Raw genomic sequence first — 57,671 nt, 5'->3', positions numbered from 1 at the left:
TTTTGCTGCATTTTTTGAATAAATGCTTTATCGTTTAATTGACGCGTAACATCATCTTTATTCCACTTTAATTCACTCGCAACCGTTTCTGCAATTTCAGTTACTTGCGCTCCTTCTTTTATCGTCACTTTATACAGAGCTGGACGATGTACATTACCAGATGACATTTGTTCAATGACATCTGAGGCACTCATTGAAGGATTTAATAAATATGTACCAGCTTGTAAGTTTTTTGATTTAGCCTTTGTATAAAAGCTAAAAACTGTACCGTTTTTCACAGCACCCTTTTCTTCTAAAATTTCACCAATCTTACTAGTAGATGATCCTTTCGGAATTTCTACTTCAATCTCTTTTTTATTCCCGCTATCAACTGGTCCTAATGCCGATGAAATATACGCATAGACTGAACCACAAACTAAAAGCAGTGCAATAATCGAAAATAAAAAAATGCGTCTACGCTTCTTTTTCACTTGATTCTCTATCAAAACTCTTCCTCCTTATTCAATTGTAGGCCATATGTACGTCTTTCTATACAACACGATGAAAAATCACAATAAACTTACCTATCATTTTTTGACAGATATTTTATTTTTCTACAATCCGTCTCATTATACTACAAAGGATTACACAGTTTCGACAAAAAATCTTTCATTTTACATATAAAAAAAGATGGACTATATATCGTCCATCTTCTCAGTACTTATTATTCAGCTTCTTGCTCATCAGCTAGAGTGTTGAACATTTCTTGTACCATTTCCCACTCTTCTTCAGATTCGATTGGAAGTAAAGTTCCGCCCTCTTCTTCATTTTGCTCATAAGCCATTGCATCATAAATTTGGTCTCCATCTTCGTCTACTTCACCGATTGGAGAGAAGACTACATATGATTTTTTGCCAAATTTTTCAGCATCAAAAGTGAAAACAATCTCACATAAATGTTCGTTACCTTTTTCGTCTACAATTGTAATTTGATTTTCTTCCATTTTGGTCACCTCTTATTTACTATCTAAAAATCCTTGTAAGATTACGACTGCAGCCATCTTATCGATTACTTGCTTTCGCTTCTTACGGCTTACATCAGCTGAAATGAGTAGACGCTCCGCCGCCATCGTCGACAAACGCTCGTCCCACATTACAACGTCTAATTGTAACAGCTCTCGTAGGTTTTCTGCAAATTGCTGGCACGCTTCACCACGTGGGCCAATTGTACCATTCATATTTTTAGGTAAACCTACTACTATTTTGTCCACATTGTACTGCTTTACTAACTCAGAAATACGGTCAAAACCAAAGTGACCTCGTTCTTCGTTAATCTTGATTGTTTCCAATCCTTGTGCTGTCCAGCCCATTTCGTCGCTCATTGCAACTCCGACTGTTTTTGTACCTACATCTAAACCTAATATCCGCATAAACTACTCCTCACGATGATGTTTCAAGTAAGACTTCACAAGCTCTTCAATTATCTCATCACGTTCAAGTTTGCGAACGATGCTTCGTGCATCTTTATGGCGAGGTATGTATGCTGGATCTCCACTTAATAAATAACCGACGATTTGGTTAATCGGATTATAGCCTTTTTCTTGAAGTGCATCATACACAGTTAAAAGTACATCATTTACATGGACACTCTGTTTTTCATCTTGAATGCTAAACTTCATTGTTTTATCAAAACCGTCCATTTCAAGCACCTCACTTATATAGTAAGTATAGGGAGAAGAACTTCTCCTCTCCCTACCATTGTACACTACTATCTCTTTATTTTGAAACAGATTTAACGTACTCTTGTACAAATGCTAAAGCTTCTTCAACTTGTGCTGGGTTTTTACCGCCCGCTTGAGCCATATCAGGACGGCCACCACCGCCACCGCCACAACGAGAAGCTACTTCTTTCACAAGTTTACCAGCATGGTAACCTTGGCTAATTAAATCTTTCGTTACGCCAGCTAAAATGTTTACTTTATCGTCATTTACAGACACTAATACAACAACTGCAGACTCTAATTTATTTTTAAGGTCATCCATCATCGTACGTAAGTTGTTCATATCTGCAACATTTACTTTCGCTGCTAATACGTTTACGCCATCAACTGTCATTACTGAATCAGTTAAGTTTCCAGCTTCGATATTGCTTAATTTTGCAGCAAGAGATTCATTTTCTTTTTGAAGTTGTTTCACTTCAGCAAATAAGCCATCAACTCTCGTTAAAATATCTTTCGGATTTGTTTTCATTTTTCCTGCTGCTTCTTTTAATAAACCTACTTGATCGTTCATTAATTCGTATGCAGACTTACCAGTTACCGCCTCAATACGACGAGTTCCTGCACCGATACCAGACTCAGCAACGATTTTGAAAATACCGATAGAAGCTGTGTTATCAACGTGACAACCACCGCAAAGCTCTAAGCTGTAATCGCCTACTTGTACAACGCGTACAACATCACCGTATTTTTCACCGAATAATGCCATTGCACCCATTTCTTTCGCTTCTTCGATTGATTTTTGAGAAATCTCAACGTTAATACTTTCCCAAATTTTCTCGTTTACGATACGCTCAATTTTTTCTAATTCGTCAGCTTGTACTTGACCGAAGTGAGAGAAGTCAAAGCGTAAACGTTCAGAAGTTACAAGAGAACCTGCTTGGTTAACATGGGTTCCAAGTACATCTTTTAACGCTTGGTGTAGTAAGTGAGTTGCTGTATGGTTTTTCACAACGCTACTACGGTTTTTCGTATCGATAACAGCTTTTACAGCCGCACCTTTCGTTAATGTACCTTCTTCCACAACTACTTTGTGTAAGTTTTGACCATTTGGTGCTTTTTGTACATCTTTTACAACAACTTTCACGCCATCAGCAAGAAGGTAACCACGGTCTGCAATTTGTCCGCCGCTTTCAGCATAGAATGGTGTTACATCAAGCATTAACTGTCCTTCTTCACCTGCTTGTAAGCTATCTGTATACTCACCGTTTTTCACAAGTGCAACAATGTTACTTTCTGTTGCAACTGTACCGTAACCAACGAATTCGCTCGCTACTTTAACTTCACCAAGTACACCGCCTTGAACTTGCATAGAATCAACGTCTTGACGAGCAGCACGTGCACGCTCACGTTGTTTTTCCATTTCAGCTTCAAAACCTTTATCGTCAACTGTCATACCAGCTTCTTCTGCATATTCTTCTGTTAATTCAATTGGGAAACCGTACGTGTCGTATAAACGGAACGCATCTACGCCAGAAATAACAGTTGTTTTTTCTTCTTTCGCTTTTGCAATAACTTCAGCTAAAATTGCTTCACCATCATGAAGTGTTTCGTGGAAGCGTTCTTCTTCATTTTTCACAACTTTTGCGATGAAATCTTTCTTTTCCAGTACTTCTGGATAGAAGTCTTTCATTACTTCTCCAACAACCGGTACTAATTCAAACATGAATGGACGGTTGATGTTTAATTTCTTAGAATAACGAACAGCACGGCGTAATAAACGACGTAATACATAACCACGGCCTTCGTTAGATGGAAGAGCACCGTCACCAACAGCGAATGTTACTGTACGAATATGGTCAGCAATGACTTTAAACGCCATATCTTTTTCTAAGTCTCCATTACGATACTTCTCACCAGAAATTGATTCTGTTGCACCAATCATTGGCATGAATAGATCCGTATCAAAGTTCGTAGGTACATCTTGAACGATAGATGTCATACGCTCTAGACCCATCCCTGTATCAATGTTCTTCTTAGGAAGTGGTGTATATGAACCGTCTGGATTATGGTTAAATTGAGAGAATACAAGGTTCCATACTTCTAAGTAACGCTCGTTTTCTCCGCCCGGATATAATTCTGGGTCACTAAAGTCATTACCGTAAGCTTCCCCGCGATCATAGAAAATCTCTGTATTCGGTCCACTTGGTCCTTCACCGATATCCCAGAAGTTTTCTTCTAAGCGGATGATGCGCTCTTTTGGAACACCCATTTTCTCATTCCAAATTGTAAATGCTTCTTCATCTTCCGGATGGATTGTAACTGATAGTAATTCTTTATCGAATCCAATCCACTTGTCGCTCGTTAAAAATTCCCAAGCCCAAGTAATTGCTTCTTCTTTGAAGTAATCACCGATCGAGAAGTTCCCTAACATTTCAAAGAATGTATGGTGACGAGCTGTTTTCCCTACGTTTTCAATATCGTTTGTACGAATTGATTTTTGAGCATTTGTAATACGTGGATTTTGCGGGATTACGCGTCCATCAAAATATTTTTTTAATGTTGCTACACCACTGTTAATCCATAGAAGAGATGGATCTTCATGTGGAACTAGTGATGCACTAGGTTCTACTGCATGTCCTTTTTCTTGGAAAAAGTCTAAAAACATTTGACGAATTTGTGCGCCTGTTAGTTGTTTCATTGTATTTTCCTCCTTAAATATAAAAAACTCCCGCCCCTATAAAAGGGACGAGAGTTAACTCGCGATACCACCCTAATTATGAATTGATTATTATAACAATCAATTCATCACCTCATGGTGCCGTAACGTGGCAAGACGGCAGTGATTAGCTGCTCTCAGGATTAGCTTTCTGTTACCCTTCATTTAAAGCTCCTTTCAGCCAGTGGAAGCTTCTCTCTACAAATGGACTGTAACGTACTTGTTCCGTCATTGATTTAATGTATTATATGACTAAATATAATAGAATTCTCTTAAGTTTGTCAATGTAGATAATCATTTATATTGTATCAATTGTTTATTACTCATAGTTATTCTACTATTCATTCTTAACAGCCTTTCAATATATTATGCATTTATTACTAAATAGGAATCTTCTCACAAAAAATACTTTATACAAATTTCTAAATATTATATTATTCTTTATAATTAAATTATTAACAATAAAGGAGCGATTACAATGACAACTTTATTGAATCAAGCTAGAGAAATGTTAACAACTGATGAAAAAATCCTTCTTTATGCAGCATGCTCATTAAATATATTTATATATCATTCCGTCGCAAGGCCAGGACTGTTAATCTTAACGAACAAAAGGCTCTTCTTTTATGGTCCTGGCGTAAGCAAAAAACCAATATTTGAAGAGTACTCTTTCGCAAAAATTTCTAATCTAAAGGAACAGAAGCGCCTTTTCAGCAATCAAATTGTATTTATGTATGATACGGAATGGAAAAGAATAAAACATATTCAAACAACTGATGTGAGCTCTTTTGTTCAAAAAATAAAAAATCAACTCCCTAAATAATCATATGATTAGCCCTCTATTTTTTAAATAGAGGGCTTCATTTTAAACATCTTCTCTTTTCCAAAGAGGCCTCACATGAACAATCACTGTACGAATAACTGCTAAAATCGGAACCGATATTAGCAATCCTACAATCCCGGCTACCTCTCCTCCAACTAGTAATGCAAGCATAATAATAACGGGGTGCATACGAAGCGACTTACCAACGATGTAAGGCGATAAAATGTTACTTTCCAAAAATTGCAAAATAGCAATTGTAATCCCCGCCTTAATGAGTAAACTCGTTGATACCGTTGCCGCAATCATCAACGTGGGAATCGCCCCTAAAATAGGACCAAAGTATGGGATTATATCCGTTACCCCAATAATAATGCCGAGCAGCAATGGAAATTTCATACCGATAAACCAAAAAGAAAGAACAGATACTCCCCCTAATACTAAGCAAACAAATAACTGTCCTCGAATATAACTTCCGAGTGATTTATCAATTTCTTTCGCAAGCATTTGACCCGTACTACGCCACTTACTCGGAACTAGTTTCCAAAAGATATGATAAAACTCACCGTAATCTTTTAATATGTAAAATACAATGAACGGAATCAAGAAAATAATGAGCAATGAATCCAGTACACCACGGGCTGTGCTCATAACTTTATTTAAAAGCGTTTGTATCTTCATTTCTACACCAACGAAAATTTGCTTTACCTTTTCATGAATAAATGATGGAAAATTCGCTGTTTGTTCTGTAACGCCATCCATCCAAGAATCATACATTTTTGTAAACTGCGGAAATTGTTCATTAATTTCTTGTAACTGTTTAATAACAACTGGCGTTCCTTTATAAATCCCATAGCCAATCCCGCCAAAGAACAGGATGTAAATGAGCAAAATAGCGAGTGTGCGCGGCATCCCTTCCTTATGAATTTTTTCAATTAAAGGATGCAATAAATACGCAATAAAACAAGCGATAAGAAACGGTGTAATCGCCACTTTACATACAAAAATAATCGGCGCCCATAGTGGCTTGATCTTTAAGAAGACAAGCAAACAAAGAAATACAAGTAACAATAATCCTAAACGGTATATCCAAATGATTTTAAGATTCTTCACACGAAAAACCTCCTCCACCTTTATTTTGAAAATAAATAGGGTAGGTTATGTGCAAAACTTTTAAAATCTTTTCATACAGACCATACTGTTTTGTAAAGACTTACATATACATAACATAACAAGGACAACCATCCCTGAGAATGCAGCATGAAACAATATAATCAGGAGGACTCATAATGGTTTTATTTATGCTCGTATTATCAGCACTTTTTATGATTCTTGAATGGGTTTGTATCGGATTTGGTATTTGGAAAGGTTTCTTTATTCGTTCCTCACGAAAAGAGAGGGCAAAGCAATTATTTCATTACGGAATGCTTGGTGTTGGGTGTTACGGCCTATCTTATCTCTTCTCTGAAATTGGACTTTTATATTTGCATACGAGCGCATAAAAAAACTCCCTTATCATGAAGGGAGTTTTTTACGTTTATAAATAAGATTTAATCATCTTACGTGCTTTTTTCATATTGCGTTTTGAAAATACATCTTGCTTGCGAGCATATTGATATGCTGCAGCTCCAACACCCAATGCGATTAATGAATTGCGTAGATTCAAAGTAAATCCCCCTTTTCGTTATCCGATCGTTCTTTCGTTCTCATCAAATAAATCATCAAGAGAGCTTAATGAACCATCTTCCTCTACTTGATGCGTATGGATTTTCCCCTTTGAAACCGATAATTCGATATAACAATTCCAGCAATAAAATTGGTTGACACCTATTTTTCCGATGTCTTTCCCTTTGCAATTTGGACAAATAAACATATGGCTTTCATCTCCTTACAGTCTCCCAGATTCTATTCGCCATTATGTCCAAACCGCATTCATTTATACATTGCTGGAGCCTTTCAACGTTATACGTTTGAAAGTTTCACTATATAATTTCACCTCGTTACATGAAATCATACGGTGAAATGTTTTCCACGTCCATTTCCTCGCCATTAACCGTTACCATCTGCACCTCTCCTTGTGATTCTTGCAAACGACCAGCTAAAGTCGTTTGACGCATTGCATCGTCAAGGCGATTTACACCGGATTGAAAAGCCGCTTCCTCCCCACAAATAATAAGGAATTTCTTACTTCTTGTAATGCCCGTGTAAATTAAATTACGACGTAACATACGGTAGTAGCTCTTTACAATCGGCATAATAACTATTGGAAATTCACTACCTTGTGATTTATGAATCGAGCAGCAATATGCATGGGTAATTTGATTTAAATCCGGCTTTGTATACGTTACTTCGATTCCATCAAATGAAACGATAATCATGTCCTGTTGCTCAACATTTTCTTTTGCATAAAACACCGAAACAATTTCTCCAATATCACCATTAAATACTTGGCTTTCCGGCTGATTGACTAATTGAAGTACTTTATCACCTCTTCGATACACAACGTCACCGTAGGCAATTTCTTTACTTTTTTCTTTTTTCGGATTAAACACTTCTTGAAGAGCTTCATTTAACACATTAATACCTGCTGGTCCGCGGTACATAGGTGCCAACACTTGGACATCTCTTGCGCTAAACCCTTTCGTCTTCGCGTTTTCACATACTTTTTTTACAACTTCAACAATTTGAGCCCCTGCACAGCTGATAAATGAACGATCTTTTTTATTTTGCGCTAAATCCGGTGGAAGTGTTCCGTCTTTTATCGCATGGGCAAGCTGAATAACAGACGAACCTTCCGCCTGACGATAAATTTCTGTAAGTTTTACCGTTGGAATGGCTCCTGCATTTAATAAATCTTTTAACACTTGTCCAGGTCCTACAGATGGCAACTGATCTTCATCACCTACAACGATAACTTGAATATTTGTCGGAAGTGACTTGAATAGCTGATTTGCAAGCCAAATATCTACCATCGAAAACTCATCAATAATGAGTAACTTCCCTTGAACTGGATCGGTTTCATTACGCTGGAAAGACCCTTCTGGCGTCCAACCAAGCAGACGATGAATTGTACAAGCAGGGAGCCCGGTAGATTCACTCATTCGCTTCGCTGCTCTTCCTGTTGGAGCCGTTAATAATATTGGAAATGGATTATCATCACTGTATTCATTCAGATTTAATGATACCCCATGCAAGGACGCGTACATTTCAACAATTCCTTTAATAACTGTTGTTTTCCCCGTTCCTGGTCCACCTGTCAATAACATCATCGGCTTATGAAGTGCCGTTTGAATTGCTTCTTGCTGAAACGGTGCATACTGCACCTTCAGCTGTTCTTCAATTTCACCTAATGTTTTTAACATTTCTGCTTCAGGAAATGAAGGGGTTTCCTCTTGATTCATAAGCCTACGAATAGACTTTACAACACCTTTTTCAGAGTAAAATAACGATGCTAAGTACACTCGTTCTTCTTCAATGATGACTTTCCCTTCACTTTGCATCATTTCAACACAGCCTATAATGTCTTCCTCAGTCACTCTACCTTCTTGATTATTTAAAAGTGACATCGTTTCTCTTACAAGTTGATCTTTCCCCATATAAACGTGGCCGAGCTGCAGTGAAACATTCTCTAACGTATAAAAACATCCCGCACGTACACGGTCATCATGATTACCCGATATACCTAACGCACGTCCTATATCATCTGCTCGTCCAAAACCAATCCCGTCCACTTCTTCAATAAGTTGATATGGATTATTACGAATCACTTCTAATGTCATTTCTTTATATTGCTGATAAATTTTAATAGAAAGCTTCGTTCCAAAACCGTAACCATTTAAAAAGCTCATTACTTTCTCTAACCCTTGATGCTCCACAATTGTCTCATATATTTCCTGTGCTTTTTGTTTGTTAACAACACCATTTAACGCATCAGGATCATCCATAATTTTAGAAATGGCATGCTCACCAAGGTGATCTACGATTTTTTCAGCCGTACGCTTTCCAATCCCTTTAAATAAATCGCTCGCTAAATATTGCACCATACCTGCTTTTGTTTGCGGCAATTCTTTCTTAAACGTTTCAACTAAATATTGTTTCCCATACTTCGGGTGGTCTTTAAAATGACCTGTTAATGTAAACACTTCATCTTCATGCATACGGGGAAAATGACCGTTTATCATTACTTTTTTTTCGTCGTATGTTTCATTCGTTTCAATGATTTTCATACTGACAACGGAATAGAGGTTTTCTTCGTTGTGGAAAATGGTATGAAGAACTTGCGCTTTTATAAATTTTTTCTCTTCCTCAAACAAATCCATGGCATGTTGATTTCCCATCTTTCCTCTCCTTCCCGAGTTCTTTTCACCTTAATGAGCAGTACATCCCCCACCTCTTTCACAATCTTTAGATGAGGGGTAACTGCGCATTAAACTATCATTTCACTTTATTCAGCTTCTTGCTCTAATAAACGAATACCATTACCAGCTAAAAAGTGGTCTGGCTGAATTTCAGTTGCTTTCTTAAATAAAGTAAGAGCTTTCTCGTTATTTTCTTCAAATACGTACGCAACACCTAAATTATAATACGCATCTGCATGCTCTTCATCCATTTCTAATACCTTTTCAAAATAAGGTTTTGCCTCTTGAATATGTTCTAGTCGCGCGAAGCAAAGTCCGCATTGGAAAACAGCTTCTACATCGTCTTCATCTAATTCCGTCGCTCTTTGTAAAAACGGTAATGCAAGACGATCATTTCCAAGTTGCACATGTGTAATACCTAACATAAATGTGACATCAGCTGACTGTAAGCCCGATTGCATTGCTTGTTCAAATACAGATTTTGCCTCTGCAAATTGCTCTTGACCGTAATATACGTTTCCTAAGCCATAATAAGCAGCCGCAGATTTATCATCTAACTCTAATGCACGCTTATAAAATAAAATTGCTCGTTCACTATCACCTAATACATCTAATAAATTCGCAAAGTTAATATATCCAAGCGCATCTTTCGGATTTTCTTCGATTGCTTCTGTAAAATTTTTAGCTGCTTCTTCCCAGTTTCCTTCTTGCATATATTGAATACCTGTTTCAAGTTTGTTTGACATGTCCTTCACCTCTACAACAAATTATAACAAAGAATGTATTTTCCAAGCGAACGAAAATTCGCTTTATGTAAAAGAAACCTCTAACCGCTAATCGGCAGAGGCTTCTCGTTTTATCCTAAATAATCTAATTTCTTACCACTATGATATACTTCATCAATTGTAGCGCCGCCTAAGCACTCATCTCCATCATAGAAAACAACTGCTTGGCCTGGCGTAATCGCACGAATTGGCTCATCACAAAGAATACGAACTGTATTTTCATCAACAATTTGAACCGTTACTTTATTATCTGCTTGACGATAGCGGAATTTTGCTGTGCATTTAAATTCTGTTTCTTTTGCTTTGTTACTTACCCATCCTACATTCGTAGCGATAACTTCATCACCATATAGAAGTTCATTATGGAATCCTTGATCAACATATAAAATGTTGTCTTTTAAGTTTTTCCCAACAGCGAACCATGGATCACCGTTACCACCAATACCAAGGCCATGACGTTGTCCAATTGTATAGTACATTAAACCGTCATGTTTTCCTTTCACTTCACCAGATAACGTTTGCATCACACCTGGTTGCGCTGGTAAATAGTTACTTAAGAAATCTTTAAAGTTACGCTCGCCAATGAAGCAAATACCAGTACTATCTTTCTTCGCCGCTGTCGCTAAACCAGCTTCTGTCGCCATTTCGCGAATTTGCGGTTTCTTTAATTCACCTAATGGGAACATTGTTTTTGATAATTGCTCTTGGCTTAATTGATTTAAGAAATACGTTTGGTCTTTATTGTCATCAACGCCGCGAAGCATTTTATATTCGCCGTCCATATAAGCAACACGTGCATAATGGCCTGTCGCTACATAATCAGCACCAAGCGCAATTGCATGCTCTAAAAATGCTTTAAATTTAATTTCTTTGTTACACATTACATCTGGGTTTGGTGTACGACCAGCTCGGTACTCATCTAAGAAGTACGTAAATACTTTGTCCCAGTATTGTTTTTCAAAGTTTACTGCATAATACGGAATACCGATTTGGTTACACACTTCAATTACATCATTGTAATCTTCTGTTGCTGTGCAGACACCATTCTCATCTGTATCATCCCAGTTTTTCATAAAAATTCCGATCACATCATAACCTTGCTCTTTTAATAAAAGAGCTGCTACAGATGAATCGACGCCACCGGACATCCCGATGACAACGCGTGTTTCGTGAGGTAGTTTGTTCATCATGTCACCTCCCATGCTAATTTTGTGTTAATCGCTTCACGATTTTCACTGTTTCGTACGCCGCTTTTTCAATTTGCTCTTTCGTATTTCCAAGACCGAAACTAAAGCGTACGGATGAACGTATTTGATCGGAGTCTTTTCCGAACATCGCCACTAATACATGTGATGGATCAATCGAACCAGCTGTACAAGCAGAACCACTTGATACTGCAATGCCAGCTAAGTCTAAGTTCACAAGAAATGGTTCAATGTTCATTCCTGTAAAACTAATATTAAGCACATGTGGTAATCGATATTCTAAGTTTCCGTTTACCTCGAAAGTAATGTCTTCATTTTTGAAGACAGATACCATTATATCTTTAAACTCTTCATATTGGGCATTTTTTTGCTCACGAGTTTTTTCAGCTAACAAAATTGCTTGCTGTAACCCAACAATACTTGGTACATTTTCAGTACCAGCACGGCGTTTTCTTTCCTGCTCTCCGCCTATTAATAACGGTTCAAATTTCAAATTTGCACTAGCGTATAAGAACCCTACGCCTTTTGGCCCGTTAATTTTGTGCGCTGAAATTGATAATAAATCAATCCCAAACTCTTTCACATTTATTTCTACTAAACCGTAAGCTTGTACCGCATCTGTATGAAAATAAGCTTGATGCTCTTTTAGCAGTTTTCCTATTTCCGCAATCGATTGCATCGTCCCTACTTCATTATTCCCAAACATAATAGATACAAGAATTGTCTCTTCTGTTAATGCCTTTTGTATGTCAGAAAGTTGAACACGCCCCGTTTCATCGACAGGTAAATATGTCACTTCAAACCCTTCACGCTCAAGCAATTCACACGTATGCAAAATCGCATGATGTTCAATTTCCGTCGTTATAATGTGGTTACCTTTATGACGGTTTGCGCGTGCTACACCTATAAGCGCTAAATTATCAGCTTCTGTACCACCGCTCGTGAATATAATTTCATTCGGGTTCGCATGGATGCTTTTTGCACACACGCGTCTCGCCTCATCTACTGCATGGCGCGCTTGACGTCCATAAAAGTGAATACTAGACGGGTTTCCGAATGTTTCTGTCATATATGGAATCATCTTTTCGACCACTTCTGGGTGAGTCGGAGATGTCGCAGCATGATCTAAGTAAATGCGTTCCATTAAATCTCCTTCTTTCCAAATCGTTTCACAAGGAATTAAATGTAAAACATATAGCCCCCGTGATTTTCTTCCTCATAACGCACTAAATCTTCTAAAGTTGTACTATCTAACACTTCTTGCACCGCATCTCGAACACGCATCCATAATTGGCGCTGTGCTGGTTCTTCTTCTTCTATCATTTCTACAACACTAATTGGACCCTCTAGTACACGGATTACATCCCCAGCTGTAATGTTAGCCGGTTGATCAGATAATACATATCCGCCATATGCACCACGCGTACTCTTTACAAGACGAGCGTTACGAAGTGGTGAAATTAATTGTTCTAAGTAATGTTCCGATAAGTCATGTGCCTGTGCGATTGATTTTAATGAAATCGGACCTTCACCAAACTTTTTTGCAAGATCGATCATAATTGTTAAGCCGTAGCGGCCTTTTGTTGAAATCTTCATCTATTTTGCACCTCTTTTCAAATTTTCACTTCTATTGGTTATATCTTATTTATCCCGCTATTTGCGGGCAGTAAAACTCCCACCTCAAAATTCGGCTGGAGCAAAGAAGTTAGGTAGGGGATAAACAAAACCCCCACTGATTAAAGTTTCACTTTATAAAAGAACACAATTTAAAATCCTATGAAATTATAGCATAATATAGTATTATAAGAAATTTCAACTTGTGTATCAAAATGATAACATAAAATCGCATTGAAAAACTCGGAAATTATTAAAATTGAAAGAAAAATGGAAATATTCATCTTCATCTTTCCCATAAAACAGCATCCTATTTCAAATTCCACTAAAAAAAATGATACGATAGAATGAGATTATATAGTAAGGGAGACGGTAAAAATGAAACAACCACTCGCACATCGAATGCGCCCTACAAATATTCAAGAAATTATTGGACAACAGCATTTAGTTGGTGAAGGAAAGATTTTATGGCGAATGGTCCAAGCAAATCATTTTCAATCTATGATTTTATACGGTCCTCCAGGTACAGGAAAAACATCAATAGCTAGCGCAATTGCGGGAAGTACTGGAACACCGTTTCGCCTATTAAATGCTGTTACTCACAATAAAAAAGATATGGAAGTTGTCGTACAAGAAGCGAAGATGCATCGACACCTCGTTTTAATTTTAGATGAAGTTCACAGGTTAGATAAGGCGAAACAAGACTTTCTATTACCTCATTTAGAAAGTGGACTCCTTACTTTAATCGGTGCAACGACGAGTAATCCATTCCATGCGATAAACTCTGCTATCCGAAGCAGATGTCAAATCTTCGAGTTACACGCACTAACAGAAGATGATATTTTAATTGGTTTAAAACGAGCTCTTGAAGATAAAGAAAAAGGGCTTGGGGAATATGATGTAACTGTTACGGATGAAGCATTACATCACTTTGCAAATGCATCAGGCGGAGATATGCGTTCAGCTTATAATGCACTTGAATTAGCTGTTTTATCTAGCTTTACAACTGACGACAAAGCTGCGGAAATCACGCTAGAAATCGCAGAAGAATGCTTACAAAAAAAGAGTTTCGTTCATGACAAAGGTGGAGATGCTCATTATGACGTATTATCGGCATTTCAAAAATCAGTGCGCGGAAGTGATGTAAATGCAGCACTTCATTATTTAGCACGCCTTATTGAAGCAGGTGATTTACAAAGTATCGGTAGACGCCTTCTTATTATGGCATATGAAGATATCGGACTTGCTAGCCCGCAAGCTGGACCGCGCACACTTGCAGCGATCGAGTCAGCGGAACGAGTTGGATTCCCAGAGGCACGCATACCACTTGCAAATGCCGTTATCGAGCTATGCCTATCACCAAAATCAAATTCAGCTTATAAAGCACTTGATGCTGCATTGCACGATTTACGTAACGGTCAAACAGGTGACATTCCAGATCATTTAAAAGACAGTCACTATAAAGGCGCTGAATCGTTAGGTCGAGGCATTGGATACTTATATCCACATGACCATCCAAATGGCTGGGTACACCAACAATACTTACCTGATAAAATAAAAAACAAGCAATATTATAAACCGAAAACAACAGGGAAATTTGAGCAAGCACTTTCTACTGTTTATGAAAGATTACAAAGTTCGAATAAAACGAAAAATAAAGGGTAACATAAACGAAAACGTCACCATTACGGAGGCTTCGCTTATGAAAACACGTCAAGATGCATGGACAAGAGAAGACGATCTCCTTTTAGCAGAAACTGTTTTACGACATATTCGTAGCGGCAGTACACAAATCAAAGCATTCGATGAAGTTGGCGATGCTTTGAACCGCACTTCAGCAGCTTGCGGTTTTAGATGGAATGCTGAAGTACGAGCGAATTACGAAGATGCGATACAGATTGCAAAAAAACAACGTAAAGAATTAAAACGTTCTGAAGCTAAAATAGAAAAAGAGCAGTTTACACAAACTCGGCAGCTCGTAATCGATGCCGAGTTTTCAGAAAATATCACGCCAAGTCAACAGGAACTTACAATGCAAAATGTCATCTCATTTTTGCAAAACATGGAACATAATAACCCTTCAACCGCAAAGTTGCAAACTGAAAATGAGGTATTACAAGATCAGCTTACTTCCTTGCAAAAAACGAATCATGAACTTGAAGCAAAATTAGCGGTACTCACAAAAAAACAACAAGCAATTGAAGAAGATTATGCAATGCTTGTTAGAATTATGGATCGTGCTCGAAAACTTGTTTCAGTTGAAGAACAAGAAGAACAGATTGCTCCCATTTTCAAAACCGATCAAAACGGGAATTTAGATATTATTTATTCTGCAGAGAATTAAAAACAGGGATGTCACTTTTTTGATTAAGTGACATCCCTGTTTGTTTTCGGTGAACCGTATATAGATATATCGGTAAATGAAATTATATCAACGATTTTTCGAATATATCTATCGTAACTTGCAATATATCAACGATTTTTCAAATATATCTATCACAACTTGCAATATATCAACGATTCGAAAAAAATATCGATTTAACGACAAAAATTGACAATAACATTTCTCCCTGTCATACAAGGAAACTCCCAAAATATATTAGATAATTTTTACTGTAATGTCATTATAACCATACCCCTTTAAAGGGATATGGTTGCTATTTCATTAATAATTTTCAAAATAACCCTTGGCCTTCTCGTCCTGACTTTAGCTCTCTTCACCATTAACAGTCTAAAAAAGACATCCGCCTATAAATCAGATAAATATGATCATTACTTACTAACCTTACTTACATTTGAACTAGTAATGATGCAAATATCAACAATTCTTTAAAACATAGAAAAAGCATATATCCGAAATGGATATATGCTTTCCTTTTATTCTTGCCCTACACGCTTCACTTCTACGTTTTTAATACGCTCACGTACAACGTGACTTGCCATAATTAAGCCTGCCACAGATGGTACGAATGCATTTGAAGAAGGTGGTAATTTCGCCTTACGAATTTTTGCATTTTCGTCTGGTACGATTTCTTTACGTACTTCTTCACGAATTACGATTGGGTTTTCGTCAGAGAAGACAACTTTTACACCTTTTTTAATACCCTCTTTACGAAGCTTCGTACGAATTACTTTCGCAATCGGATCTGTATGTGTTTTAGAAATGTCCGCAATACGGAAACGAGTTGGGTCCATTTTATTTGCTGCACCCATACATGAGATAATTTTAATTTTACGACGTAAACATTGTTTAATTAAATGGATTTTGAACGTAATCGTATCAGATGCATCCACTACGAAATCTAAACCGTGTTTAAAGAACTCTTCATATGTTTCATCTGTATAAAACATTTCTAATCCAATTACTTCACATTCCGGATTAATGTCTGCAATACGCTCTTTCATTAATTCTACTTTTGAACGTCCTACAGTAGATACTAATGCGTGAATTTGACGGTTTACGTTTGTAATATCTACAACGTCTTTATCAACTAATACGAGACGCCCTACGCCAGAACGTGCTAACGCTTCAGCTGAAAATGATCCTACGCCGCCAATTCCTAAAATACCGACTGTACTATTTTTTAATATTTCAAGTCCTTCTTTACCGAAGGCTAATTCATTACGTGAAAATTGATGTAACATTCAGCTCTACACTCCTATTACAAAAATGGTCTACCATGTATTCTAGCGTTTTTCCGACTATTTGTATAGAAAAAGTTATAGAATTCCTAAAAATACATATTTCAAACAAAAACATAATATAAACCGGACTTTTATTTCTTCCTACATACACGTTTTAAAAGGAAGATTTAGATGACCGAGCAGGTCGAGGCGCTGATGCTAGGAGGAGCGCAGTGTAGCTTTACTACTCGAGCACCGGACTGGCGAAGCAACGACGAAATGCGACAGTTATCTAAACCGGACTTTTTAAACTTCCTCTCAAAAAAAGTCTAGACGGCTATAGTATAACCATCTAGACCCTATTCTTACTTCTCTTCTTTCAAGCTTAATTTTAAGTTCAGTTCTTCAAGCTGAGCTTCTGCAACTGGGCTTGGAGCTTCTGTTAATAAGCAGCTTGCGCTTGCTGTTTTCGGGAATGCAATTGTATCACGAAGGTTCGTACGACCTGCAAGTAACATAACAAGACGGTCTAAACCTAATGCAATTCCGCCGTGTGGTGGTGTACCGTATTCGAATGCTTCTAATAAGAATCCGAATTGTTCTTGCGCTTCTTCTTGTGAGAATCCAAGTGCTTTAAACATTTTTTCTTGTACGTCACGCTCGTAAATACGAAGTGATCCGCCACCAAGCTCATAACCGTTTAATACAAGGTCATATGCTTGTGCACGTGCTTTTTCTGGTGCTGTTTCTAATAGCTCAACGTCTTCACGGAATGGCATTGTGAATGGGTGGTGAGCTGCGAAGTAACGATCTGCATCTTCATCGTACTCAAGAAGTGGCCAATCAGTTACCCATAGGAAGTTAAATTTACTTTCATCTATTAACTCAAGCTCTTTACCTAAACGTAAACGAAGTGCACCTAAGCTATCTGCAACAACGCTTTTCTTATCTGCTACGAATAGTAATAAATCGCCAGCAGTAGCTTCTAATGTACTCATTAACGCTTTTGCATCTTCTTCGCCGAAGAATTTCGCAATCGGTCCTTTTAAGCCGTCTTCTTCCACTTTAAGCCAAGCTAGACCTTTTGCACCGTATACTTTTACGAATTCAGTTAATGCATCAATGTCTTTACGAGAGTATTTGCTTGCGGCACCTTTTGCATTAATTGCTTTTACTTGTCCGCCGCTTTCTACAGCACTTGTAAATACTTTAAATCCACAATCTGCTGCAAATTCAGATAGGTCTGTTAGTTCCATTTCAAAGCGTGTATCTGGCTTATCAGAACCGTAGCGAGCCATTGCATCAGCATATTTCATACGAGGGAATGGTGCACTAACTTCTACACCTTTTGCATCCTTCATGACTTTCGCCATCATACGCTCCATCATATCTAAAATTTCATCTTGCGTTAAGAACGAAGCTTCGATATCGATTTGCGTGAATTCTGGTTGACGATCCGCACGTAAATCTTCGTCACGGAAACAACGTGCTACTTGATAGTAACGCTCAAATCCGCCGACCATAAGAAGTTGTTTAAATAATTGTGGTGACTGTGGTAATGCATAGAATTCACCGTCGTGTACACGGCTTGGTACTAAATAGTCACGAGCTCCTTCTGGTGTGCTCTTCGTTAAAATTGGAGTTTCAACTTCTAAGAAGTCTTCTGTATCTAGGAAGTTACGAATTGTTTTCGTTACGTCGTGACGCATTTTGAATGTGTTAAACATTACAGGACGACGTAAGTCTAAGTAACGATATTTTAAACGCACATCTTCTGATGCATCTGTATCATCAGCGATAATGATTGGTGTTGTTTTCGCTGCGTTTAATACGTTTACTCTCGTTGCTTGTACTTCAATACGACCAGTTGCCATATTGTCATTAATTGCGCCTTCACCACGTTCAACAACTGTACCTTCTACGTGCAATACGTATTCACTACGAATCGTTTCTGCTACTTCTAGTGCTTCTTTTGATGTTTCTGGGTTAAATACGACTTGCACGATACCTGTACGGTCACGTAAATCGATGAAGATTAATCCACCTAAGTCACGACGTTTTTGTACCCAACCTTTTAATTGAACTGTTTGTCCAACAGCTTCTACTGTTACTTTTCCACATGCATGTGTTCTTTCAGCCACTGTAAGTTCCCCCTATATTAATTTCTCTGCTACGTATGAAGCAAATACATCTAATGCTACTTCTTCTTGTCCGCCTGTTGCCATATCTTTTAAGTTAATGATGCCTTTATCTAGCTCATCTTCCCCTAATACAGCTACAAATTTCGCATTTAAACGATCTGCTGATTTAAATTGTGCTTTCATTTTGCGATCTAAATAATCTTTTTCGACTGATAATCCAGCTTTACGAAGATCAAACGCAACTTTCGCAGCATGGTCTTTCGCTTTTTCACCAAGAGCTACAACGTAACAATCAATACTATGTTCAATTGGTAACTCAATGTTCTCAGCTTTTAGCGCCATAATTAGACGTTCAATACTCATCGCAAAACCGATACCTGGCATTTCTGGTCCACCGATTTCTTGTACAAGTCCATTATAACGGCCACCACCGCTTAATGTAGTGATAGCACCGAAACCTTCTGCCTCACTCATAATTTCAAAAACAGTGTGTTGATAGTAGTCTAAACCACGCACTAAGTTTGGATCTTTTTCAAATGGAACATCCATCATCGTTAATAGTTCTTGAACTTTATCGTAGTATACTGCTGAATCTTCGTTTAAGTATTCTGTAATAGATGGTGCTGTACCCATTAATTCATGGTTACGGTCCTTCTTACAGTCTAAAATACGAAGTGGATTCTTTTCTAAGCGAGATTGGCAATCAGAGCAGAACTCGCCGATGCGTGGCTCAAAATGAGCGATTAATGCATCGCGGTGCGCTTGACGGCTCGCTGCATCACCTAAGCTGTTTAATACAACTTTAATATTTTTTAAGCCCATGCCGCGGTAAAACTCTACAGCAAGTGCAATTACTTCTGCATCAATTGCAGGGTCGTTACTACCGATTGCTTCAATACCGAATTGTACGAATTGACGATAGCGACCTGCTTGTGGTCTTTCGTAACGGAACATTTGACCGATATAGTATAACTTTGTTGGTTGCGTTGCGTCACCGAACATTTTGTTTTCAACGTAAGAACGTACAACAGGTGCAGTACCTTCTGGACGTAATGTTAAACTGCGCTCACCACGATCTTGGAATGAATACATTTCTTTTTGTACGATATCTGTCGTATCACCAACACCACGTAAAAATAACTCAGTGTGTTCAAAAATTGGTGTGCGAATTTCTTTATAATTGTAACGACGGCAAATTTCGCGTGCTTGCCCTTCGATATACTGCCATAACTCAACAGTGCCTGGAAGAATATCTTGCGTTCCGCGTGGGATTTGAATAGACATATTCAGTTCCTCCTCAAATTGTTTTAATCTTAATAAAAATAAAAAAACTCCCGCCTCTACTGTTTGAACAGTAGGGACGAGAGTATTGTACCCGTGGTGCCACCCTAATTGAAGCACGTATGCTTCCACTTTTTTAATAACGCTTAAATGTGCGTTCATCCCTACTAAGCATATATGCCGTTCAAGTTGAAACCTCTAGAGTGTCATTCAATTAGTCATCATGTAGAAATGTTTTCAGCCTAAGACATCTCTTCTCTTTCCATGTGTATCTCATTTACTCTTCTCTATCAACGGTTATATTCATATGTAAATATAAAATTACTATACGTTTGTTGAGTACGATTGTCAAGTGTTCTAAGAGCGTTCAATCTGCTTCTTAAGACGCTTTACATCTTGAAGAGAAATTCCAAACTCAGAAGCAAGCTCCATCGAAGTATTGTTTTGTTCTTTTGAAATAAAATCATGAAAATTCACGTTAAACAGTTGATTTGCACCGTTTGTAACAGAATGCCCTTTTTCATTCATACGCATACGTATATCCCTCACATTCAATATGGATGTTTTACTTTTTATTGTTCCATATTGATGAGGTAGTTATACGTATAAACGAATAACGTTATTCCATACCACTTTTATATAAATAATCCGCTCTTTGAATCATAAAGGTTGTTACAACCATTGCTGCTATTACAAATACTGCCCAAGTACTGTAACTTAGCACTGCGAAAGTAACTCCTAATGCATGTAAAAAAATAGCTAAGCTAAATCGCAATGAAAATTTCAAATCTTTAAAGATTGACCAATTCATATACTATCTCCCCTTTTCACACATACATCCGAATGTTTTTACCATTTTTTACATTATACTATATAATGGATAACCCAAGCTATTGATTCCAAATCAACATCAGCATTCGATTTATAACAATAATAGTTACCAATCCACTCGCCAGCATAGGATGCTTCAAATGATACAACGCTGCAACATCCGCTTCAAACATGATAATCTCTAACAATACATGCAATATACCTTGTACTTCTCATTCTGCATGCGGAGCTCCAAATAGCTCCCAAATGACTGCAACAACAATCGAAAAAATAATAGCAAGTGTAATTTTTATAGCCGTTATTGTTCCTACCCGAAATCCCCCGTATCCAACAATCCCAAGAACACATAACTCTAGCATAAAACGTAAAGTTATATTGAATTCTTGAAGCATGCTACACCTTCTTTTCCTTTTATTCCCCTTCGAATTAATCCTATGATAAAGTGAAACTTTAATCAATGGGGGTTTTGTTCATCCCCCACTGATTATCAGCCCTCACCAATCGGGCTTTTACGGGCTGCCCGCCCCCCTAACTTCTTTGCTTCCGCTGAATTTTGAGGTGGGGTTCTTACTGCCCACAAATAGCGGGATAAATGAACAAAACATACAACAAAGTATAAAAAAGAGAGGATTATATAATCCTCTCTTCTTGGGCCATACTATTTACTTTCTACAATTAAGGTCACCGGACCATCATTGATTAAAGAAACATCCATCATTGCACCGAACTTCCCTGTTTCTACATGCAATCCTTGTTTACGAACTTCTTCATTAAAGAAATCGTATAAATGCTCTGCATAGTCAGGTTTCGCAGCATCCATAAAGTTTGGACGTCTTCCCTTGCGGCAATCGCCATATAATGTGAATTGCGAAATTGATAGGACTTGTCCTTCTACATCGAGTACAGAATGGTTCATCTTTCCGCTCTCATCTTCAAAGATGCGTAAGTTCGCGATTTTTTCCGCAATGTACGTTGCATCTTTTTCAGTATCTTCATGCGTAATGCCAACTAGTAATGTTAAACCGAATGGAATTTGTCCTACAATCTCACCATCTACTGTGACAGACGCCTCTTTTGATCGTTGTAAAACAACTCTCATCTTTTCTACACTCCCTATTAATGCATCATGCGTCGTACTGCATAAATTTCAGGAACACGTTTAATGCGTTCTACTACTTTTTTCAAGTGTTGTAAGTTACGAATCGAGATCGACATATTAATCGTTGCCATCTTATTACGATCACTTCTACCAGAAACAGCTGAAATGTATGTTTTCGTCTCTGTAACAGCTTGCAATACTTCATTTAATAAACCACGGCGATCATAGCCTGAAATTTCGATATCAACGTTGTATTCAATTTCTTTTTCAGGGCTACCTTCCCACTCTACTTCTAATAAGCGCTCTACAGCTTCTTCTGTATGAATATTTACACAATCACGACGGTGAATCGATACGCCCCGACCTTTCGTAATATACCCAACGATATCATCACCTGGAACTGGGTTACAGCATTTTGACAAACGAATTAATAAATTGTCAGCACCACTTACCTTTACACCAGAATCCCATTTTCGAATTTTCATCGGTTTACGAACTTCTTTAACTTCAACAATTTCTTCTTCTTCACGCTGCTTACGGAACTTGTCCGTTAGTCGCGTAACAATTTGCGACGCTGTAATTCCGCTATATCCAACTGCTGCAAACATATCTTCTTCATTTGCAAAATTAAACTTCTCAGCAACACGTTTTAAATTGTCAGGAGCTAACACTTCTTTCATCTCATACTCTAGACCACGTACTTCTTTTTCAACAAGTTCACGGCCTTTTTCAATATTTTCGTCTCTACGCTGTTTCTTAAAGAATTGACGTATTTTATTTTTCGCATGAGATGTTTGAGCAAGTTTCACCCAATCTTGGCTTGGGCCATACGAATGTTTCGATGTTAAAATTTCAATGATGTCACCCGTTTTTAATTTATAATCAAGGGTCACCATTTTCCCATTTACTTTTGCACCAATTGTTTTATTCCCGATTTCTGAATGGACACGATAAGAAAAGTCAATTGGAACAGATCCAAGTGGTAATTCCATTACATCGCCTTTCGGTGTGAAGACGAATACCATGTCAGAGAATAAATCAATTTTTAATGACTCCATAAATTCTTCTGCATTAGAAGCTTCATTTTGCCATTCTAATATTTGACGGAACCAAGTTAGTTTCTTCTCTAATGTACCTGTTGTTTCTGCGGTCTTTCCTTCTTTATACGCCCAATGTGCCGCGATACCGAATTCTGCAATTTCGTGCATTTCTTTCGTACGAATTTGCACTTCTAGCGGATCACCTTTCGGTCCAATTACCGTCGTATGAAGAGATTGGTATAGATTTGCTTTCGGCATTGCAATATAATCTTTGAAACGACCTGGCATTGGCTTCCAGCAAGTATGAATAATTCCAAGCACCGCGTAACAATCTTTAATACTATTTACAACGACACGTACAGCTAGTAAATCGTAAATTTCATTAAACTGTTTATTTTGCAATGCCATTTTACGATAAATACTGTAAATATGTTTTGGTCTTCCAGAAATCTCAGGTTGAATGGAAACTTCTTTTAATTTCTCACGAATACCAGTCATTACTTCATCTAAATATTCTTCACGCTCTGCACGTTTACGCTTCATTAAATTTACAATACGATAATATTGTTGCGGATTTAAGTAGCGAAGTGACGTATCCTCTAACTCCCATTTAATAGTACTAATTCCGAGTCTATGTGCTAAAGGTGCAAAGATTTCTAACGTTTCATTCGCAATGCGACGCTGCTTCTCTTGAGGCAAATGTTTCAATGTACGCATGTTATGAAGACGATCAGCTAGTTTAATTAAAATAACTCTAATATCTTGAGCCATTGCGATAAACATTTTGCGATGGTTTTCTGCTTGTTGCTGCTCATGAGATTTATATTTAATCTTTCCGAGCTTTGTAACACCATCGACAAGCATAGCGATTTCTTTATTAAATTCTCGTTCAATATCTTCTAATGTAATCTCTGTATCTTCCACTACATCATGCAAGAAACCTGCCGATACTGTAGCTGGATCCATGTGTAAATCAACTAAAATACCTGCAACTTGAATTGGGTGAATAATATATGGTTCACCCGATTTTCTATATTGTTCGCTATGTGCATCGCGTGCATATTCATAAGCACGTGCCACTAGCTCAATATCTTCATCCGCTAAATATTGACTTGCTTTCTCGAGTACCTGTTCAGCTGTTAGTACTTGCTCATTTGCCATCGAATCACCTTTTATTGAAAATTGACTTTGTATTTATTAAATAGAATAAATTATATTCTATCATTATAACCCAATGATTGTGAATTGTGAAAAGGAAAAGATTTTACTGACATTTCACCTTATTTTTTTGTTCAATTATACAAAAGTACCCGCTCCTCTCCAAGAGATTCACGGGTACTTTTTATCACCGTAGTTTTACCTATATAGTGATTAGTATTTTTCTAATACTAATACATCGTAACCATCTAACATTTTACGACCATCTAAGTAAGTAAGCTCTACTAAGAATGCAATCCCTGCTACAACTCCGCCAAGTTCTTCAACTAGCTTAATTGTTGCTTCAATTGTTCCACCTGTAGCTAATAGATCATCAGTAATTAATACGCGTTGACCTGGTTTAATTGCATCTTTATGGATTGTTAAAACATCTGTACCATATTCTTTGCCGTAGTCAACTGTAATTACTTCACGTGGTAATTTTCCTAATTTACGAACTGGCGCAAATCCTACTTCTAATGCATAAGAAACTGGGCAACCGATAATAAAACCACGAGCTTCTGGTCCTACTACAACATCGATATCTCTTTCTTTTGCATACTCAACGATTGCATCTGTTGCTGCTTTGTATGCTTTACCGTCGTTCATTAAAGGTGTAATGTCTTTAAACACAATACCTTCTTTCGGATAATCCGGTACAATTGCGATATGTTGCTTGAAATCCATATTTCTGAATCCTCCTCAGATATAAAAGGTTTGTAAATACAAATCCTTTACCTTAACTGTTCTACTTATTTATGATTACGAATCGTTTCAAACCATGTATATAGTTGCTGATATGTGCTATAAACCAATTCTTTTTCTAATTGTAAGTGGTTCATTTTCTCACGATATGTGTTCGATTCAATTAAATCACGCTTTTGTTTTTGTTCGGCCATAAAAATGACACCGTCTTTTATTGTAACAAATTCTAACTCAAAAAACACCTGTGTCATGAAATTTACTGTATCTTTTGACCAACCTTTATGGCGACATAGTTGTTCCCCATATTGTCTTAAAGAAAATGGTGATTTTTGGTTTAAGAAAGAATAGTACCATTTAAAATGTTCCCTCGTTGGGACTGTACTAAATAGATGATTGTTCTCTTGATAAAATAACGTATAGATTCTAGATGGGAATCCTACTTTAAATAAATCACGCAATTCATCTGTTCCTTTTGGCAAATCGAGTAACACGATGTATTGATCATCTAAATGAGTTACCTCTGATGCATGCACAAGATGTTCTTTATAGTCTTCTAAAGAAAACTTATTCAATACCTCTTCAGAAAAATACACCATTGTTATTTTTTCTTTCGGAAGTTCTGCTAAATTTGCTTCCACATTACGCATACTACGCCAATCAAATAATTGCCATGCCTCTACAGCAATATCTTGTACCATTAATTGTGGCTTCTTAAAATTATTCCATTCATTAATGGATGCCTCTCCTATTACAGATACCTTAGCAACTGGAGAAATTTCTTTTGCATACGCACCAAATCCGAATCCAATTGTATCCAGTGTTGCCTGTCCGTCACGAAGTGCCATTTTTAAATGTGAACCATCTGATCCGATTGCACGAATACTTTCTAATTCAGCATTTTTCACTGCAAGACGTGGTTTCGGATTTCCAACACCAAATGGCGCTAACTTTTGCATATCCTCAATTGCTGCAAGCGTTACATCTTCCACTTTACAAAATGTATCAACTGCTGTGATTGGAATAAAATCCGCTTCTGTTAAAATTGCATCCGCTTGCGCATTTAAGCGGCGACGTAACTCATCTACATCATTCATATGTAGCGTCATTCCCGCGGCCATCGGATGCCCTCCGAAGTGCGGTAATAACTCTCTACAATCCGACAAGTTTGCAAACAAATCAAATCCCGCGATACTACGTGCTGAACCCTTTGCTGTTTCTTTGACAGGATCAATGCTTAATACAATTGTTGGACGATAAAAACGTTCAACTAATTTAGAAGCGACAATTCCAATTACACCTGGATTCCAGCCTTCTTTTGCAAGCACTAACACTTTATTTTCTTCTGGCGGGAATTTATTTTCCACTTCAGCGATAGCCTCTTCTGTAATTTGCTTTACAATATCTTTTCGAAGTTTGTTCAGCTCATCAATTTCTTCAGCCAGTTCTTTCGCTTCCTCTGGGTCATCTGATAATAATAGGTGTACAGCCGGCGTAGCATCTTCTAAACGCCCAACTGCATTAATACGCGGTGCGATTGAGAATCCAATGCTTTCTTCTGTAATTTCACTTTGCGAAACGTTAGCAACTTTAAACAATGCCTTTAAACCAATATTTTTCGTCATTCGCATATGTTTTAAACCGCGCTTCACTAGCAATCTATTTTCGCCATGAAGTGATACTAAATCGGCTACCGTACCGATTACTGCAATTTCTAATAAATGTTCTGGTACACGACCTAATAATGCATGTGCAACTTTAAACGCAACACCTACACCGGCTAAATAATGAAACGGATACACACCGCCATCTAGTTTTGGATGAATAATCGCGAGTGCTTCTGGTAATTCTGGCGGTGGCTCATGGTGATCCGTAATAATAAGATCTATTCCAAGTTCCTTCGCTACCTTCGCTTCATGTACCGCTGCGATACCAGTATCGACAGTAATAATAAGTGAGAACCCTGCACTATGCGCCCAACGAAACGCCTCTTCGTTCGGTCCATAACCTTCTGTAAAACGGTTTGGAATATAAAATTCTACCTCTGCACCTAATTCTTGCAGAGCAAGATATAAAACCGTTGTACTACTTACTCCGTCCGCATCATAATCACCAAATATTAATATTTGCTCTCCATTTTGAATCGCCTTATTTACACGTTCTACCGTTCTATCCATTCCTTCTAATAAAAACGGATCGTGAAATTCTTGATTTTCTGTATTTAAAAAATCTAAAATCTTATCTTCTGTATCTAATCCTCTACCGAGGAATAACGAAATGACAAGTGGTGATAGTTGTAACTTTTTTGCTAATTCACTCACTCGCTCTTCATTATATTCTTTTTCTTTCCAACGCGTCTTCGGTTGTAACACGAAATCACCCCTTAACCTGTTTATTATACAAGACAGATTAAGGGGTGACAATATAATGCAAACTACGATGCAATATCTATATACTAAAATGTTAATGATATTTAATTTGGAGAATACGGATTTATATGTACAAACACATTTTGTACATTATCTTGTTTCATAAGCATTTCTTTCACATGTTTTCCAATGCGGTGTCCTTCTTCTACAGTAATGTATGGATCTACAGAAACTTTAATATCGACAATAACATAGTGACCATGTTCTCTCGCATATAAAGAACCGATTTTTTTCACACCATTTACTTGCAGGACAGCTTCTCTAAGCGGAATAACATCTTCCTCATGAAGTACATGATCAAGCGTTGCATGAATCGCTTCCGCCCCAATACTCCACGCCATCTTTGCAACAAGGAGTGAAACAAATAACCCCGCAACCGGATCCGCATATACAAGCCAATCTAAACCTAGCTTACCACCGATAATAGCTGCACAAATACCGATTAAAGCTGCAATTGAAGAAAATACATCCGAACGGTGCTCATATGCATTTGCAATAATTGCATCACTATTTACCCTCTTCCCTAATCGGAATTTATATTGAAACATTCCTTCTTTCACGACAATCGAAAGAATAACAGCAAAAATCGTAATTCCTTTCGGTGGTTCTAGTTCTTGCGAAAAAGCTTTTATAGACGAAATCGCTATCTCGATGCCCACAATAAATAATAATACTGCAACAATAATTGCTGAAATCGATTCTGCTTTACCATGACCGTACGGGTGATCTTCATCTGGTGGTTGCTTTGCTGCTCGCAATCCAAAAAGTACAGCTAGCGAACCAATTACATCTGATGCAGAATGCACAGCATCCGCTAATAGTGCTTTACTGTTCCCGATATAACCAATTACCGCCTTTACAATCGCTAATATAATATTACCAACGATTCCGACAATAGCACCAAACTCGGCCTGTTTAAAACGTTCATCTTTTTCCATAATTAAAATCCCTTCTTTTCTTAACCTATCTTGTTATCCCGATTTATTGTATCAAAAACAACGATAACATCACCACTTTCTTCCATCTTTCTTCTGTAAAAAGTTGCTATCTTATTGTATCCACAAACGAAAAAAGAGATGCCTCCTAATGAGGCATCACCTTTTTATACTTGTGGTTCAGATACTTCTTTCTCAACCTTCTTCTTGTTTTTGCCCTTTTTCAAACGACGGTTTTCAAGCATTAACCAAATTTGAGAAGCAACGAAAATAGAAGAGTACGTACCTACAACTAATCCAATTAATAACGCAAGTGAGAAGTTACGCAGTGATTCACTACCGAAAATAAGTAGTGCAATTACTGGGAACAACACTGTTAAAACAGTATTAATTGAACGACCAATTGTTTGACGAATACTTGAGTTTACGATTTCTTCTAAATCTTTTAAATCACGAACTCGTTTTTTCTGTTTGTATAATTCACGGTTTCTATCAAACGTAACGATTGAGTCATTGATAGAGTAACCAATAATGGTTAATACCGCAGCGATAAACGTTAAGTCTACCTCTATTCGGAAAAGACTAAATACAACAATCATAACGAAGGCATCATGTAATAATGCGATTACTGCAGATACTGCGTACGTAAGACGGAAACGAATACTTACGTATAAAACGATTACTGCAGAAGCAATCAATACTGCGATAAATGCATTTCGTGCAATCTCTTTACCGATTGTCGGTGAAACTGTACTTACATTCGGATCTGTACCGTATTTATCGTGGAAGAATGTTTTCGTTTTCGCAATTTCATCTTTTGATAGAACACCTAATGTACGAACTGCGAAACCTTTATTGTCATCTCCAGTCGGTACAATATTTTCTTCCTTCACATCGATTTTCAATTCTTTAAAATCTTTATGAACATCAGCAACAGTAACTGCTTGTTTTGATTGCAAGTCGATACGTGTACCACTTGCAAAGTCAATACCAAGATTCATTTTGAAAATCGGTAATATAATTGCCCCAGCAATTACGACTACAATTGAGAATAAGAAGAATTTATGACCGATATTTACGAAGTTAATACGATCAAATCTCGTTGGCGGATGTACTACACCTTTTGTTAATGGAATAATATCCTTTTCCTTAACACCAAAATAAGATGGTTTTTTATCGAAGTAACGGCTCTTTACAAGTAAACCTAGTAAGAAACGAGTACCGAATACGTTCGTAATGAAACCGACTAAAATACTAACAATTAAACTTGTTGCGAAACCTTTTACAGAACTATTACCGTAAGCAAATAATACACCGGCTGCTGCAATTGTTGTAATGTTCGCATCTAAAATTGTCGCTAATGAACGATGGTTACCAGCACGAAATGCTGACATCATTGACTTACCAATTTTCAGCTCTTCCTTTAACCTCTCGTACGTAATGATATTCGCATCAACTGCGATACCTACCCCGAGCACTAATGCCGCAATACCTGGCAACGTAAGAACCGCATGCATCCAGTTAAAGACAAGTAATGTAACGAAAATGTATAAACCTAACATAATAACCGCTACAAGCCCTGGTAAACGGTAGAATACAAGCATAAATAAGAAGATAATAGCAATACCGATTGCACTAGCGAAAATCGTTTGCTCTAATGCTTGTTGACCAAATTTCGCTCCAACAGATGTTGAATACATTTCTTTTAAATCAACAGGAAGTGCACCTGCATTTAATAAAGATGAAAGTTCTTTCGCACTTTCAACTGTAAAGTTTCCACCTACGATAGATACTTCAGCTTGGTTAAACACTTGGCTTACTGTTGCTGCTGATAAAAACTTCGGATTCGGTTTTGCAGATTCTGCTTTATACGAATCTTTTCCTTCTTCAAAATCAAGCCATATTACCATTAAATTCGTTGGTGGTGGCATCTTTGAAATTTTTTCAGTTACTGCACGGAATTTTTCAGCGCTTTTTAATGTAAGACCTACGCTCGCACGGCCTTGCTCATCAAAAGTTTGCTTCGCTCCGCCGCCTTTTAAATCCGTACCATCCATAAGAAGATTGTCATCCACATCACGGAATGTTAATTTCGCTTGTGTTGATAACATTTCACGTGCTTTTTGCTGATCTTGTACACCAGCAAGCTGTACACGAATTCGATTTTCTCCTTCAATTTGGATGTTCGGCTCACTTACACCGAGAACATTGACACGATTTTCAAGAGCACCTACTGTACTTACAAGTGCCTCTCGGTCAATTTTATCGCCTTTTTTGGCTGGTTTTACTTCATACAGAACTTCAAAACCACCGCGAAGGTCTAGTCCTAGACTAATTCCTTTTGCTATGTCTTTTCCTGCCGCACCAATTACGCCACCGATTAATAAAACGATGAGGAAAAAGGCGGCAATTCTCGTACCACGCTTTGCCATATGTACCCTCTTTCTGCTACTAACACTTTCAATAAATCTCTTACGATTCACTGCTATACGTGTGCATACACCTAGTTAGTAGACTTCCTTTCTATAAAATACATTTGTTTTTTGCTAGTTCATTACTAGCTGTGTCGGTAAACCTTACGCAATACCTACACTTTCATTATTTATTTTTCTTCTTCACTACCTCCTTTACATATAATCTTAGACATCGTTATTTCCTCTTTATCAATACCTATCATTATACTGCAAAAGGAAGAACAAACCAATTGCAGTCAGTTATTTATTTTCATACTCATCAAATGACCAAAGTGGTGCTTGGTATGCTTCAACAGTTAAATATGTCATATATTCATTAGGTGTTATTCTTAATACATCGTTCACTAATTCATACAACCTAACATTACTGTCTATCTTTTTCCACTTTTTCACTTTAAGGAACTTCCAAATGTCATCATCTGTCACTCGGTCATAACCGAACATTTGAAACTCCTCTACTTTACTAACTAAAACGACTTGTAACTGTCCGCGGTATGATTCTACCAAATCTTCTTTTTCTAACATACGTAACATCTCCTTATAATTTCAGCACGAAAAGTCGCTTTTATTCCCGCTCTAATGGACAGCAATAACTACTTTCAAGAGCACTATCATACTTCACTCTCTTAAATGCTTGTCATTCTTGTCTCGTACGTGCATATAAATTATTGTAAATCATTCCACTGATTTTGAGAAGGTAGGAGAAGACCATGACGAGACAAAGCTTTTTAAAAGGCGCATTTATTTTAATGATTGCCGGCTTTATTACCAAAATTCTTGGATTTATTAACCGGATTGTAATGGCACGTATACTAGGAGAAGAAGGCGTTGGCCTTTATATGATGGCCGTTCCTACATTCATTTTAGCAATTACATTAACACAAATCGGTCTTCCTGTCGCAATCGCAAAATTTGTAGCAGAAGCGGAAGCGGTGAACGATAAACAAAAAATAAAAAAAATATTAACCGTATCACTAGCTGTCACTTCCTTTATTAGCATCATTTTAACAATTGGCATTATGCTCCTCACACCTATTTTAGCGAAAACATTATTAACCGATGAAAGAACGTACTATCCATTAATGGCCATTTTACCTGTCGTTCCTGTTATTGCTGTTTCTTCTGTTTTACGCGGTTATTTCCAAGGGAAACAAAATATGAAACCTAGCGCTTATGCTCAAGTAATCGAACAAGTTGTCCGCATTACAATTATCGCTGTATGTATTCAAATATTTTTACCTTATGGCGTAGAATATGCTGCAGCCGGCGCTATGTTATCAGCCGTTCTCGGCGAAGTTGCATCCTTATTATTCTTACTCACTTTATTCCAACGTGAAAAACACTTATCTATACGCTCTAGATTTTTCACTACCGTAAAGGAGAGCAAAGGTACATTTTATTCTCTTATGGATATCGCCCTTCCAACTACAGGAAGTCGTTTAATCGGTTCTGTTTCTTATTTTTTTGAACCTATCGTCGTTATGCAAAGTTTAGCGATTGCCGGAGTTGCCGCTTCTGTCGCAACCCAGCAATACGGTATATTAAACGGTTATGCATTCCCGCTCCTATCACTACCCGCCTTCATTACATACGCTCTTTCTACAGCGCTCGTTCCTTCAATTAGTGAAGCAATGGCAAAAAGGCAACATAAATTAGTGGAGCACCGTTTACAACAAGCACTTCGAATTTCATTAATTACTGGTGGGTGGTCTGTCGTTATATTATACGTATTCGCTTCCCCTGTTTTAACTCTTATGTACGGATCAGACAGCGCAACAGCATTCATTCAGCTACTTGCACCTTGCTTTTTATTTCATTATTTTCAAAGTCCACTTACATCTGTATTGCAAGCTTTAAATTTAGCACGCGCTGCTATGATGAACACATTTATTGGCGCCATCGTGAAATTAATCGTTATTTTTGTACTAGCTTCAAAGCCAGAATTTCAAATGATGGGGGTTGCTCTCGCTATTGCAGCAAATATAGTAACAGTAACATTCCTTCACTACGCTACCGTTTTAAAAAAGATTACATTTACCATTTACGCAAAAGACTATATTTTCGGCGGACTTGCCATCGGTATTGCAGGTGCCTTCGGTTTTTACCTTCATAAGTATATTATTTTCTCTCATTCTCTTGGTATACAAACATTATGGGAAATCACTTTAACAACAATGGTTTATGTCGTTCTCCTCTTCATCTTTAAACTAATTCGAAAAGAGGAGTTAAGTCGCCTCCCTATCATTCGTAAACTTTCATTTTTGAAATAAAGTAAAACTTTCATTAGCGAGACTTTTCCGGGCTTACTATTTAAAATGGTAAGCTTTTAGTTTTCTTTCAAATCAACAAAAAATTGTCCATTTTGAAAACTACAGTATAAAATTTGTGTTATATCGTTATAACCTAAGTTTTTTAGTTTTTCAATGAGCCATTCGTCTGTATGTTCAATCATTTGCAAATGATTAGATTGAATTTCTCCATCAATAATTAATGGCAGAGTAAAAATAGGCGTATCATTTTTACTCTTTTTACTTTTTTGTTTTTGAAAAACGGATAACTTCCCTGATGGTTCCAAAATAGCGTATTCCACATCCCGCACGTCTCCGACCCCTTGCTCCCTTAATTGCATCATTAAATCATCTATGTTATAGCGCTGTTTTCTCATCTTTTTTTCATCAATTTTTCCCGCATTTATAAGAATAGCAGGCTCCCCTTCTATTAAATGCCGAAATCGTTGAAACTTCAAAGAAATAACCGACAAAATGATTTGTATGCACATAAGGAAAGTCATCGGAACTAATTGATGCCAAAGTGATTTATCTGTATTTTCAATCGCTACTACAGCCATTTCACCAAGCATAATGAATACGACTAAATCTAATACACTTAGCTCTCCAATTTCACGTTTACCCATAAGACGGAAAATAATTAAGATAATGATATACAAAAGCATCGTCCGGCCAATTATCGATACCCATTCCATTTCTACATCTCCTTTTTTACTTATAGATTCCCCTATAGAAAAGAAAATAGTCTAACTTAAGCAAAAGAGAAATATGCTTGTATTAAAAAGGGGGAATGCATAAATGGATGGAACTAAAAAATTATCAACTGCAATTGGTTTCGGTATTATTACCCTACTAATTCTCGCATCTATTACTAGCATGGTTATGGCTCTATTATTAAAGTTTACGAACATGAATGAAAGTACATTAACCGTCACTATTTTGATACTAGCTCTTTTATCTATGCTTATGTCTGGGTTTATTGCTGGTAAAAAAGCACAAGGGAAAGGTTGGCTAGTAGGTTTTACAACAGGACTCACATTCGCCATACTCGTTTTTCTAGTTAACTATTTAGGCTTCTCTCAAACTTTATCGAACTCACAGTTACTTTACCAATTGGCATTAATGGGCGCGAGTACACTCGGTGGTATTTTCGGTGTAAATATGTCAAAGCAAAATAATTAAAAAAAGGCCCTGCACATTTCATGCAGGGCCTTCCTCATTAGTTTTTCACAACTTCACGAATCGCATTGCGATCGAAAGTTAAGTGTGCACCACCAGATTTAACAACGATTTTCGTTTCATCTACTGATTCGATTGTACCGTGTAAGCCACCAATTGTTATGATAGCATCACCTTTTGCTAATTCGTTTTGCATTTGAGCAACTGCTTTTTGACGCTTTTGTTGCGGGCGAATTAATAAGAAATAGAAAATCGCAAACATCGCAACGATCATAACGATATTCATCATACCTGCATTCATCTTTTGTTCCTCCTTTTAAATTATGTATTAGAAGTTTTTAGCATTCGGTTTATTAAAGCCATACTGTTCAAAGAACTCTTCGCGGAAATCACCAAGACGGTCTTCACGAATAGCTTGTCTCACCTGCTCCATTAAGTTTAACAGAAAATGAAGGTTGTGATAAGACGTTAAACGAATTCCGAACGTTTCATCACATTTCATTAAGTGACGAATGTACGCACGAGAGTAATTTTTACATGTGTAGCAATCACAATTAGGATCAAGTGGACCGAAGTCTCTTGCGAATTTCGCATTTTTTACAACTAGACGGCCTTCACTTGTCATACATGTACCATTTCGAGCGATACGAGTTGGAAGTACGCAGTCAAACATATCAACGCCGCGAATTGCCCCATCAATTAACGAGTCAGGAGAACCTACTCCCATTAAGTAACGTGGCTTATCATCTGGAAGAAGTGGTGTTGTAAACTCAAGCACACGATTCATAATATCCTTCGGTTCACCAACAGATAAACCACCTATAGCATAACCAGGGAAGTCCATTGAAACAAGGTCTTTTGCACTTTGGCGACGAAGCTCTTCAAACTCTCCGCCCTGTACGATACCGAATAAACCTTGATCTTGTGGACGTTCATGCGCTTTTAAGCAACGTTCTGCCCAGCGGCTTGTACGTTCTACAGATTTCTTCATATATTCAAAAGTAGCTGGGAACGGTGGACACTCATCAAATGCCATCATAATATCTGAACCTAATGCATTTTGGATTTCCATCGCTTTTTCTGGTGATAAGAATAATTTATCTCCATTTAAGTGGTTACGGAAGTGAACGCCTTCCTCTTCAATACGGCGGAAGTCACTTAAACTGAATACTTGGAAACCACCAGAATCCGTTAAGATCGCACGGTCCCAGTTCATAAATTTATGCAAACCACCTGCTTCACGAACAATTTCGTGACCTGGACGTAGCCATAAATGATACGTATTACTTAAAATAATGCCAGAATCCATTGCTTTTAATTCTTCTGGTGACATTGTCTTAACTGTTGCAAGTGTACCAACTGGCATGAATGTTGGTGTATCAAATGAACCGTGCGGCGTGTGTACACGACCTAAACGCGCACCCGTTTGTTTACAAGTTTTAATAAATTCATAACGAATTGCTGTCATAATTTACTCCTTTTATTTGTTTCTCATTTTAGCGTGAGATGCAACGAACATTGCGTCACCGAAGCTAAAGAAACGATATTTTTCTTTTACTGCTTCATTATAAGCATGAAGTACATTATCTCTATTTGAAAATGCACTTACAAGCATAATTAATGTTGATTTCGGCAAATGGAAGTTTGTAATTAAACCATCAATTGCTTTAAATTCATATCCTGGGTACATAAAAATATCTGTCCAACCAGAAGCTGCGCAAAGCTTACCACTATGATCGGTCGCAATCGTTTCTAACGTACGAGTTGATGTCGTACCTACAGTAATAATACGTCCACCATTCTCTTTCACACGATTTAATAATGCCGCTGTCTCTTCAGACATATGGTAATATTCTGCGTGCATATGATGCTCTTCAATCGTATCTGCAGAAACTGGTCTAAATGTTCCAAGCCCTACGTGAAGTGTAATAAATGCTAACTGAACGCCTTTTTTCTTTAACTTCTCAAGTAACTCTTCTGTAAAGTGAAGTCCCGCTGTCGGCGCTGCTGCTGAACCGATTTCTTTCGCATATACTGTTTGATAGCGATCGCGATCTTCCAGTGTCTCTTTAATATATGGAGGAAGTGGCATTTCCCCAAGTTCATCTAAAATTTCATAGAAGATGCCGTCATATGAAAATTCAAGCTGACGCCCACCTTGATCTGCAGTCCCTGTGCAAGTTGCTTTTAATTTCCCTTCACCAAAAGAAATTACAGTTCCTTCTTTTACACGTTTCGCTGGCTTAACAAGCGTTTCCCACTTATCGCCTTCCTCTTGTTTCAAAAGAAGCACTTCAATGTGCGCGCCTGTATCTTCTTTCTCACCGTGCAAGCGAGCAGGCATAACTTTCGTTTCATTTAAAACTAAGCAATCCCCCTCATGTAAGTAAGAAAGAATGTCCGTAAAATGTTTATGCTCAATATCACCAGTTTCACGGTCTAACACCATTAATCTTGATGTTTCACGATCCTCTAACGGGACTTGTGCAATAAGTTCTTCTGGTAAATGAAAATCAAACAGATTAATATCCATAACTGTATCCACCTATTTCTTATTTGAATCGATTTATTATATACATAATAAAAGATAATGCAATACTTAACACAATACATGTAATGATAGGAAAATAAAAGGTAACGTTACCTTTTTTCACAAAAATATCGCCTGGAAGCCTTCCAATGAACTTCCAAGCTAAGCCAACAACAATGAGTAAGATACCTGCTGTTATAAGCAATTTCGGTATCTCCGTCATACTTTTGGCATCTCCATTCCGAAATGTTCATACGCAAGTGGCGTTACGATTCGGCCTCTTGGCGTTCGTTGTAAAAAGCCAATTTGTAATAAATACGGCTCATACACATCTTCAATTGTATGAGATTCTTCTCCAATCGTTGCCGAAACTGTCTCTAACCCAACTGGGCCACCACGGAATTTCTCAATTATACCGAGCAATAATTTATGATCAATATGATCGAGTCCTAATTTATCTACCTGCAGTAGTTCTAATGCCATTTGTGTAATTTCCATTGCAATTGTTCCGTCGCTGCGAACTTGTGCGAAGTCACGTACACGTCGTAATAAACGATTCGCAATACGAGGTGTACCACGGGCACGTCTTGCAATTTCTAGTGCGGCTAACGAATCAATTTCCACTTCGAATACTTCCGCTGTACGTTCAACAATCGCAGAAAGCTGATCCACTGTATAATACTCTAATCTTGAAAGTACACCGAAACGGTCACGGAGCGGCGCTGATAATGCTCCGGCACGTGTTGTCGCTCCAACTAATGTAAATGGAGGTAAATCTAAACGTACAGACCGTGCTGACGGTCCTTTTCCAATTACGATATCAAGGCAAAAATCTTCCATCGCAGGATATAGTACTTCTTCAATTGATCTATGCAAACGATGAATTTCATCAATAAACAATACATCTCCAGGCTGAAGTGCTGTTAATACCGCTGCTAAATCTCCTGGTCTTTCAATTGCGGGACCTGACGTCGTTCGAATGTTAACACCCATTTCATTGGCAATAATATTCGCAAGCGTCGTTTTACCAAGTCCAGGTGGTCCATATAAAAGTACGTGATCTAACGTTTCTTCACGCATTTTCGCCGCTTCAATAAACACTTCTAAATTATGTTTCGCTTTATCTTGGCCAATATACTGACGGAGCGTCTGTGGCCGTAATGAATACTCTAAATCCGCATCTTCGTATCCAGATTCCCCTGAAAGGAGACGTTCGTCCATTATACTCACCTCTTACCATTTAGTAAAAGACTAAGTGCCTTTTTAATATATTGATCCGTCGTTAATGATTCTTTTAATAACTCTGGTACAACACGAGAAACTTCCCGTTCTGCATAACCAAGTGCACGCAGTGCTTCCAGTGCTTCATCAAGTTCAACTGAGGAACCTTTCTTCTCATCAAAACTTTCAACATCTGAGAACAAATCAACAAATGCATCTGGTACAACATCTGCTAGTTTTCCTTTTAAATCTAAAATCATTTGGCGCGCTGTTTTCTTTCCGACGCCCGGGAATTTCACTAAAAACTTCTCATCTTCATGTTCAATCGCTTGAACGACCTGTCCTGTTTGACCAGAAGCTAAAATCGCAAGAGCGCCTTTTGGCCCAATGCCAGACACACCTAACAATTTTGTAAATAATAAACGCTCTTCACGTGTTTTAAACCCGTAAAGTGCCATAATATCTTCTCTCACATAATGATATGTATAGACACGGATTTCTTGCTTACTTCTTTGAAATACATACGGATTTGGTGTGAAAATTTGGTACCCAATTCCATTATGGTCAATTACGACATATTCCGGTCCTACATACTCCACGTAACCTGTAACATATTCAAACAAAATACGATCTCTCCCTCTTAAATCATGTATTCCATTTTAACATATTTAATGATAGAAAAGCGAGACTACCCCAACAAATGTTCTCTGTTTAAAACTTCTGTTATTTTCCATTGACAGAAAGGATAAAGCACCTTAATATACAGGAGTCGATAATGATTATCAATACTAATTAAAGGGGTTACATCAGGATGAAACGTAAGTTATTTATTTTATTAACTATTATGCTAGTCGTTCTTTCTATCGTTGGCTGTTCTTCTCAAAAAGAAGCGTCAAAAGCAAAAGAACAACCGAAAACAAAAGTTGTGAAACACGCTAAAGGGGAAGCTACAATTCCAGTAAATCCAAAGAGAATTGTTGACTTATCTGGATCAACAGAAGAGTTATTACTTCTTGGACACAAACCTGTTGGTACAGCAAATACATATAAAGATAAAATCCAAAATCACTTAACAGACAAGCTAGATGGCGTAAAAGCAGTTGGCTGGTACTGGGCACCTAAAGTTGATTTAGAAGCTGTTACAGCTTTAAAACCGGACTTAATTATTTTAAATAATCGTCAATTAAAAATTTATGATCAATTAGAAAAGGTTGCACCGACTGTTGTTCTAGAAACAAACTTAGAAGACTGGCGCGGTAAGTTTAAAGAAGTAGGTAAACTATTTGATGAAGAAAAGAAAGCTGACAAATGGATTGCCGACTACGATAAAAAAGCAGACTCTTTATCTAAAAAAATTAAAGAAAAAACAAAAGACGAAAACTTTATGTTTGTCGCAGTTACACCACAAAACTTCCGTGTATACGGTAGCTTCGGATACGGTGACATCATCTTTAACGACTTAAAACTTCCAGCAACAAAAGGTACAGATTTAAAACAAACGATGGCGCAAGTATCATTAGAAGGGCTTGTTGCATTCCAACCTGATCAAATGTTTATTGTAAACTTCGGCGGCGAGGCTGATAAAGTGTACGAAGACTATAAAAATAGTGCTGTTTGGAAAGACAATAAAGCAGTAAAAAACAATCACGTATATGAAGTATCGAATGAAATCTTCAATACGAAAGCATTCAATCCAATCGGAAAAGATATGCTAATTGATGAAATCGCAAAAGAAATTTTAGCTAAAAACAAGTAAGAAAAAGCAGCTCACCATGAGCTGCTTTTTTTCTTATTTTGCACTGCATATTGCCTCATTTTTTCAATCGTCTTCACAAAACTTTCTTTTGATTTTATACGAATACCACGTTTCAATTTCGCACGCTCATAACTCTCAAGTTTTTTCATATCAATTTGAAAGAAAGAATGAATCGCATTATCGCTTTTTGGTACACCCTTGAAAATTTGTAATATCCCTTCCTCTGAAACACCAAAATAGCCGCTCGTCTTCAATAACGGAGAAATATCGTCCACTTTCTTTTGCAATACAATTTGTACATCATCACGATCAACGAGTTGCCATTCTTTATATTGCTGTAAAAACTTTTCTAAATCCGCTACTTTTTCTGTAAATATTTCTTCACTTACTTCTCCATCAACATACATACGCTCTAATAAAATTGTAACTTCAGGTTCTTTTTCTGTTACTTCTGGTACTGGTCCTTCCGCCCTCACACTCGTTTCATAGGCTAAACAAAACATCATCACGAAAGCTTGCACTGCAATCAGTATCCATTTCATTTCCGTTCACCTCTTTTAGGCAAAATCAAACTTTCATTAGTAGTTTTGCCGAAAGTGGAGGTTTTATCCATATAAACAACCACATTACATTTCTCTCAAAAATAAAAAATGCAGATAAGGTTTTATCCTTATCTGCATTAGCATTTGTTTTTATATAAAATGAAAGACGCCTGCAAGCAGGCGTCTTGATGCGTTTACGGCGAGAAACCAGGCGACCACATTCGCGTGTTTAGCACTTAAGCATATCTCTCGTCTTACGTAAATTAGCTCATCGCTTTGCTAATATAACATTAATAACGTATAAGTGCAACATGTTTATAAAAATATTTTATTTTCTCTTTCACCCAAACGAACTTTATGTAAATTATAAATTGATAAATGTAATTTATATGTTTCAATTGATGTGACAGCGAAATCATAATAAACAGGAGATGGATATTGTGAAAAAAATAAAGGATGAACGTCTCATTCTGAAAACATTAAAAAACATACGTATTGCCTTTCTTTTTCAATCGCTTGGTATAATTGGCATTTTAGGCTATATCGGATTCACTGAAGGAATGGATCAAATTACGAAATCTCCATTATGGTTATTATTTATCCTTACAAGTATCGTACTTAGTTATTTACAGTTAAGTGTTTCAATCGATGTAGAAGAAGGCGAAGAAGAAATAAAATTAACTCCTTATTACAAACTTGTCTTACGCTCTCTTATTGTAGCAACTATCATAGTTATTATTTATATCATTTTCAGTCCAGAAAGACCTCTGTTTGAAGCACTTCTAGCTGGTAGTATTTTCTTCATATGCTTTTTAGTTTCTTATTCCGTTAGTTATTTTATTAAAAAACGTCGTTTACAAGATAACGATGAATAAAGAGGAAGGGCAATCCCTTCCTCTTTTGTTTTGCTATCGCACTGTACCAGTTAAACCGTAACGAATGTCTCGGAACATATTCACTATGTCACGATTAAAATCGTTTGTAACTGTACCGTTACGTAGACGCGTACTCATTGCATCGACACGAGTAAACATATCATTTCTTACAGAAACATATACGTTTCTGTTTCCAACTTCATTTGAAACCGCTTGACGAATTTCGTTCGCCATCGCCGTTTCATTTGTCGCTGTGTTACGTGGTTTTACTGCAATCGCTACGTCGTTTCCATATACAACCGTAGACACGCGGTCTACGTTATTCATACGTTTCACACGATTTGTAATTCTTTCTGCAGTTTTACCATCATTGTTAATGTATGAATTGTTCATTGTAATATTACGAGTTGGATGCGGATTAGCAATTTGCCCGTTGTAATTTACATCACGGTAATAATTATTATATCCTGTATCGTTACGACCGTTTCTATATGTTACATAATCTGTATAACGATCGTTACGCGCTACATTATCACGATACTGATGTGTATCATTATAAGATGTACGCTCGTAATTGTAGTTACGTCCATCCATCGCATTGTTATCTTTTGGTGTACCACATGCAGCTAATGCACTGGTAACTAACAAAGAAGCAGCAATCACTTTTACTTTCGTATTCAATACAAAAACCCCCTCTGTTAGAATGAACTTCTCTTCTGAAAAGCTCCCTCTTATGATGAGTAACAGAGAAGGTTTTTACACTGTTAATATTTCACTGGGAATTTTCTAACACTTGATGTAAATCTTCCGTTTTCAAAACAATTCTACATACAAAAAAGGTGGGAATAATCCCACCTTTTTTTAAACTTCTTCATCCTCTTCTTCTGCGACTGGCTCTCCAAATACATTTGGTGGATCTGGTTGATAATACATCGTCCCTGGCTGTGGTGCATATGCAGACTGCGTTGGTTGATAATATAAAGGATTAGCGTATTGTGGTCCCCCAGGCTGCGGACTATATAACCTACTCTCTCCTCCGCATCCACAATCTTCCTCACCTTGTATGAGTGGCGGCATATTATTATCCATTGGCATCATATTTGGATTTGGCATAGACGTATACTGTGGTCCAAAAGGTGCCCCTTGCTGATATGGCATATTGTAATATGGGTTTTGTTGTTGATAATATGGATTCGGCGGCATCATCGGCTGTTGATACGGCATTTGATATGGCATCATATTCGGTGGTTGATTGTTATCCATTATTGGCATCATATTTGGCATTTGATTGTTATCCATGATCGGCATCATATTTGGCATTTGGTTATTATCCATGATCGGCATCATATTCGGCATTTGATTGTTATCCATAATCGGCATCATATTCGGCATTTGATTGTTATCCATAATCGGCATCATATTCGGCATTTGGTTATTATCCATAATCGGCATCATATTTGGCATTTGATTGTTATCCATAATCGGCATCATATTTGGCATTTGATTGTTATCCATAATCGGCATCATATTTGGCATTTGGTTATTATCCATAATCGGCATCATATTTGGCATTTGGTTATTATCCATAATCGGCATCATATTCGGCATTTGATTGTTATCCATAATCGGCATTATGTTTGGTGGTTGGTTGTTATCCATTATTGGCATTATGTTTGGTGGTTGGTTGTTATCCATTATTGGCATTATGTTTGGTGGTTGATTGTTATCCAACATTGGCATTATGTTTGGTGGTTGATTGTTATCCAACATTGGCATTATATTTGGTACTTGAATATTTGGCGGTATGACTTGTGGGATAACTACATTTTCTTTCGATACATTTGGTGATACTATGCTTCCTACATTTTCTTTCTTTACTTGCGGTGACACTATATTCCCTACATTTTCTTTCTTCACTTGCGGCGATACTATATTCCCTACATTTTCTTTCTTTACTTGCGGCGATACTATGTTTCCTACATTTTCTTTCTTCACTTGCGGTGACACTATGTTTCCTACATTTTCTTTCTTCACTTGCGGCGATACTATATTCCCTACATTTTCTTTCTTCACTTGCGGCGATACTATATTCCCTACATTTTCTTTCTTCACTTGCGGCGATACTATGTTTCCTACATTTTCTTTCTTTACTTGCGGTGATACTATATTATCCTTTTTCGTTTGCGGAGAAATGACGTTGTTAGGTTTCATTTTCGTAATTTGCGGAGCAATTAACTCGCTTCCTTTTTTAATTACATCTGAAATTTTATATTCTTTTTTCGTTTTTATTGGCGGTTGCGGCGGCTGTGGTAATACATTTATCGAAAACTTCGTATTTTCTTTTTCCGCCGGTTTTTGTTTTTCTATAACAGGTGGTTTTTGAATAACAGACGGTTTTTCAACTGGTTTTTCTTTTTGAATTGGCTGTTCTTTTTGCACTTCTTTTTGTGGTTTCACCTGTACTTCTTTTTGCGGCTTCACTTGCATTTCCTTTTGTGGTTTTATCTGTACTTCTTTTTGCGGTTTTACTTGCACTTCTTTTTGTGTTTGTTGCATAGCGGGCTGCTGGGTAATTGGTGCCGATTGATACGTAACTTCTTCCTCATCTTCTATTCCAAGCGGCGTTGGTGTTGCTGCAAATTCTTTTTGTTGCACTTCTTTTACGTATTGCTTTGGAGGTGCTGATCCTGCTCCAGCTTGCTGTTTCACGTTGACGCCGTTTGATGGTACTTTAATTTTCATACCTGGCATGATTAAATCTGGATTACTAAGCTGTGTATTTGTTTTTTTCAGCGTGTCAAAATCCACTCCGTACTTTTTCGCAATTTTCCAAAGGGTATCCCCTTTTTGCACGATATGAATTTTCAAATTTTCCCCCTCCTGTATAACTTATCTATAAGTAACAAATCTCATGAAGTAACCCTTTCTAAATAACATTAACTTCTTTTCACTTTTATCACTTCTTCTATTTTCAATATAGTTGGAAGTGGAATAGGCATAAAAACCACAATGATTTCTTCAAAACAATGTATGCCCATTTCGCTCTCGTTATGATTATATGTATGAAAAAAAGCAACGGTATTCCCGTTGCTTTAAACACGCTCTAACATACGATTTAATGCGAGAACTGCTTCTTTCGTTACTTGTTTGTCTACGCTAATAACGTTAATCTCTTCTCCGCCTTCTACCGTTTCAAGCACCCATAGTAAGTGAGGGAGGTCAATTCGATTCATCGTTAAGCACGGACACATAAATGGATTAAGTGAAACAATTTCTTTATCTGGATGTTGCTGAATAATTCGGTTCACTAAATTCATTTCTGTACCAATTGCCCATTTACTTCCAACTGGAGCTGATTCAATCATATCAATAATGTATTTCGTTGAACCTGCATAGTCGGAAGCGGCTACAACTTCATAGCAACATTCTGGATGTACAATAATATTCATATCCGGATGATTTTCCCGCACACTTTCAATATTTTTCACTGTAAAGTTTTGATGAACTGAACAATGTCCTTTCCATAAAATCACTTGGATTTCTTCTATGTTTCCATCGTATTCTAATGAATCTGTATGTGGATCCCATACCGCCATTTTATCTAACGGGATACCTAAATCGTACGCTGTATTTCTTCCTAAATGTTGGTCTGGTAAAAAGACAAGACGCTCTTTTTGTGTAAACGCCCAAGAAACCATTTGTTTTGCATTTGAAGAAGTTACTGTCGCTCCACCATTACGACCGCAAAATGCTTTAATTGCAGCTGTAGAATTTACATACGTTAACGGAATCATCGTATCTCCAAATAACTTCGTGAGCTCTTTCCACGCTCTTTCTGTTTGTTCAATATCTGCCATGTCCGCCATTGAACAACCTGCGCGCATATCTGGTAAGATGACAACTTGTTCATCTGTCGTTAACATATCTGCTGTTTCTGCCATAAAGTGCACACCACAAAACACAATGTATTTTGCTTCTTTATTACTCGCTGCAACTTGCGCAAGCTGAAGTGAGTCCCCTGCTGCATCAGAAAATTGTACAACTTCATCCTTTTGATAATGATGCCCTGGAATAAATAACGTTTTCCCCATTTTTTCTTTAATTTCACGAACACGCTTTTCCATATTTTCCGTTGACATTGTGTAATAACGCTCTGGTAACATCGTTTCAATTGGCTGTACTTTTTCTAAAATACTCATATACCTTTCTCCCCCTCTAAGCCACTTTCCTTACGCTTCAATATTGAAACTAATATCAAGTGCTTTCACTGAATGTGTTAACAATCCAAGTGAAATATAATCTACCCCTGTTTTTCCATATTTCGATAAATCTTCAACTGTAATGCCACCTGACGCTTCCGTAACAATGGCGCTTGGCACAATCTTTGAAAACTCTCGAATTTCATCTGGTGTACGGTTATCAAACATAATAATATCCGCACCGGCTGCTACTGCCTCTCTCACTTGCTCCTCCGTTTCTGTTTCCACTTCTACTTTCACCATATGTCCTAATTTTTCTTTCACCGATGTAACAGCTTTTGTAATAGAACCAGCAAACGCAATATGATTGTCTTTAATCATGACACCGTCATATAAACCGAAGCGGTGGTTAAACCCACCTCCGCACACGACTGCATATTTATCAAACATACGTAGCCCAGGCATCGTTTTTCGCGTATCACAAATGCGAGTATGACTACTATCTAACGCAAGAACCGCTTTACGTGTCATCGTGGCTATCCCACTCATACGCTGAATAACGTTTAATATAACGCGCTCTGCTGTTAATAACGAGGCAATCGGGCCTTGCACAGTTGCAATGATTTCGCCTTTTTCTACAAGATCTCCATCTTTTTTATGAAGCTCAACTTCAATTCTCTCATCAATTAATGTAAATCCTACCTCAATTACGAAACGTCCTACAAAGACCCCTGTATCTTTCGCAAGAAACGTTCCTTTCGAAAGCAAGTTATCTGGAAAAATAAGCTGAGATGTTACATCTCCTTCTCCTATATCTTCTAGAAAAAATCGATTTAATGCTTCTTTCACTTTTATCGTGTTCATAAAACCCCTCTTCCCCTCATCACACAAGTTGTAGTTTTCTTTTCACTCGAACAATCTCTTTCTTTACTTTATTTCTATCTGGATAGTCACTTCTGTAATGACCACCTATACTCTCTTCTCTTTGCAGAGCCGATACAACTATAAGCTCACAAACTGTTAACATATTAATAAGTGTTATCTCTTCATTTGTAAGAACATTATGTTGCAATATCATATTTTGAACACCGTACTTACTAAGCCATCTCTTCGCATAAGATAAACTTTGCTCTGTTCGCACAATTCCAACATAGTTCATCATGCATTCTTGTATCTCTTCTTTCGCCGGCAAATGCTTCAGAACGATAAATTTGTCTTCCTTCTCTGTTAGACCCTTCATTCTTTCTTTTGCAGTTCTAGATAAAATATGTTGTCCGATTCTTTTCCCAAACACAAGACCTTCTAATAATGAGTTACTCGCTAACCTATTTGCGCCGTGAACTCCATTACAAGCTACTTCACCAACTGCGTATAAGTTAGAAATAGATGTTTCTCCATCACAGTTCGTTTTCACACCGCCCATATGAAAATGAGCACCTGGCACGACTGGAATACGTTTTTTATTTATATCGACACCATTCGTTTTACATATTGATGACACGGTCGGAAAACGTTGTTCAAAGTTTTGAATCATTTCGATGTTTAAGTACACTTTTTCACCCGCAAGTAACTGTTCATAAATAGCCCTTGCCACTACATCACGCGGGGCTAGATCCTGTTCAGGATGTATCTCCATCATAAAACGCTGTCCTTTTCCATTTATAAGGACAGCTCCTTCACCACGAACAGCTTCAGAAACGAGGCCACAACATCGCCCGCCCGCGTATAACATCGTCGGATGAAATTGTATAAACTCTAAATCTACAAGTTCCCCACCTGCGCGGTACACCATTGCAAGTCCATCGCCTGTAATCGTCTCGTCATTAGAGGTGAAAGCGTATAAACCACCAATTCCTCCTGTTGCTAGCACCGTATAATCTGCATCGTAACGCTTCAGTTCCCCTTCATTATTTCGCGTTAAAACTCCAACACATTTATCTTTTTCTATAATAAAATCGAGCACCATTTCCTGTTCCACTACTGTAACGTACGGAGCTACTTCTTGAATGAGATGCTCTAATAAATTCTTTCCTGTTGCATCTCCGCCCGCATGTAAAATACGACGTTTTCGGTGTGCCCCTTCTTTTCCAAGATGAGGACCTGATTCGTCTCCATCAAATTTCATTCCACTTGCAATGATAGTGCGTATTTCTTTCGGCCCCTCATCAACTAAATAACGGACCGCTTCTTCATTGTTATAATGACATCCTGCCACCAATGTATCTTCAAAATGACCATTTGGATTGTCATATGTAGCAACAGCTGCTGCAATTCCACCTTGGGCTAAATGTGTATTATTATTACGTTCTGTCTTCTTTGTGATAATAATCACATTCTTTTCGTGACAAATCTCTTTTGCAACACGAAGTGCCGCAACACCACTTCCAATAATTAAGACATCTGCACTTGTCATAATTGTTGCCTCCTACTTTACACTTTCCAACTGTCTTGACACCTATATTTACATAGTTTTAAAATAATGACAAGAGTTTTTTTTAATTCTTATTTTCACTACCATTTAAAACTACAAGGAATGTAACTCTTACTAGAGAGAGGAACCTACATGATGATATATCTTGACTATGCAGCTACTACACCTATGAGCGTGGAAGCATTACAAACATATACGAAAGCAGCAATACAATACTTTGGAAATGAACAAAGTTTACATGATATTGGAGGAACAGCCTCTTCTTTATTACAATTGTGCAGAAAAACATTTGCAGAAATGATTGGAGGAAAAGAACAAGGAGTATTTTTTACAAGTGGCGGTTCAGAATCTAACTATCTTGCGATTCAATCACTTTTAAATGCTAGAAGTGGGAAACATATTATTACTACACCTATGGAACATGCATCCATTCGAAGTTATTTTCAATCTTTAAAATCGCAAGGCTATACGATTACTGAAATTCCTGTTAATAAAAGCGGACTCATACATTTAGTAGATTTAGAGGCAGCTATTACAGAAGATACTGTTTTAGCAAGTATACAGCATGGAAACTCTGAAATTGGGACTGTTCAAAACATAGCAGAAATTGGGGCCCTTTTAAAAAAATATAATATTTTATTTCATACGGATTGTGTGCAAACGTTTGGTAAACTGCCTATCCATGTTTTTGAGATGGGAATTGATAGTCTTTCTGTTTCAGCACACAAAATATACGGTCCAAAAGGTGTCGGCGCTTGCTATATAAATCCGCAAGTTCGCTGGGCACAAATATTCCCGGGAACTTCTCACGAAAAAGGATTTCGCCCAGGCACAGTGAACGTTCCTGGCATCGCATCTTTTTTAACAGCTGCTGAAAATATATTGAAAAATCAACAGGTAGAAAGTTTACGTTTTAAAGAGTTACGATCCTACTTTTTAGAGGAATTACAAACACTTCCGCTAGAAATTGAAGTAGAAGGTCATTCTACTTCTTGTTTACCACATATTATTGGGGTTACAATAAAAGGAATAGAAGGTCAATATACAATGCTAGAATGCAACCGCCGCGGTATTGCCATCTCGACCGGAAGTGCTTGCCAAGTTGGTAAACAAGAACCTTCGAAAACAATGCTTGCAATTGGAAGAACGTATGAAGAGGCTAAACAATATGTCCGCTTCTCTTTCGGACAACAAACAACGAAAGAACAAATTGATACTACTATTCATGCACTACACACAATTGGAAATCAATTTTATAGAGGTGTTAAATCATAATGAAACAAAATGAACAAAAAAAGATTTTAGGTGAAGAAAGACGACAACTTATCCTTCAGTGGCTGCTTGCTGCAAATGAACCGTTATCTGGAAACGAACTATCTAAGAAGACAAACGTAAGTAGACAAGTTATTGTGCAAGATATCTCCTTACTAAAAGCAAGAAACGAGCCAATTATTGCAACTGCTCAAGGCTATTTATATTTAAAACCACAGGAGAAGCAACAGGCTTTTGAACGCGTGATTGTATGCCAACATAAACCAGCAGAAGTACGTCAAGAACTTACAATGCTTGTTGATCATGGCGTTACGATTAAAGACGTAAAAGTTGAGCACCCTGTATACGGCGACTTAACAGCATCAATTATGGTAAGTAATCGATTTGATGTAGAGCAATATTTACAAAAAATCGAAAATACAAATGCTTCCTATCTTTCGCAACTAACAGATGGTATTCACTTACATACAATTGAAGCAGATTCTAAAGAAAAATTAGACGCTGCTTGCGAGGCTTTAGATAAAGCAGGATTTCTCGTTTATTAATGTAAAGCACAGAGTTTTTATAATTCTCTGTGCTTTTTTAATGCTATAATATTGTAATCAATCGTAAAGGAGATCGAATATGGGAATTGAACTCGTTCACTTTAGTACTGGTAAACCGAAACAAATGAAATATGGCGAAGATAAAGAAATGATAACAGGTATATGTAAAGATCCTACAGAAGAGGCCTTTCTCTCAAAAGACGGATTTCGTGGTGATGACGTAGCGGATTTAAAACATCACGGCGGTCCTGATCGCGCTGTTTGTGTGTACCCACACGAGCATTACGCACTATGGGAAGAGGAATTTCAAACTACGCTTCCAGCTTCCACATTTGGCGAAAACATTACCGTAACAAATATGTTAGAGCGTGATGTTTGCATCGGAGATACATATCAACTTGGTGAAGCAATCATTCAAGTGACACAAGCAAGAGTACCTTGTAGCACTATTTCAAAACGCCTCGGTATTCCTGGCATACTGCCGCGCATTGTAGCAACTGGATTTACTGGCTACCTATGCCGCGTTCTTCAAGAAGGTACTGTACGTAAAGATTCTAAAATCACATTGCTAAAACGTCCATCAAACAATGTATCTGTTTTGTTTTCTAACGAAATTTATTTTCATAATAGAAAAGATAAAGATGGCATTGAAAAGATTCTTGCTGTTCCTGAACTAGCCAATATTTGGCGTGGTCAGTTAGAGGATCGTCTTGCTAAGTTAAAGTAAAGAATCCCACCTATAAATGGTGGGATTTTATTTATCTATCAGACGGTATATTATCGACTGATATTATATCGATTTAACTACAAAATACGACAAATACTCTCCCTTACCCTTTACAACCAATAAGAAGAATAGCTCCCCAGCACAGTAACAGAAAAACCGAGCGCTTCAAGTTCCATCGTTACGCCTGGCAATAATACGTCATCGTATGCTTTATCGACATCGATTAAGAAAAAGTAATTTCCGAGTCCTGTTTTCATCGGGCGCGATTCGATTTTTGATAAATTTAATTTTCTCCATGCAAAAGCTGATAACACTTGATATAGCGCCCCTGCATAATCTGCAGGTAACGTTATCATAAGCGTCGTTTTCTCCCCGCGGTTTTCTCCGTTATTTGAGAGTATTGCTTTCTTTTTCTTATGGAGCACTAGGAAGCGTGTATGATTGTTTTTATGCGTATGAATGTCACGTCTTACAATTGTTAATCCGTATTTTTCTGCGGCTGCTTCATTTGCAATGGCAGCGATTTTTTCTTCAGGATGTTCTTTCACATATTGTGCAGCAGCACTTGTTGATGTCATGTCTCGAACAGTTACCCCTTTTAATTCTTCATTTAAAAACTTATGACATTGTGCGATAGCATGCGGATGTGAATGCACTGCATATACTTCTCCCCACACTTCTGCATACTGCGGATGTACGAGTAAATGTTGCTGAATTGGTACTGTAATTTCTCCTACAATAGAAAGTGGTCGCTCATGCACGAGGTAATCGACCGTTATATTTACTGAACCTTCTATTGCGTTTTCTAACGGTACGACTGCGAAATCTACACTTTCATTTGCGGCTGCATCTATACAATCCGGAATCGTTCGATACGGTACATGCTCTGCTTCCGGAAAAAAACGACTCACCGCCATATTTGTAAATGTTGCTTCTGGTCCTAAATATCCTACTCGAATCATCGTCTTTTCCCCTCTTTTTCGTTTTCTTACTGTTATACCATACTTTTTTATATTCTTCTATGTAAATTTCGAATATTAAAAAAAGACTAGCATTCGCTAGTCTAAATGTTTCTTATATTCTCTTTGAGCGAAGAAGAAATAAACGATGCATGCAGCGATATAATACAGAATAAACAAGCCTACTTTTTCTAATGATCCATCCATAAAGAAAGTATTATGAAACGTATATAACGCAACTGCACTATGCATACTCCCTACTATAATTGGCGCAAAAAATAGCATACATAATTGCCAGCGAGAAATTTCCCATACTTCTTCCTTCGTCATTCCAAGTTTAGAGAGTGCACCATAATGCTTTCGGTCCGATGCAATATTATGAAACCATTTAAAATATACGATACTACATGAAGTAAGAAAGAATAATATACTAATGAATGAGCCTACAAATAGAGTAATATCGCCGCCTTCTTTCATATTTACATATAACTCCATATTACTTCGAAACGCATTATTATTATCTTGTTTCATATGTTTCCGTAAATCTTCATTTAATTTCTTCGTCTTTTCGATATTTGGTAATGTGTAGCCTCTATATATCATTTTTTCAGAATCGAGAACCTGATTTGCTATACTGTCAAAATCTTCATCATTCATAACGAAGAACAGACCATTAATGTACGAAGGGTGATAGTTAAATTGAACCCCTTCTTTCTGACCGTTAAATACGAATGAATATGGTTGACTCATTACTTGCAATTGAATCTCTTTTTGATTATATACATTCGAATTATTGTATTTATTATAATAAACGAGTGTCACTGTACCTTTTTTAGGACGATACATTTTCTGTTTTTGTTTCCTTGCTTCTTGGTTATATTCACTTTCCTTTATAAGCGGTGCTATTGTTGTTTCTCCTTTATTAGACCGAAAGGATGCATACACTCCAACAAAACTCATATATTGAAAATCATCATACCCGTATTGATTCAGTAATTTTTCAACCGCACCTTCCTCAAAGACTTCATGAGTAGAAATACCTTTTTCTATGTATGAAAACGAGTGTACCCCTCCAGTTCGCCACATATCTTGCATGCTAGAAAAATATAAGAACACCGTACCTGTTGCCGTAACTACAAACGTCGTTGCCATAGACATCAGAAAGAAAAAGCGACCATTTTCTTTCATTCGATGTGACAATTGGTTTACTATAAATAAATACGGATATGTATACATAATCTTTTTATTTCGTTTTATTATTTCTAATATTTGAGCAGTTCCGTGTGTAAAAGAAAAATAAGTTCCGAAAAAGACAAGTATAGACACAGGAAAAAAATAGAATGCTATCGTTGGCATCGTCGCTTGTAACGCTAACGCATATCCTATACCTAAACAAATAAAACCGAATATACAAAGCCACATTGATGTTTTCTTCTCTTTTTTATCTGTTCGAAATTCTTTCAATAACCGAATGATTTTTATATTCCATATGCGTAAAGCACTTATAAAAGATAAGACAATAAAAACGACCATATATGTAACAAACGTTACCCCAATTGCTCTCACATCAAATATGACAGGGAGTTCTTTCGGAAGGCCCAGTAACATACTAAATACCATAAAAAAGAGTTTCAAAAAGATCATACCAAGCCCAACCCCGAAAATATTCGCGAAAATCCCGATTAATATTTGCTCGGTCATTATCACTCCTATTACGTTAGACTTCGTCGCTCCCATTAACATATATAACCCTAATTCTTTCTTACGTGCCTCTATGAAAATAGAAGTAGAGTACAAAATAAATATGACGAAAAAAGAAATGACTATAACATTACATATAATAAGTCCCCAGCGTACGTTTTGATACCACATTGTCTCCTGCATATACGGATGTACAATGACAGACATGTATGCAAAAGACGCAAATATCGCAAAACAACTGCTTAAGAAAAACACTTTATAATTACGCCAATTTCCTTTTATATTTTGCAGCGCTAGTTGCCGAATGTTCATCTATCGTCCCCCTATAACTTACTACATAAGCAAAAAGCTAGAGGTTTCTCTAGCTTTGCACGTGTTTCAAATATCCTCTTTGTGCAATCATAAAGTAAATCGCAGAAGCTATAACGTATGTTCCAATTACAATCGCACCTGATTTCCATAAATCAATATAAAGCATTTTCCCTAACGTATGAAGAGCAAACCCACTATGAATGGCACCGATTAAAATTGGGATAAAGAAGATAACGCCCATTTGACGAATTGCAATTTTACGAATTTCTTTATCTGTCATACCGATTCTCTTTAACGATTTAAATTGAATACGATCTTGTTCTTTATCGTTAAACCATTTAAAGTATGTCATACTACAAGCGAAGAAGAAGAATAGTACCGCTACGAAGAAACCGATGAACATTGTAATTGCTCCTGATTCCCTTATATTTTTATAAGCGAGCACCGAGTTATTTAACTCCTCTTGCTTATCTGATGCAATCTCCTTTTTCAAATCTAACACAAGGTCTTCCGTACTTTTCCAGTCCTCTATATAATAACCGTAATATTTCGTCTTTTCTTCATCTGGTACAAGCTTTGCGTATTTCTCAAAATCTTGATCGTTCACAATGAGATATTCACTATCATTAAAAACAGAAAATGAAGTTGGCTCATTTAATTGAACAGATTGCTTTTGTCCGTTAATTTTAATTTCATACGGTTTCGTACGATCTATCTTCATCATATCGTTCGCCATATCCATTATGACCATCGTTGCACTACCTGGTGCATTATGAACTTCTCTAACTTGCTCTCTCTTTTGTTTACGTACTTCAGCGTTATATTCTTTTTCTGAAACAATCGCCATTGGCATCTCATGTTCACTGTTAAACATTGTGATTTTTTGCGTTCCAGGAAGTTTTACGTACGTTACTTCTCGCGCTTCTTCAAATCCGTGTTTTTTTATTAATTCTTTTGTTTTTCCCTCTTTTATGACATTATGCGTATGGATTCCCTTTTCCTCATAAGAAATAGCATGCGGGGTACTAGTTACTGCCTTATAACTCATATCCTCAAAAAATACGTACAGCGTACCAACTGCTGAAGATACAACCGCCGTAATGATAGAAATTACAAATAGAAAACGGGCATTATCTTTCATTTTATAAATAAGATTGCTAAGTACGAACATATTTGGATATGTATAAAAAGATTTTTTTCGTTTTTGCAATGCCTTTAATACGACTGTACTACCTTGTGTAAATAGTAAATAAGTTCCGCCTATCGTCAGCCCTACAATCGGTAAAAACAGGATGACAAAATTCATAAATGTTACTTGGAAGCTAAGTACATATGCAACAATAATACATCCTATACCAACTACGCATAACCATGTAAACGCAAAAGGTTCTACTTTCTGTTTTCTTGCTTCTCTTAATAAATCAATAATTTGCAAGCGTCCTACTGTCCAAACGCTAAACAATGATAGAATTAAAAATAGAATAAAGTATACACCCGCTGTAATCAAAACCGCTTTACTATTCCATACGAGTGGAAGTGTTTTATCTATTTTCAATATTACGCTTAATGCTTGGAAGAATAATTTTGAACAAAGCATACCAAGTCCAATACCTACTACAATTGCAATACTACCTAACATAAGCTGTTCTAATATAATCATTCGGCCAAGTTGTGATTTTGTTCCGCCTATTAATGTTAATAGACCAAACTCTTTTTTCCTTGCTCTTAAAAATGTTGAATTTGCATATAAAATAAAAAGTGCTGAGAAGATGACTACAATATAATTCATCGATTCTAACCCTTTTGAAATCATCTCCCTCATACTAATATTACCGCTTACGACATCTGGATGATAAATGAAGGAAGCATACATGAAAAATACGACAATCGATAAACAACTGCTAATAAGAAACGCTTTATAATTACGCCAATTTCCTTTTACGTTATTAAGCGCGAGCTGGCGAAAGTTCATGATATTCTCCTCCTAGCATCGCAAGTACGTCCAAAATTTCTTGGAAAAAGGCTTGTTTCGTTCTTCCCTTATGTATTTCTGAGAAAATCTCTCCATCACGTATGAAAAGAATACGTTCGCAATAACTCGCCGCTACTGGATCATGCGTTACCATTGCAATTGTTACTTTCTTTTGTTCATGCAAATCTTGCAACGCGCTCATTAATGATTTTGCCGACTTAGAATCTAAGTTTCCAGTTGGCTCATCCGCTAAGATTAACGTCGGTTCATGAATAATCGCTCTCGCAGCTGCTGCACGTTGTTGTTGGCCGCCTGATACTTCATATACTTTTTTATTTAAAATGCCTTCGATATTTAAAAACTTTGCAATTTCAAGCACTTTTGCATCGATTTCATTTACAGATTTCTTCGCCATTACAAGTGGTAAAATGATATTTTCTTTAATCGATAGCGTATCAAGTAAGTTAAAATCTTGGAAAATGAATCCTAAATGTGTACGGCGAAACTCCGCTAATTTTGCAGCACGCATTTGATTAATTTCTTCGCCATTTACAAGCACATGACCTGAAGTTTGCTTATCAATTGTTGCTAATAAATTTAAAAGCGTTGTTTTTCCGCTTCCTGAAGGACCCATAATCCCTACAAATTCACCTTCTTCTATTTTAAAATTTATATCATTTAAAGCAGTCGTCGCTACTGAACCTTTTGATTGATACACCTTCGTTAATCCTTTTACTTCAAGAACACTCATTTCTAATCCCCCTATGTGTTTTCTTCTTACATTTACTATAAGAAAAATAAGAAAAAGAAACGAGTGATTTCCCTTACAAAACGTTTTGTTATCTTACAGTTTTGTCATTTTTCTCATTAATGTATGATATTCTTCATCTTTTGCAAATTGGAACGTAAATGTTGTCCCTTCCCCTTCAGCCGATTGCACATAAATACCGTGATGTAAATTATCACAAATTTCCTTCGTAATATATAAACCCATTCCAGTCGCTTCTCTCGTTTTACGGCCATTTATCCCCGTAAAGAACGGATCAAATATACGCTTTACATCTTGCTCCGGAATACCGATTCCATTGTCTTTAATATGTAATAACACCTTTTGATCTTTCTCTTCAATTTGAAATTGAATTTCCTTTTTCTCTGCTTCTGAAATTCTCGTATACTTAATTGCATTTACAACAATTTGCCCTATAGCAATACTAAGCCATTTTCTATCAGATGCAACCATACAAGTATCTTCTTCAAACATTACTTTCGGAAATACAGACGATTGAATGAAAGACTTTCGATTTTCATTAATAATACCTCGAATAATATCTATCACATTTACTACTTCTACTTTATAATCTTTCGCAAATTGCTCTAACCTTGCCATATGTAACGCTAAATCTAAACCATTTAGTATACGGTTATTTTCTTCACGAATACTTTCAACTGTTGCTCTCGCTTCACGATGCTCTTTACCAAACTTCTGTAATAGTAACTCAATAACAGATACTGGTGTCTTCATTTGATGAATCCATTGGTTCATAAATATCATTTGCTGTTGCTCTTTCGCATGCTGTTTATGAACTTCATTCATATATTGCTGTCTTAATAGCGTAAAAGATTCAACGATCATCTCTTGTTCTGTCGTATACGAAGTATCAATAAGTAAAGAATCATGTAATGTATTTCCATCAGCAACATATTTTTCGATTCTCTTTAAAAAAACACTTCTTTTTCGGTAATCGTAAATGAGGTATACAGTAAACACAACTGTCCCTAATAAAAGTCCGTATAACCACGTACTCCAATCAATTGATCTTTTTTCTAAAAGACTTTGCAACTGCAATACGAGTCCAAATAAACAAAGACTTACAACATAAGAAAGAAGTAAAGCAAAGCGGTCTATGAGGTAACTTTTAACCTGCATGCCCTTCACTCCACTCTGTAAGAAGCGCATAACCGTATCCACGTTTCGTTACAATCGCATTTTTAATACCTAGCTCCTCTAGTTTCTTCCTTACGCGCTTTACATTCACAGTCAGTGTATTATCATCAACAAAAGCTACTTCATCCCACAGAGCTTCTAACAATTCTTCACGCGTTACATATTGATTCGCTTGTTTCATTAAACACTCTAATAAGTAAAATTCATTTTTTGTCAGCTCTGTTTGTTGCCCTTGCCACTCAACAACGTGTTGGGACGGGAATAACA

54 protein-coding genes, 2 pseudogenes and 2 other annotated features (2 of these 58 cut by a window edge) are annotated in these 57,671 nt (G+C 37.1%); of the genes and pseudogenes, 11 read left to right on the top strand and 45 right to left on the bottom strand.

Going from position 1 to position 57,671, the window contains the following annotated elements; genetic code table 11:
* From mltG to alaS, 5 genes are all read right to left on the bottom strand, one after another.
* Positions 1 to 485 carry the 5' portion of an endolytic transglycosylase MltG gene (mltG, locus tag ACS2MN_RS18350; protein WP_000572128.1) on the bottom strand. It extends 586 nt beyond the left edge of the window, so 485 of the gene's 1,071 nt are visible here — the first part of the coding sequence; the start codon lies at positions 483 to 485; the stop codon falls past the left edge of the window.
* A 218-nt stretch (positions 486 to 703) separates the two neighbouring features.
* Positions 704 to 982, bottom strand: a complete 279-nt coding sequence (locus tag ACS2MN_RS18345) for a DUF1292 domain-containing protein (protein WP_000392249.1) — start codon at positions 980 to 982, stop codon at positions 704 to 706.
* A gap of 12 nt (positions 983 to 994) precedes the next feature.
* Positions 995 to 1,408 (bottom strand): Holliday junction resolvase RuvX, encoded by a 414-nt coding sequence (gene ruvX, locus ACS2MN_RS18340; RefSeq protein ID WP_001221202.1) that lies wholly within the window; start codon positions 1,406 to 1,408, stop codon positions 995 to 997.
* Between the two features lie 3 nt (positions 1,409 to 1,411).
* Positions 1,412 to 1,678, bottom strand: coding sequence for an IreB family regulatory phosphoprotein (locus tag ACS2MN_RS18335; protein WP_000348591.1), 267 nt, complete (start codon positions 1,676 to 1,678; stop codon positions 1,412 to 1,414).
* A gap of 76 nt (positions 1,679 to 1,754) precedes the next feature.
* Positions 1,755 to 4,397, bottom strand: a complete 2,643-nt coding sequence (alaS, locus tag ACS2MN_RS18330; protein ID WP_088055292.1) for an alanine--tRNA ligase — start codon at positions 4,395 to 4,397, stop codon at positions 1,755 to 1,757.
* A gap of 40 nt (positions 4,398 to 4,437) precedes the next feature.
* Positions 4,438 to 4,656: a binding site (T-box leader), on the bottom strand.
* A 237-nt stretch (positions 4,657 to 4,893) separates the two neighbouring features.
* Between alaS and ACS2MN_RS18325 the strand changes: the two genes are divergently transcribed.
* Positions 4,894 to 5,238: a PH domain-containing protein gene (locus tag ACS2MN_RS18325; RefSeq protein ID WP_088055293.1), complete on the top strand. Its 345-nt coding sequence runs from the start codon at positions 4,894 to 4,896 to the stop codon at positions 5,236 to 5,238.
* Between the two features lie 42 nt (positions 5,239 to 5,280).
* On the opposite strand, the gene ACS2MN_RS18320 is transcribed toward ACS2MN_RS18325, so the two are convergent.
* A complete protein-coding gene (locus ACS2MN_RS18320; RefSeq protein ID WP_000793111.1) occupies positions 5,281 to 6,348 on the bottom strand; it encodes an AI-2E family transporter in 1,068 nt (355 codons plus the stop codon).
* A 176-nt stretch (positions 6,349 to 6,524) separates the two neighbouring features.
* On the opposite strand from ACS2MN_RS18320, the gene ACS2MN_RS18315 reads away from it, so the two are divergent.
* Positions 6,525 to 6,737: a hypothetical protein gene (locus ACS2MN_RS18315; protein WP_000242555.1), complete on the top strand. Its 213-nt coding sequence runs from the start codon at positions 6,525 to 6,527 to the stop codon at positions 6,735 to 6,737.
* A 35-nt stretch (positions 6,738 to 6,772) separates the two neighbouring features.
* Here the strand turns inward: ACS2MN_RS18315 and ACS2MN_RS18310 are convergent, their stop codons facing one another.
* The 7 genes from ACS2MN_RS18310 to cymR all read right to left on the bottom strand — a co-directional run bounded on the left by ACS2MN_RS18310 (position 6,773) and on the right by cymR (position 13,179).
* Entirely contained in the window at positions 6,773 to 6,901 is a 129-nt protein-coding gene (locus ACS2MN_RS18310; protein WP_001053553.1) for a YrzQ family protein, read from the bottom strand.
* 18 nt (positions 6,902 to 6,919) lie between these two features.
* The gene (locus tag ACS2MN_RS18305) at positions 6,920 to 7,108 is read right to left on the bottom strand and encodes a hypothetical protein (RefSeq protein ID WP_000469281.1); all 189 of its coding nucleotides are present in this window, start codon (positions 7,106 to 7,108) and stop codon (positions 6,920 to 6,922) included.
* Between the two features lie 127 nt (positions 7,109 to 7,235).
* Complete coding sequence (recD2, locus tag ACS2MN_RS18300) at positions 7,236 to 9,572, bottom strand: SF1B family DNA helicase RecD2 (protein ID WP_000528056.1); 2,337 nt, start codon at positions 9,570 to 9,572, stop codon at positions 7,236 to 7,238.
* A 107-nt stretch (positions 9,573 to 9,679) separates the two neighbouring features.
* Positions 9,680 to 10,339 (bottom strand): tetratricopeptide repeat protein, encoded by a 660-nt coding sequence (locus tag ACS2MN_RS18295; protein WP_000066402.1) that lies wholly within the window; start codon positions 10,337 to 10,339, stop codon positions 9,680 to 9,682.
* A gap of 110 nt (positions 10,340 to 10,449) precedes the next feature.
* Positions 10,450 to 11,565: a tRNA 2-thiouridine(34) synthase MnmA gene (gene mnmA, locus ACS2MN_RS18290; RefSeq protein ID WP_001038014.1), complete on the bottom strand. Its 1,116-nt coding sequence runs from the start codon at positions 11,563 to 11,565 to the stop codon at positions 10,450 to 10,452.
* Positions 11,566 to 11,581: 16 nt separating this feature from the next.
* On the bottom strand, positions 11,582 to 12,727 hold the full coding sequence (locus ACS2MN_RS18285) for a cysteine desulfurase family protein (RefSeq protein WP_000439900.1): 1,146 nt from the start codon (positions 12,725 to 12,727) through the stop codon (positions 11,582 to 11,584).
* A gap of 35 nt (positions 12,728 to 12,762) precedes the next feature.
* Entirely contained in the window at positions 12,763 to 13,179 is a 417-nt protein-coding gene (gene cymR / locus ACS2MN_RS18280) for a cysteine metabolism transcriptional regulator CymR (RefSeq protein ID WP_000704116.1), read from the bottom strand.
* Positions 13,180 to 13,575: 396 nt separating this feature from the next.
* Here cymR and ACS2MN_RS18275 point away from each other — a divergent pair, with 396 nt between their 5' ends.
* Both ACS2MN_RS18275 and ACS2MN_RS18270 read left to right on the top strand, forming a co-directional pair.
* Complete coding sequence (locus ACS2MN_RS18275) at positions 13,576 to 14,862, top strand: replication-associated recombination protein A (RefSeq protein ID WP_000812922.1); 1,287 nt, start codon at positions 13,576 to 13,578, stop codon at positions 14,860 to 14,862.
* Between the two features lie 37 nt (positions 14,863 to 14,899).
* Positions 14,900 to 15,541, top strand: coding sequence for an RsfA family transcriptional regulator (locus tag ACS2MN_RS18270; RefSeq protein ID WP_346994383.1), 642 nt, complete (start codon positions 14,900 to 14,902; stop codon positions 15,539 to 15,541).
* A 533-nt stretch (positions 15,542 to 16,074) separates the two neighbouring features.
* Here the strand turns inward: ACS2MN_RS18270 and ACS2MN_RS18265 are convergent.
* The 13 genes and pseudogenes from ACS2MN_RS18265 to ACS2MN_RS18205 form a co-directional block, all read right to left on the bottom strand.
* Entirely contained in the window at positions 16,075 to 16,842 is a 768-nt protein-coding gene (locus ACS2MN_RS18265; protein WP_000903182.1) for a tRNA threonylcarbamoyladenosine dehydratase, read from the bottom strand.
* 344 nt (positions 16,843 to 17,186) lie between these two features.
* The gene (gene aspS / locus ACS2MN_RS18260) at positions 17,187 to 18,962 is read right to left on the bottom strand and encodes an aspartate--tRNA ligase (protein WP_000840917.1); all 1,776 of its coding nucleotides are present in this window, start codon (positions 18,960 to 18,962) and stop codon (positions 17,187 to 17,189) included.
* Between the two features lie 12 nt (positions 18,963 to 18,974).
* Positions 18,975 to 20,246, bottom strand: a complete 1,272-nt coding sequence (hisS, locus tag ACS2MN_RS18255) for a histidine--tRNA ligase (RefSeq protein ID WP_033657340.1) — start codon at positions 20,244 to 20,246, stop codon at positions 18,975 to 18,977.
* 69 nt (positions 20,247 to 20,315) lie between these two features.
* Positions 20,316 to 20,546 (bottom strand) — a binding site (T-box leader).
* 54 nt (positions 20,547 to 20,600) lie between these two features.
* Entirely contained in the window at positions 20,601 to 20,777 is a 177-nt protein-coding gene (locus ACS2MN_RS18250; RefSeq protein ID WP_001242605.1) for a hypothetical protein, read from the bottom strand.
* A gap of 85 nt (positions 20,778 to 20,862) precedes the next feature.
* Complete coding sequence (locus ACS2MN_RS18245) at positions 20,863 to 21,054, bottom strand: hypothetical protein (protein ID WP_001104578.1); 192 nt, start codon at positions 21,052 to 21,054, stop codon at positions 20,863 to 20,865.
* Between the two features lie 79 nt (positions 21,055 to 21,133).
* Positions 21,134 to 21,466 (bottom strand): annotated as a pseudogene (locus ACS2MN_RS18240) (YrdB family protein).
* Between the two features lie 266 nt (positions 21,467 to 21,732).
* A complete protein-coding gene (locus tag ACS2MN_RS18235; RefSeq protein ID WP_001266954.1) occupies positions 21,733 to 22,173 on the bottom strand; it encodes a D-tyrosyl-tRNA(Tyr) deacylase in 441 nt (146 codons plus the stop codon).
* A 17-nt stretch (positions 22,174 to 22,190) separates the two neighbouring features.
* Positions 22,191 to 24,374 carry a GTP diphosphokinase gene (gene relA, locus ACS2MN_RS18230; protein ID WP_001262799.1) on the bottom strand — a complete coding sequence of 728 codons (2,184 nt, stop codon included), beginning with the start codon at positions 24,372 to 24,374 and terminating at the stop codon, positions 22,191 to 22,193.
* A gap of 210 nt (positions 24,375 to 24,584) precedes the next feature.
* Positions 24,585 to 25,097, bottom strand: a complete 513-nt coding sequence (locus ACS2MN_RS18225) for an adenine phosphoribosyltransferase (RefSeq protein WP_000346217.1) — start codon at positions 25,095 to 25,097, stop codon at positions 24,585 to 24,587.
* 65 nt (positions 25,098 to 25,162) lie between these two features.
* A complete protein-coding gene (recJ, locus tag ACS2MN_RS18220) occupies positions 25,163 to 27,484 on the bottom strand; it encodes a single-stranded-DNA-specific exonuclease RecJ (RefSeq protein WP_000941246.1) in 2,322 nt (773 codons plus the stop codon).
* Positions 27,485 to 27,585: 101 nt separating this feature from the next.
* Entirely contained in the window at positions 27,586 to 28,479 is an 894-nt protein-coding gene (locus ACS2MN_RS18215) for a cation diffusion facilitator family transporter (RefSeq protein WP_000409731.1), read from the bottom strand.
* A 164-nt stretch (positions 28,480 to 28,643) separates the two neighbouring features.
* A complete protein-coding gene (secDF, locus tag ACS2MN_RS18210) occupies positions 28,644 to 30,908 on the bottom strand; it encodes a protein translocase subunit SecDF (protein WP_001119093.1) in 2,265 nt (754 codons plus the stop codon).
* A 282-nt stretch (positions 30,909 to 31,190) separates the two neighbouring features.
* A complete protein-coding gene (locus ACS2MN_RS18205) occupies positions 31,191 to 31,475 on the bottom strand; it encodes a post-transcriptional regulator (RefSeq protein WP_000890217.1) in 285 nt (94 codons plus the stop codon).
* A gap of 185 nt (positions 31,476 to 31,660) precedes the next feature.
* Here ACS2MN_RS18205 and spoVB point away from each other — a divergent pair, with 185 nt between their 5' ends.
* Complete coding sequence (gene spoVB / locus ACS2MN_RS18200) at positions 31,661 to 33,220, top strand: stage V sporulation protein B (RefSeq protein ID WP_098806462.1); 1,560 nt, start codon at positions 31,661 to 31,663, stop codon at positions 33,218 to 33,220.
* A 56-nt stretch (positions 33,221 to 33,276) separates the two neighbouring features.
* Here the strand turns inward: spoVB and ACS2MN_RS18195 are convergent, their stop codons facing one another.
* Positions 33,277 to 33,933, bottom strand: coding sequence for a DUF421 domain-containing protein (locus tag ACS2MN_RS18195; RefSeq protein ID WP_000455378.1), 657 nt, complete (start codon positions 33,931 to 33,933; stop codon positions 33,277 to 33,279).
* Positions 33,934 to 34,036: 103 nt separating this feature from the next.
* Here ACS2MN_RS18195 and ACS2MN_RS18190 point away from each other — a divergent pair, with 103 nt between their 5' ends.
* The gene (locus ACS2MN_RS18190) at positions 34,037 to 34,420 is read left to right on the top strand and encodes a TIGR04086 family membrane protein (protein WP_000349137.1); all 384 of its coding nucleotides are present in this window, start codon (positions 34,037 to 34,039) and stop codon (positions 34,418 to 34,420) included.
* A 37-nt stretch (positions 34,421 to 34,457) separates the two neighbouring features.
* Here the strand turns inward: ACS2MN_RS18190 and yajC are convergent, their stop codons facing one another.
* The 6 genes from yajC to ruvA are packed head-to-tail and all read right to left on the bottom strand — an operon-like array spanning position 34,458 to position 38,791.
* Positions 34,458 to 34,718, bottom strand: a complete 261-nt coding sequence (gene yajC / locus ACS2MN_RS18185; protein ID WP_000991114.1) for a preprotein translocase subunit YajC — start codon at positions 34,716 to 34,718, stop codon at positions 34,458 to 34,460.
* Positions 34,719 to 34,745: 27 nt separating this feature from the next.
* The gene (gene tgt, locus ACS2MN_RS18180; protein WP_000125368.1) at positions 34,746 to 35,885 is read right to left on the bottom strand and encodes a tRNA guanosine(34) transglycosylase Tgt; all 1,140 of its coding nucleotides are present in this window, start codon (positions 35,883 to 35,885) and stop codon (positions 34,746 to 34,748) included.
* Between the two features lie 12 nt (positions 35,886 to 35,897).
* A complete protein-coding gene (gene queA, locus ACS2MN_RS18175; protein WP_098806460.1) occupies positions 35,898 to 36,950 on the bottom strand; it encodes a tRNA preQ1(34) S-adenosylmethionine ribosyltransferase-isomerase QueA in 1,053 nt (350 codons plus the stop codon).
* A gap of 19 nt (positions 36,951 to 36,969) precedes the next feature.
* A complete protein-coding gene (locus ACS2MN_RS18170; RefSeq protein ID WP_000136158.1) occupies positions 36,970 to 37,170 on the bottom strand; it encodes a DUF2905 domain-containing protein in 201 nt (66 codons plus the stop codon).
* Positions 37,167 to 38,168, bottom strand: coding sequence for a Holliday junction branch migration DNA helicase RuvB (gene ruvB, locus ACS2MN_RS18165; RefSeq protein ID WP_000344470.1), 1,002 nt, complete (start codon positions 38,166 to 38,168; stop codon positions 37,167 to 37,169). Before ruvB ends, ACS2MN_RS18170 begins: the two co-directional genes overlap by 4 nt.
* 5 nt (positions 38,169 to 38,173) lie before the next feature.
* On the bottom strand, positions 38,174 to 38,791 hold the full coding sequence (ruvA, locus tag ACS2MN_RS18160) for a Holliday junction DNA helicase RuvA (protein ID WP_000464514.1): 618 nt from the start codon (positions 38,789 to 38,791) through the stop codon (positions 38,174 to 38,176).
* Between the two features lie 188 nt (positions 38,792 to 38,979).
* Between ruvA and ACS2MN_RS18155 the strand changes: the two genes are divergently transcribed.
* Complete coding sequence (locus ACS2MN_RS18155; RefSeq protein WP_000823617.1) at positions 38,980 to 39,924, top strand: iron-hydroxamate ABC transporter substrate-binding protein; 945 nt, start codon at positions 38,980 to 38,982, stop codon at positions 39,922 to 39,924.
* Positions 39,925 to 39,935: 11 nt separating this feature from the next.
* Here the strand turns inward: ACS2MN_RS18155 and ACS2MN_RS18150 are convergent, their stop codons facing one another.
* Positions 39,936 to 40,466, bottom strand: coding sequence for a BofC C-terminal domain-containing protein (locus ACS2MN_RS18150; protein WP_098806459.1), 531 nt, complete (start codon positions 40,464 to 40,466; stop codon positions 39,936 to 39,938).
* A 431-nt stretch (positions 40,467 to 40,897) separates the two neighbouring features.
* On the opposite strand from ACS2MN_RS18150, the gene ACS2MN_RS18145 reads away from it, so the two are divergent.
* A complete protein-coding gene (locus ACS2MN_RS18145; protein ID WP_098806457.1) occupies positions 40,898 to 41,341 on the top strand; it encodes a branched-chain amino acid ABC transporter substrate-binding protein in 444 nt (147 codons plus the stop codon).
* A gap of 33 nt (positions 41,342 to 41,374) precedes the next feature.
* Here ACS2MN_RS18145 and ACS2MN_RS18140 read toward each other — a convergent pair whose 3' ends face one another.
* The 5 genes and pseudogenes from ACS2MN_RS18140 to nadB form a co-directional block, all read right to left on the bottom strand.
* Positions 41,375 to 42,022 (bottom strand): YhcN/YlaJ family sporulation lipoprotein, encoded by a 648-nt coding sequence (locus tag ACS2MN_RS18140; RefSeq protein WP_001093526.1) that lies wholly within the window; start codon positions 42,020 to 42,022, stop codon positions 41,375 to 41,377.
* A gap of 2,024 nt (positions 42,023 to 44,046) precedes the next feature.
* Positions 44,047 to 44,209, bottom strand: a pseudogene (gene safA / locus ACS2MN_RS18135) (SafA/ExsA family spore coat assembly protein); the annotation flags it as partial.
* Positions 44,210 to 44,433: 224 nt separating this feature from the next.
* On the bottom strand, positions 44,434 to 45,540 hold the full coding sequence (nadA, locus tag ACS2MN_RS18130; protein ID WP_000025318.1) for a quinolinate synthase NadA: 1,107 nt from the start codon (positions 45,538 to 45,540) through the stop codon (positions 44,434 to 44,436).
* A gap of 30 nt (positions 45,541 to 45,570) precedes the next feature.
* Positions 45,571 to 46,404, bottom strand: coding sequence for a carboxylating nicotinate-nucleotide diphosphorylase (nadC, locus tag ACS2MN_RS18125; protein WP_087950716.1), 834 nt, complete (start codon positions 46,402 to 46,404; stop codon positions 45,571 to 45,573).
* A 19-nt stretch (positions 46,405 to 46,423) separates the two neighbouring features.
* Positions 46,424 to 47,953, bottom strand: coding sequence for an L-aspartate oxidase (gene nadB / locus ACS2MN_RS18120; RefSeq protein WP_000199446.1), 1,530 nt, complete (start codon positions 47,951 to 47,953; stop codon positions 46,424 to 46,426).
* Between the two features lie 150 nt (positions 47,954 to 48,103).
* Here nadB and ACS2MN_RS18115 point away from each other — a divergent pair, with 150 nt between their 5' ends.
* The 3 genes from ACS2MN_RS18115 to ACS2MN_RS18105 all read left to right on the top strand — a co-directional run bounded on the left by ACS2MN_RS18115 (position 48,104) and on the right by ACS2MN_RS18105 (position 50,515).
* Positions 48,104 to 49,246, top strand: coding sequence for an IscS subfamily cysteine desulfurase (locus tag ACS2MN_RS18115; RefSeq protein WP_000973791.1), 1,143 nt, complete (start codon positions 48,104 to 48,106; stop codon positions 49,244 to 49,246).
* Positions 49,246 to 49,788, top strand: coding sequence for a transcription repressor NadR (locus ACS2MN_RS18110; RefSeq protein WP_000812272.1), 543 nt, complete (start codon positions 49,246 to 49,248; stop codon positions 49,786 to 49,788). The genes ACS2MN_RS18115 and ACS2MN_RS18110 overlap by 1 nt, the downstream gene beginning before the upstream one ends.
* Positions 49,789 to 49,867: 79 nt before the next feature.
* Entirely contained in the window at positions 49,868 to 50,515 is a 648-nt protein-coding gene (locus ACS2MN_RS18105) for an MOSC domain-containing protein (protein WP_000510705.1), read from the top strand.
* 110 nt (positions 50,516 to 50,625) lie between these two features.
* Here ACS2MN_RS18105 and pheA read toward each other — a convergent pair whose 3' ends face one another.
* From pheA to ACS2MN_RS18075, 6 genes are all read right to left on the bottom strand, one after another.
* The gene (gene pheA, locus ACS2MN_RS18100; RefSeq protein WP_000621712.1) at positions 50,626 to 51,477 is read right to left on the bottom strand and encodes a prephenate dehydratase; all 852 of its coding nucleotides are present in this window, start codon (positions 51,475 to 51,477) and stop codon (positions 50,626 to 50,628) included.
* Positions 51,478 to 51,573: 96 nt separating this feature from the next.
* Positions 51,574 to 53,487, bottom strand: coding sequence for an ABC transporter permease (locus tag ACS2MN_RS18095; RefSeq protein WP_098805675.1), 1,914 nt, complete (start codon positions 53,485 to 53,487; stop codon positions 51,574 to 51,576).
* Positions 53,488 to 53,536: 49 nt separating this feature from the next.
* The gene (locus ACS2MN_RS18090; RefSeq protein ID WP_001011399.1) at positions 53,537 to 55,459 is read right to left on the bottom strand and encodes an ABC transporter permease; all 1,923 of its coding nucleotides are present in this window, start codon (positions 55,457 to 55,459) and stop codon (positions 53,537 to 53,539) included.
* Positions 55,434 to 56,210, bottom strand: coding sequence for an ABC transporter ATP-binding protein (locus ACS2MN_RS18085; protein ID WP_000114533.1), 777 nt, complete (start codon positions 56,208 to 56,210; stop codon positions 55,434 to 55,436). Before ACS2MN_RS18085 ends, ACS2MN_RS18090 begins: the two co-directional genes overlap by 26 nt.
* Positions 56,211 to 56,303: 93 nt before the next feature.
* Complete coding sequence (locus ACS2MN_RS18080) at positions 56,304 to 57,386, bottom strand: HAMP domain-containing histidine kinase (protein WP_001197402.1); 1,083 nt, start codon at positions 57,384 to 57,386, stop codon at positions 56,304 to 56,306.
* Positions 57,376 to 57,671, bottom strand: the final stretch of a protein-coding gene (locus tag ACS2MN_RS18075; RefSeq protein ID WP_000276708.1) for a response regulator transcription factor. The gene runs 412 nt beyond the window's last position; 296 of the gene's 708 nt are visible here — the last part of the coding sequence; its start codon lies beyond the right edge, outside the window; the stop codon is at positions 57,376 to 57,378. Before ACS2MN_RS18075 ends, ACS2MN_RS18080 begins: the two co-directional genes overlap by 11 nt.

This window comes from Bacillus cereus group sp. BceL062, assembly GCF_051780025.1.
GTDB lineage: Bacteria > Bacillota > Bacilli > Bacillales > Bacillaceae_G > Bacillus_A > Bacillus_A toyonensis.
The sequence above is the reverse complement of the archived record's forward strand: the minus strand, read 5'-3'. Positions and strand labels throughout refer to the sequence as shown.

Bases quoted from the DNA above. Each gene is read 5' to 3' on its own strand.
- ACS2MN_RS18345 (WP_000392249.1), bottom strand. From the start codon at position 982: ATGGAAGAAAATCAAATTACAATTGTAGACGAAAAAGGTAACGAACAT.
- ruvX (WP_001221202.1), bottom strand. From the start codon at position 1,408: ATGCGGATATTAGGTTTAGATGTAGGTACAAAAACAGTCGGAGTTGCA.
- ACS2MN_RS18335 (WP_000348591.1), bottom strand. From the start codon at position 1,678: ATGGACGGTTTTGATAAAACAATGAAGTTTAGCATTCAAGATGAAAAA.
- alaS (WP_088055292.1), bottom strand. From the start codon at position 4,397: ATGAAACAACTAACAGGCGCACAAATTCGTCAAATGTTTTTAGACTTT.
- ACS2MN_RS18325 (WP_088055293.1), top strand. From the start codon at position 4,894: ATGACAACTTTATTGAATCAAGCTAGAGAAATGTTAACAACTGATGAA.
- ACS2MN_RS18315 (WP_000242555.1), top strand. From the start codon at position 6,525: ATGGTTTTATTTATGCTCGTATTATCAGCACTTTTTATGATTCTTGAA.
- ACS2MN_RS18305 (WP_000469281.1), bottom strand. From the start codon at position 7,108: ATGTTTATTTGTCCAAATTGCAAAGGGAAAGACATCGGAAAAATAGGT.
- recD2 (WP_000528056.1), bottom strand. From the start codon at position 9,572: ATGGGAAATCAACATGCCATGGATTTGTTTGAGGAAGAGAAAAAATTT.
- ACS2MN_RS18295 (WP_000066402.1), bottom strand. From the start codon at position 10,339: ATGTCAAACAAACTTGAAACAGGTATTCAATATATGCAAGAAGGAAAC.
- mnmA (WP_001038014.1), bottom strand. From the start codon at position 11,565: ATGAACAAACTACCTCACGAAACACGCGTTGTCATCGGGATGTCCGGT.
- ACS2MN_RS18285 (WP_000439900.1), bottom strand. From the start codon at position 12,727: ATGGAACGCATTTACTTAGATCATGCTGCGACATCTCCGACTCACCCA.
- cymR (WP_000704116.1), bottom strand. From the start codon at position 13,179: ATGAAGATTTCAACAAAAGGCCGCTACGGCTTAACAATTATGATCGAT.
- ACS2MN_RS18275 (WP_000812922.1), top strand. From the start codon at position 13,576: ATGAAACAACCACTCGCACATCGAATGCGCCCTACAAATATTCAAGAA.
- ACS2MN_RS18270 (WP_346994383.1), top strand. From the start codon at position 14,900: ATGAAAACACGTCAAGATGCATGGACAAGAGAAGACGATCTCCTTTTA.
- ACS2MN_RS18265 (WP_000903182.1), bottom strand. From the start codon at position 16,842: ATGTTACATCAATTTTCACGTAATGAATTAGCCTTCGGTAAAGAAGGA.
- hisS (WP_033657340.1), bottom strand. From the start codon at position 20,246: ATGTCTATTCAAATCCCACGCGGAACGCAAGATATTCTTCCAGGCACT.
- ACS2MN_RS18250 (WP_001242605.1), bottom strand. From the start codon at position 20,777: ATGCGTATGAATGAAAAAGGGCATTCTGTTACAAACGGTGCAAATCAA.
- ACS2MN_RS18245 (WP_001104578.1), bottom strand. From the start codon at position 21,054: ATGAATTGGTCAATCTTTAAAGATTTGAAATTTTCATTGCGATTTAGC.
- ACS2MN_RS18235 (WP_001266954.1), bottom strand. From the start codon at position 22,173: ATGAGAGTTGTTTTACAACGATCAAAAGAGGCGTCTGTCACAGTAGAT.
- relA (WP_001262799.1), bottom strand. From the start codon at position 24,374: ATGGCAAATGAGCAAGTACTAACAGCTGAACAGGTACTCGAGAAAGCA.
- ACS2MN_RS18225 (WP_000346217.1), bottom strand. From the start codon at position 25,097: ATGGATTTCAAGCAACATATCGCAATTGTACCGGATTATCCGAAAGAA.
- ACS2MN_RS18215 (WP_000409731.1), bottom strand. From the start codon at position 28,479: ATGGAAAAAGATGAACGTTTTAAACAGGCCGAGTTTGGTGCTATTGTC.
- secDF (WP_001119093.1), bottom strand. From the start codon at position 30,908: ATGGCAAAGCGTGGTACGAGAATTGCCGCCTTTTTCCTCATCGTTTTA.
- ACS2MN_RS18205 (WP_000890217.1), bottom strand. From the start codon at position 31,475: ATGTTAGAAAAAGAAGATTTGGTAGAATCATACCGCGGACAGTTACAA.
- spoVB (WP_098806462.1), top strand. From the start codon at position 31,661: ATGACGAGACAAAGCTTTTTAAAAGGCGCATTTATTTTAATGATTGCC.
- ACS2MN_RS18195 (WP_000455378.1), bottom strand. From the start codon at position 33,933: ATGGAATGGGTATCGATAATTGGCCGGACGATGCTTTTGTATATCATT.
- ACS2MN_RS18190 (WP_000349137.1), top strand. From the start codon at position 34,037: ATGGATGGAACTAAAAAATTATCAACTGCAATTGGTTTCGGTATTATT.
- yajC (WP_000991114.1), bottom strand. From the start codon at position 34,718: ATGAATGCAGGTATGATGAATATCGTTATGATCGTTGCGATGTTTGCG.
- tgt (WP_000125368.1), bottom strand. From the start codon at position 35,885: ATGACAGCAATTCGTTATGAATTTATTAAAACTTGTAAACAAACGGGT.
- queA (WP_098806460.1), bottom strand. From the start codon at position 36,950: ATGGATATTAATCTGTTTGATTTTCATTTACCAGAAGAACTTATTGCA.
- ACS2MN_RS18170 (WP_000136158.1), bottom strand. From the start codon at position 37,170: ATGACGGAGATACCGAAATTGCTTATAACAGCAGGTATCTTACTCATT.
- ruvB (WP_000344470.1), bottom strand. From the start codon at position 38,168: ATGGACGAACGTCTCCTTTCAGGGGAATCTGGATACGAAGATGCGGAT.
- ACS2MN_RS18155 (WP_000823617.1), top strand. From the start codon at position 38,980: ATGAAACGTAAGTTATTTATTTTATTAACTATTATGCTAGTCGTTCTT.
- ACS2MN_RS18150 (WP_098806459.1), bottom strand. From the start codon at position 40,466: ATGAAATGGATACTGATTGCAGTGCAAGCTTTCGTGATGATGTTTTGT.
- ACS2MN_RS18145 (WP_098806457.1), top strand. From the start codon at position 40,898: ATGGATATTGTGAAAAAAATAAAGGATGAACGTCTCATTCTGAAAACA.
- nadA (WP_000025318.1), bottom strand. From the start codon at position 45,540: ATGAGTATTTTAGAAAAAGTACAGCCAATTGAAACGATGTTACCAGAG.
- nadC (WP_087950716.1), bottom strand. From the start codon at position 46,404: ATGAACACGATAAAAGTGAAAGAAGCATTAAATCGATTTTTTCTAGAA.
- nadB (WP_000199446.1), bottom strand. From the start codon at position 47,953: ATGACAAGTGCAGATGTCTTAATTATTGGAAGTGGTGTTGCGGCACTT.
- ACS2MN_RS18115 (WP_000973791.1), top strand. From the start codon at position 48,104: ATGATGATATATCTTGACTATGCAGCTACTACACCTATGAGCGTGGAA.
- ACS2MN_RS18110 (WP_000812272.1), top strand. From the start codon at position 49,246: ATGAAACAAAATGAACAAAAAAAGATTTTAGGTGAAGAAAGACGACAA.
- ACS2MN_RS18105 (WP_000510705.1), top strand. From the start codon at position 49,868: ATGGGAATTGAACTCGTTCACTTTAGTACTGGTAAACCGAAACAAATG.
- pheA (WP_000621712.1), bottom strand. From the start codon at position 51,477: ATGATTCGAGTAGGATATTTAGGACCAGAAGCAACATTTACAAATATG.
- ACS2MN_RS18095 (WP_098805675.1), bottom strand. From the start codon at position 53,487: ATGAACATTCGGCAACTAGCGCTGCAAAATATAAAAGGAAATTGGCGT.
- ACS2MN_RS18090 (WP_001011399.1), bottom strand. From the start codon at position 55,459: ATGAACTTTCGCCAGCTCGCGCTTAATAACGTAAAAGGAAATTGGCGT.
- ACS2MN_RS18085 (WP_000114533.1), bottom strand. From the start codon at position 56,210: ATGAGTGTTCTTGAAGTAAAAGGATTAACGAAGGTGTATCAATCAAAA.
- ACS2MN_RS18080 (WP_001197402.1), bottom strand. From the start codon at position 57,386: ATGCAGGTTAAAAGTTACCTCATAGACCGCTTTGCTTTACTTCTTTCT.